Below are 57671 nucleotides of genomic sequence, written 5' to 3' on the forward strand. Positions count from 1 at the left end.
TATTTTGTTTAACTCAGTATTATATTTATTCATGCTCTGCTTTTGGGATAGATAGTGGTTTGGCGATTACTATCAGATCAAATTCAGAGCATGTTTTCAAGTTTTATTCCTTAAGATCCAACCTATGAGTCGCACTTACATAAAGTTAAATGTTAGGCTCAGTAAATATTATTTAAAGCGCATTTTTAACAGTTTTGAGCTCTCGACGACTAACTGGCAGTAATTCATCACAACCTTGCAATTGAATTACATGATTACCATTGCCTTGAGAATGCACCGCTATAATTTTACTCTTATTTACCAGCGTATTACGATGGATACGCAAAACAAGTGAAGGATATAGTATTTCAAGCTGTTTTAAGCTTTGTTCAATAAGCGCTTCAGCGCCTTTAAATACCATTTTTGTGTACTTTTCTTCAGCGTTGAAATAATAAATAGAGTCCATTTCAACACTTTTTAGTGTACCTGCAAGTTGGTAACTTATTTTAGCAACTTGCTGCTTTTGTAAATGTGCTTTATTTATACGACCCACTTGTTCAAGTACTGTTTGCAATGCTTGCTCTGATATAGGCTTAACTAAATAACCAGCGGCACTTAACTGAATAGCATTTAGAGCATGCTCAGGATGAGCAGTAACAAAAATAATAGCCGGTGGGATAATTAATTTATTAAGTTCTTTAGCCACCTCTAAACCGTTAATACCTGGCATATCAACATCTAAAAGCACTAAGTCTGGCACTACTTTTTTAACCTGTGTTAAAGCTTCATTCCCATTGCTTGCCTCTGCGATAACCGTCATGTTTTTATTTGTAGCAATTAATCTTTTTAAGCGCGCCCTTGCAAGGGGCTCATCGTCAACAATAAGTATATTCAAAAAGTATTCTCAATATATTTTGGGATCACAACTTTTACTCTAAATACGTCATTTTTGTTAGTAATCGTTAATTGCGCTTTATTATCATAGTAAATGTTTAAACGTTGCCGAATGTTTTCAAGTGCCATCCCGTTATTAGGCCTTGTTTTTGCATCGCTGGCTGTTACAGGATTAGAGACAATGATTGTTAAATAGCCTGTTGTAACATGTAATTCAACTTTAATTATCGCACCAACTTCGCTAGTTTCAACTCCATGACAAACTGCATTTTCAATTAAAGGCTGAAGCGTTAAGCATGGTATTGCAAGTGTTGGTAACTCATTTGGTATTTGCCAGTCAACTTTTAAACGACTGCCAAAACGCCAAGATTCAAGTGAGACATATTGTTTACTTAACGCTATTTCATCCTCAAGTGGCACACTCTGCCCTGAACGCATTGCCGCTTGCGATAAAGCAGCTAAAGCTAATATAGCTTGCTCTGCAGCATTCGCATCTTGATGAGTGAGCTCAGCTGCTGTATTTAAACTGTTATATAAAAAATGAGGTCGTATTCTTGCTTGTAATGCGTCGAGCTCAGCACGAGAAAGTGCTTTTGTTTGTTGTTCTTTTTCAAAATAAATTAATAAAAATTGAACAAATAATGCAGCCAATAAAAATACAATAATACAGTTACGAAGAATAAAATAAAGTAGCTGTTCATCCGCTCTAATATCAAAAGCAATATAAGAATACAAAAAACTAAATACAATAGTACTTAATATAAAAACAGTGAAGAAAGAGGTAATCTGAATGGGTTGATTTTTTTTCTGTAAAAAGAATCTGCAAAAATACAAAGAAGAAGAGCTAAATAGTACAGTTAAATGCAAAAACAAACTGATTACACCAAGGCGTAACCAAACATCACCTTCTACATTGGGTGCAAACGCTAAAACAATAGCTATAACTTGTGTAACAACTAAAGAAGCTAATACTCCTCGGTCATTAAAAAGAGCCGAAAAAAGCAATGCATCTGATTGAGGCACTTTGCTCATAACGACTCTCCTTTATTAAGCTTAATACTCTATATTTAGATTAACGCAGTTCAATAGGAACAGCGAACACAATAGTTTCTATTTCGCCTGGGTTCTCAACAACCTGCTTACCACCAAGCTCTTTTAATCGGCTAATAACCTGTTGTACAAGTACTTCTGGTGCAGATGCCCCAGCAGTTACTCCAACCGATTTAGACTCTGTAAACCATTGCTCTTGTACGTCCGTTGCATCATCAATTAAATACGAAGTAGTGCCCATTTTATCTGCAAGTTCGCGTAAGCGATTTGAATTAGAACTATTTTTAGCACCAACAACCAATAAAACATCCACTTTATCGGCTAAATCACGCACAGCATCTTGACGATTCTGCGTTGCATAACAAATATCATCTTTACGAGGTCCGTCAATTGACGGAAATTTTTTGCGTAATGCATCAATAACATCCGCTGTATCATCAACAGAGAGTGTTGTTTGACTACAGTAAAAAAGGTTTTCAGCATTTTTTACATTTAGCGCAACAACATCATCAACGGTTTCAACAAGGTAAATTCCACCTGCTGAATTATCATATTGCCCCATTGTTCCCTCAACTTCAGGATGACCATGGTGACCAATTAAAATACACTCAATGCCCTTACGACTTGCACGTGTTACTTCCATATGTACTTTAGTTACAAGTGGACACGTTGCATCAAATACTTTTAAATCACGACGCTTCGCTTCGCTACGAACAGCTTGTGATACGCCATGCGCACTAAAAATAACAATACTGTCATCTGGCACTTGATCAAGCTCTTCAACAAAAACCGCACCACGGCTTTTTAGTCCATCAACCACATAGCGGTTATGCACTACTTCATGGCGAACATAAATTGGCTTTTCAAAAATATCCAAAGCACGTTCAACAATACTAATAGCACGGTCAACACCAGCGCAAAAGCCTCGTGGATTAGCTAGTAATATTTCCATTAACCTTCTACCTCGATAATATCAACTTCAAACGTTAAACGCTGACCAGCCAAAGGATGATTAAAATCAATTGTTACCGACTCGCCTTGTACTTCGCGTACTAAACCAGGAAGTTCGGTACCATCAGGCTGCGTAAACGCTATAATGGCACCTACTTTTGCAGGTGTTTCTGGACCAAACTTACTACGATCAACATAGTAAATATTATCAGGATTTGGCTTACCAAAAGCATCTTCAGGTTCAAGTTCAAAGGTTTTGCTTTCGCCAGCTGTTAAACCTAATAAACATTTTTCGAAGTTTGCAGTTAAGCTGCCATCACCCATTGTTAATTTAGCAGGCTTGTTATGTACCTTAGTAGAATCCGCAGCAGAGCCATCTTCTAACTTAATAGAAAAATGAAAAATAACTTGCGAGTTTTCACCAATTACAGCTTGGCTCATGCTTTATGCTCCTTCGGACTCTCACCTGTAAAGGCGTCAAATAACAATAATGCAGCGCCAATACAAATAGCACTATCAGCAATATTGAATACAGGAAAATGCGAGTCGTTATAAAATACGTGAATAAAGTCGATTACATAACCATATGCAATACGATCGTATAAATTACCAATAGCGCCGGCAAGTATAAGAGCATATGCACTACATAATACTTTGTTTGTCGCTGGTAGACGCTTTAACCACCAAACAAGTAAAGCACTAATGGCAATAGCTATAAAACTTAAAAACCAACGCTGCCAACCACCCGCTTCACTTAAAAAACTATAAGCAGCACCATAGTTATGCACATAAGTAATACTAAAAACAGGGAGTAAATTTATCGACTCTTGATAAGCCATAGTACTTACAACAAGTGTTTTACTGGCAAAGTCTATTACTAAAAGTAATAGACTCAACCAAAGCCACACTAAACCACTTTTTTGGGCTAGTTTGCTCACTAAGAATAACTCCTAAGCGAATTGACGCTTTTCGCCTTCGCCATCAACATTACTAACACAACGACCACAAATCTCAGGATGAGCAGGTTCAACACCTACATCTTCACTGTAATGCCAACAACGCTCGCATTTAGCAGCATCAGTTGCAGCAACACTAATGAATAAACCTTCAATTTCAGTTGTTTGTGTATCAGCAGGCTGACTATCAACTTCAGTTACATTCACAGCTGATGTTAATAATACAAAGCGCAGCTCATCACCAAGCGCATTTAATTTAGCTGCAAGCTCTTTACCTGTAAATAAATTAACAGTGGCTTGAAGTGTTGCACCTATAATCTCTTCTTTACGTGCAGCTTCTAATAAACGGTTTACTTCGTCACGTACCGTTAGAATTTCTAACCAGTCATCATTACTAAATTGGTTATTAGTTGGCGCTTGTAAGCCATCATACCAAACTGATGTAAATACGTAATCGCTGCGCTCGCCTGGTAAAGCTTCCCAAATTTCTTGTGCAGTAAAGCTCATAATAGGTGCCATCCAACGCGTCATTGCTTCAGCAATATGATAAAGCGCTGTTTGACAAGAACGACGTGCGTGACTGTCACTCTTAGCAGTGTATTGACGGTCTTTAATTACATCTAAGTAAAACGAGCCAAGCTCACCTGTACAGAAGTTCATTAGCTTTTGCGTTACTAATAACATTTGGTAGCTATCGTATGCAGCTAAAATTTCTGTTTGTAATTGAGTTGCACGACCAACAATCCACTTATCAAGCTCAACCATATCGTTAACTGCTACTTGATCTGTTTTCGGATCAAAACCATTTAGGTTAGCAAGCAAGTAACGGCTTGTGTTGCGAATGCGGCGGTAACGATCTGCTGAACGTTTAAATATTTCATCCGACACAGTCATTTCTGCAGTGTAATCGGTAGAAGCAACCCATAAACGTAGAATATCAGCACCTAGTTTATTCATCACATTTTGTGGTGAAATAACATTACCCAGTGACTTAGACATTTTGCGACCGTTTTCATCAACGGTAAAACCATGAGTCAATACTTGGCGGTATGGTGCGTGACCATTAATAGCCACTGATGTCATCATTGATGACATAAACCAACCACGGTGTTGATCAGAACCTTCTAGGTATAAATCAGCTGGACCAACTAGATCTTCACGCGCATCTACAACACATGCATGCGACACACCTGAGTCAAACCATACATCTAACGTATCTTGCACTTTCATGTATTGCTTGGCATCTTCTTCACCAAGCAATGTAGCAGGGTCTAGGTCGTACCATGCTTGAATACCTGCTTTTTCAACAAGCTGTGCAGCTTGCTCAATTAGTTCTTGGGTATTTGGATGAAGCGCACCAGTGTCTTTATCTGCAAACAATGCAATTGGAACACCCCATGTACGTTGGCGAGAAATACACCAATCTGGGCGGCTTTCAACCATATTAGAAATACGGCTTTCGCCCCACTCTGGTAACCACTGAGTATTTTTTATTTCAGCTAGAGAATCTTGGCGCAAGTTAGCCTGATCCATACTTACAAACCATTGTGGTGTAGCACGGAAAATAATTGGTGTTTTATGACGCCAGCAATGTGGGTAACTATGTGTAATAGCATGATGATGCATTAATGCATCGTGCTCTTTTAATACTTCAATTACGCTCGCATTGGCTTTAAATACATGCTGGCCTGCAAAAAGTTCGGTATCTGGTAAATAAACACCATTTGCACCAACAGGGTTAGCTACTTCAAGATTGTAATTTAAGCCAGCCACGAAATCTTCTTGACCATGTCCTGGAGCTGTATGTACCACACCAGTACCTGAATCGGTAGTAACGTGCTCTGCAACAATCACTGGTACATTAAAGTCATAAAAAGGATGAGCTACTTGTAAATTTTCAAGCGCAGCACCTTTTACGTAACCTAATACATGAAAGTGATTAAAACCAAAGCGGTCCATTGCATCTTTAACAAGCTCAGAACCTAAAATCAGACGTTGTTGTACACCTTCATCTTCAACCTGTACCAATGCATACTCTAAATCAGCATGCACAGCCACTGCGCGGTTTGCAGGAAGCGTCCAAGGTGTTGTTGTCCAAATAACAGTGCCAACACTGCCTTCACCTTTATGACCATCAGCCAAATCAAACGCGTTAACAACAGCATCTTGATCAATAAAAGTAAAACGTACATCAATAGCAGGAGATTGCTTATCTTGGTATTCAACTTCAGCCTCTGCTAATGCAGAACCACAGTCTGTACACCAATGCACAGGCTTAGCGCCTTTATGCAAATGACCTTTTTCAATAATACGACCAAGTACACGAATTGCATTCGCTTCAAAGTCAAAGTTCATTGTTAAGTAAGGCTTATCCCAGTCGGCAAATACACCTAAACGTTTAAAATCAACTTTTTGACCTTCAACTTGTTTTTTTGCATATGCACGACACTTTTCGCGAAATTCTGCAGCTGTCACTTTTACGCCAGGCTTTCCTACTTTTTTCTCAACCATTAACTCAATTGGCAAACCATGACAATCCCAACCTGGAACTAACGGCGAGTCAAAGTCAGATAATGTTTTTGACTTAACAATAATGTCTTTTAATATTTTATTTACTGAATGACCTAAATGAATATCGCCATTTGCATACGGAGGGCCGTCATGCAAAATAAAGGTCTTTTTACCTTTTTTCGCGCTGCGAATTTGACCATACAGGTCGTCTTCATACCATGCTTTAAGCATTTTTGGTTCACGTTGTGCCAAATTGCCACGCATTGGAAACGGTGTTTCCGGTAAATTCAAAGTATGTTTATAATCGCTCATTAATCCTACATTCCGTATCTATCGGCTATCTAATTTAAACCAAAACACTGCTTAGCGGCGGCAACATCAGTCGCTATTTGTGCCGTTAATTGTGTTAATGTCTCGAATTTTTTCTCATCGCGAAGTTTTTTTATCAACTCCACATGCATAAATTGTCCGTAAATGTCCTGCGCAAAATCAAAAAGATGAACTTCTAGTAATGCACGAGTACCATTAAACGTGGGTTTATTACCAATATTTGCCACCCCATAAATCAATTTACCTGCAATCGTTGCTTGCACAGCAAACACACCATTTACAGGGCAAACTTGACGTTTAAGCGCAATATTTGCCGTTCTAAAACCTAGCTCTCGCCCTCTTTTCCAACCGTGTATAACACGGCCTGAAATAGCATAGTCATGACCAAGCATTACTTTCGCACTGGTTAAATCGCCAGTGGCTAAGGCATCACGTATTAAAGTACTGCTTACTCTAGCATTTAATTGACGAAAACTCGCGGTGCTTTTAACATCCATTTCCGCCTGTTTACCCATGCTGTAGAGTAAGTCAAAATTACCTTGGCGTTGCTTACCAAACTTAAAATCATCGCCAACCGTTAATGCTTTAACGCCTAACTTTTTAATTAAAATATCACTAACAAACTGCTCGGCACGCATATTTGCAAATTGCTGATTAAAACTGATGCAAATAACACGTTCAATTCCTAAGTCACTTAATAAACGTAGTTTATCTCGTAAGCGCGTTAATCGTGCTGGTGCATTGTTTTTAGCAAAAAACTCTTGTGGCTGAGGTTCAAACAGCATCACAGTGCTAGGTAAACGGTGCACTTTAGCATCAGCGAGCAAACCTTTTAGTACTTCAGCATGACCTAAGTGAATACCATCAAAATTACCAATAGTAAGCACGCAACCAAAATGTTGCGGACGAATATTGTGTATACCTCTAATTAACTCCATGCTACCTAATTGCCTTTTTAGCGAGTTATTAATTGCGACCAAAAGTGATAAAAGCCGCAGAGTTGCCGATTATAATCTTTTTTTTAATTTGATTCAGTAATTGCTACACTTTTTATCGTATTTAGTCTAACGCCCATCAAAAACAGCATTGTAAAATAGCTTACGCCTGCAATAACTAATAATGCTGTAAGCAGCATAACTTGCTCTGTAAAGCCCCAACTAGACCAATTATAGTGATGCGCAGTAAACCAAACGACAACCCCCATAACCAAACTTGCCACTATGCATTTAAGCGTAAAATATAAACTCATAGAGGAAAATTGATATACCCCTTCTTTTTTAAGCTGCCTATAAAGTAAAAAAGCATTACAACTCGCCGACATTGAGGTAGCTAGCGCCAAACCTAAATAGCCAATAAAAGGAGCAAGCATAATATTAAACACCATATTTAGTACCAAAGTAATTATACCAATACGTACAGGTGTTTTTGTATCTTGACGAGCATAAAATCCAGGGGCTAATATTTTTATAAGCATAAAACTAACTAACCCTACCGAATAAGCCATAACGCCCAAGCTCACTGCTTTCACATGATCAACACTGTCTTCTTTAAATGCACCGTGATCAAACAACACAGTGATAATTAATGGACTAATTATCATTAAACCGATCATTGCCGGTAAGCCTAAAAATATAACAAACCGAACCCCCCAATCTAACGTATGCTGAAAATCGCTGCTTTTTTTACTACTATGAAGTTTAGATAGCGCAGGCAAAATTACCGTGGCAATGCCAATGCCAAACAATCCGAGTGGAAATTCAATTAAACGATCAGAATAATATAGCCACGCAATTGAACCGGTCATGAGTAGCGAGGCAATCATCGTATCAAGCAAAAGATTAATTTGGCTAATAGATACACCAAACAATGCTGGTAACATAAGTTTGCGTACCTTTTTTACGTTTTCGTCTTGCCAAGCCCAGCGCGGTCGAGCCAACATTTTTGCACGATACAAAAATGGCAATTGAAATAGCAACTGCACAACACCACCAACAAATACACCTATGGCGAGTGAGTAAGCACCTACCGAAAACTTATCATGTAAAAAAATGGCGCATGTGATAATAGAAACATTAAGTAAGACTGGAGTGAATGCAGCTACGGCAAAACGATTGTACACATTCATTACTGCGCCGCTAAGTGCAACTAAGCTCACAAAAAATAAATAAGGAAACGTTAATTTAAGTAATGAACTGGCAAGTTCAAACTTTTCTGCATTCGCTCCACCCTGCCACCAATCAATAAACCAACCGGTACCAAATAATGCGGCAATAACAGGAGAGGCAACAACACCAATAATAGTAACGATAAGTAAAATAGTACCTAAAGTACCAGCAGCCTGCGCAACAAAAAGTTTAACCTTATCGTCGCCCTGTTGCTCTTTAATCTCACTTAAGACTGGTACAAATGCTTGAGCAAAGGCTCCTTCAGCAAATAAGCGGCGTAAAAAGTTAGGAATACGGTTCGCAAACAAAAAAACATCTGCTGCTGCACTTGCACCTAACAAATTAGCAACCACAGCGTCCCGCACAAGCCCTAAAACTCGCGATATCATGGTCATACAGCTAACAATCATACCCGACCGAAATAAACCTTTTGACACCTTAAATCCACTCAAAAATACGTAATTGATGCAATTATGCCACAGTCTTTTTTATAAATCGCTTTAAAGCACTAGGCTGGGGGTCTGTGCTTTGTTACAATGTCGGTATTAACTGCTAAAGCGGCAAATTGATGCTCGTTATATGGTGCAGTTTTTCTTGGGTCGTTAAATTTAAATTGACATCCATGATAGAAACAGGCATATTCCACCGCCTTTATTTTAAGCTTTATTTTAAGATTGTTAGGAGCAAACCTTGGCTAACATCAAGTCTGCAAAAAAACGCGCTATAACAAGCGAAAAGAACCGCCAGCACAACGCAAGCCGTCGTTCAATGATGCGCACATACTTCAAAAAAGTACTTGTTGCTATTGAAGCGGGCGATAAAGAAGCTGCACAGCAAGCTTTTACTGTTGCAACACCTATCCTAGACCGTTACGCAACTAAGGGTCTAATCCACAAAAACAAAGCAGCTCGTCATAAGAGTCGCATAGCAGCTAAAATTAAAGCTCTATAATTTGTTTTTGTTAGAATATAAAAAACCGGCTTTTGCCGGTTTTTTTTTATTCTAAATTTAATTATCTTTTTTAATACCAATTCGCCTAATTAAGTAATCTATTTTGAGATAAAAAATCCTTAACAACGACAAGGAAAAAATTTCGTTATTTAATTGTTCTCGGCAATTGCTCCTGCATTGCTCTACCTCCTTCATCCATGCAGCGGTATATCAGAAATTTTTAACCCTGTTAGCGTCAGATTTAATCCCTCAAATTGATTAAGTGTTATTGCAGATTGGTATATTTAATTACACATTTTCTAAGTCTGGATAAAACTTCTTAAGCATTGCTGCTATTTTTTTAGGTGTAAATGGTTTTACTACAAACCCTTTAGCGCCTTTGTCTATCGCATCTTTTACATTTTCGATTCCAGAATGAGCCGATACCATGACTACATTTGTTTCAGGGCTTAGTTCATTAATCTGTGCGATTAACTCTTTACCATCACCATCTGGTAATTCAATATCTAAAAAGATTATATTATAATTTATAGCCTGGCACTCACTGATACATTGTGATGCAGTGGATGCTTCTTTTACGTTTTCTATCCCTAAGTGCATGAGCGTTTGGCTCAAAAAGCTACGCACGGTGCTAACGTCATCTACAATTAAAATTGATAGCTGCGCATTCATCTTTATTCCTCAATAGGCTATTAGCTAAGTTTAAGTTATCATATTAATTAGCTTAGTATATAAATTTACTCGTTTAATTATAGAGATCTATGTAAAAAAGGCCAAATTTGCATTATGTCAAAAGTACCAAATAAACAATCCTTGCTTGGGAAAACCCCAACAAGAAAAAAAACAATACAAAAAAGTAAGCGTCAACCAGCAACTGCAAAACCTAATCAAACAATTTCTAGCTCAAATTCTAATAATACAAAAAAAATAAATAAACCAAAAAAAGGGTTATTCATAACTTTAAGTATCGTAGCAGTCATTATTTTAGCTTTTCCAAAGCCAACGCTACTTACCTATAAAAAATTAGGAATGGTGAGTGAAAGCATCTACTGGTCTGGTGTATTCGGGTACGGTGCCACAATTATTGACTCAAACTTGCACCCACAACTCGATTCTAAACGTAAATATCTTTATTTATGCAGTGATTTAAAAAACCCACATAGTTGCCAAAGGTATCAAGTAATAGTCGATAAGGGTTTATTTTCTGCTATTTATAAATACTTTTAGCATTAAAAAAACTAATCTGAAAATTTAAAATTACTTGGTTGAAAGGTGTGCAAAAGATCAACATAATGGCGCTCCTTTTTTCAACAACTGAACTATTGAAACGACCATGCTAAATGAGCTAGATTGGCTTTTAAACACAATACTACTTGCACTAGGTTTAGGTGCATTCTTCATTAACCATATAACACTGCTACGCGTTGCCGCTGTTAGTGCTTGTGGTCTGTTATTTTTATCATTTAGCCTAGATCTTATGTCGTCGAGTGTTATTTCAAATATGAGTTTAGTGTTGATCAACACATTTTATTTGTTTAAGGTTTATACATTTGGGCAATTTAATGTAGCCCAAAGTTAATCCTTATCCTTAGAATATTTTATAGCCCAGTTAATGCTGGGCTTTTTATTATCTAAAATTTAACATTGAAAAATACTATCGTCTTTCAATATTATTTAGTTTTTTATTTTTAGAAATAAATACTGATGATGAAGCTATACATTCAATTAAAAAGAGTAAATAACCATAAAGTAAATTTACTTTGAGGCACTTAGTAGTATGCCTAAATACCGCGTTAAAATTGTATTTAAGTAATAATCAAAAGTGCTCATTGTAAAAAGGGTAAGCTATTAACCGTTATCAATAGTTTCTATTAATTCTGAATTGTTTTGTTTTTTATGAGGGGCATCTTCAGCATTCGCCTGATTAAACCAAGCAGAAACACCCAAAACGATAATTGAAATAATAATAAAACTTAACTTAACGCCACTTTGATTTGATTTCATGACACCCTCTTTATAATTTTTATTTGTGAGAATCTTTTTTAACAATAATAAAAATTACATGTGTAAACAAGCTGTTTTTTAAACTATTTACTTGTCACTTAATAACCTTTAGTTCTATCTACTAGATTATTTAGCTTGCTACCCTCATTTAAACATTCGATATTTTCTACTATCTGGTTTATAACACTATTTAAATCAGACAATGCAGCACAATGAGGTGTTAACGTTATTTTTGGATGTTGCCAATATGGATGATCATTTTTTAATGGCTCTTGATCAAAAACATCAAGGGTAGCTGCTCGCACACTCTCATTATTTAGTGCAGTTAATAAATCTTGCTCAACAACATGCTGACCACGAGCTACATTAATAACAACAGCATGAGGTGAAAGTTTCTCTAGTAATGTTTTATTAATAATCCCCCTTGTAGCATTTGTAAGTGGCAACAAACACACTAAATAATCTATATGTGTGAGCATTTCATCTAACCCCTGCTCACCATAATAAACATGAACACTTGTAGAGCTTTTATAACTTTGTGCCCATCCACTTACATTAAAACTATTTTCAACCAGTTTTTGAGCACATTTTTTACCTAATTCACCGAAACCTAATATGCCCACATTTTTATGGTTATGAGCGCGTTTAGGTTTCCAACACTGCTGAGCCTGCTTAATAAAGTATTCATTTAAACGCAGTTTTTGAGCTAAAATATGTGTAAGCACATATTCAGCCATATCTTCTGCTAGTTGATCATCAACAATGCGAACAACATCAATATGCTCAGCTAATTGTTTTAAATCGATGCTATCAACTCCCGCACCAAATGATGACACCACTTTTAAGTTAGGTAACTGCGCCCACATAGATTCAGGAGCATTCCAAGCAAGCACAAAGTCTATATCCTCTACGTTGAGGCAATCTGGCCACTCCTCAATACGAATAGCGGGTAAACGTGCTTGTAATTGCGCCATTAACTTTGTGTTATCTCGCCCTGTAATAGCAACTAATACTGACATACCTACTCCTTATAAAGTTTTACTCATAAATATAAAGTAATTATATTTATGAGTAAAACGTTGCTTTGCCTAATTAATACTTTAAAAAATCACACAACTGCAAAGTAACTGTCACACCTCTTTTTTACTCTATTCCAATGGAAAATATATCAACGTGTAATAGAGGTTAATATGATCAGTATTGATGACGTAATAACAGTAAATTTACCGCAATTAAAAAACTCACCAAAAGTGACTAGTGTTGTAAAAAAAGGCTTAAAGTACTTATTAAATGAACAAGAGTTTGTTGCCTTTGGCAATGCCTACCCTCACTTACAAGGGCTTGAGTTTGTAGAGCAAGTACTTGATGAACTTGATTTTAATACTCGCTACAAACCAAAGCAAATTGAACATATACCAAGTGAAGGCAAGTTAATTATTGTCGCAAACCACCCCATTGGCTCACTAGATGCACTGGCTTTGATAAAAGTACTCTCAACAGTAAGGCCCGACTTAAAAGTAGTGGCTAATCGCATGCTAATGTCGGTAGAGCCTATGCGCGACCTATTATTACCTGTAGACAATTTATCCGGAATGAGTAAAAAAATAGAACTAAATAATATTCATCAGCATTTAAAAAATGAAGGGACTTTATTAATATTCCCAGCAGGTGAAGTTTCACGCTTAAGCCCTACAGGTATAAAAGATTGTAAATGGAATAGCGGCTTTTTACGTATGGCTAAAAAAGCAAATTGCCCTATTTTACCGATATTTATTAAAGCTAAAAATAGCCCACTATTTTATGGTACTTCAATTATTTACAAACCTCTTGCGAGTCTATTGTTAGTAAAAGAAATGTTTAAACAACGTCAAAAATCATTAGAATTTGAAATTGGCGCATCTATTCCTCCAGAATCTTATTTAATAGAAAACCTAAAAGACAAAGAAATAGTAAATCTAATTCGTAAACAGCTATATAGATTAACAACTAAAAAAATACTACCACTAAAAACGCAAATGCCCATTGCTATACCCGAGTGTAAAAAAGAACTTAAAAAAGCGATTGAACAATGTCAAATTTTGGGTAAAACACAAGACGCAATGCACATATATCTTTATCAATATACGGGGAGCTCTTGCGTATTTAGAGAATTAGGGCGTTTGAGAGAAATAGCGTTTAGAGCCGTGGGTGAAGGCAGTGGTAAACGACGTGATATAGACAAGTATGATATGGATTATCAGCATCTTGTGCTATGGGACCCTGAACAATTAGAATTAGTCGGTGCATATCGTTTAGCCTGCGCAGCAGATATTATTAAAAAGCATGGAAGAGAAGGCCTTTATACAGATAGCTTATTTACTTACACCAATGCAATGACTCCTTACCTACAGCAAGGAATAGAACTTGGTCGTAGCTTTGTACAACCTAAATATTGGGGTCGCAAAAGTCTTGATTATTTATGGTATGGCATTGGAGCTTTTATAAAAAATCATCCTCAATATCGTTATTTATTTGGCGCGGTAACGGTGTCTAATGCACTACCAGAGCAGGCAAAGGCTATGTTGGTGTATTATTATCAATATTATTATAAAAGCGATGTGGACCTCGCTAAGCCAAACAATGAATTTAAACTAAGTGAGCAACAACTAATGCAATGCCACACTGTGTTTAGTGGTAACGACGTAAAAGATGACTTTGTAGAACTAAAGCATGTACTTGCTAATATGGACACTCAGGTGCCTACTTTATTTAAACAATACACTGAATTGTGTAAATCAAACGGTGTGAAATTTTTAAGCTTTAGTATCGATCCAGATTTTAATTATTGTATAGATGGTTTGGTTTTAGTCGATCTTCAAAGTGTAAAAGAAAATAAAGCAAAGCGTTATTTAAAATAAGGCTAAGCATATTGAGCTTTCAATATTAAAACGAATCCAATTTAATAAATGTAACCTCGAAAAATAAAAAGCCTAGTTTAGTGGTTCAGCATTAATAAATCCAACGAGCTAAATGAGTATATAAATGTCAATTGTTGTTTTATAAATCGACTCTAAAATTAATCTATATCAATAAATAATTTCACAATATTCAATCATTTTTGAAACTTTGATCTAGAACAGGTTTATATTTTTTTAGCGCTGCAATAATAGTGTCAATCAAAAAGTAGTTCTTGGAGAACAACATGAAAACCACTATTAGCATTGCATTATTAACCTCTTTATTGGCGCTATCTCCTGCTGCACACGCTAACTTTAGCGTAAATGTTGGCGCTATAAACATAAATCCTGACAACAGTAGTTCATCAATCAATGAAGCCCCTACCTTAGGGCTTAAAGGCGATTCAGATACTCAGTTAGGTATTACAGTGGATTATGCATTTAACGATAAGTGGGTATTAGAACTCATTGCATCAACACCTTTTTCTCATGATGTAAATGGAACTGGTGGTTTAGCCGGTAATAAAATTGCTGATATAAAGCAACTGCCACCTTCGCTTATTGCGCAATATCACTTTTTAGACACAAGCTATGCACTTAGACCATTTGTAGGTGTAGGTATAAACTACACAATCTTTTTTGATGAGCAACCATCACAAGCACTTAAAACTACGCTGGGAACAGACGACGTGGAAGTAAAACTAGATAATTCTTTTGGTTTTGTGGCGCAAGTAGGTGCTAACTATAAAATCAATAAAAAATGGGGACTACACGCAATGGTATCGCTTATGGATATTGATACCGATGCGACTGTATACGCTAATGGAGCAAAAGCACTAACTTCAACTGTTGAGCTAGACCCTATTGTGGCAATGTTTGGCGTTAAATATAGCTTCTAAAAAGTGCTTTTAATATATGTGTGTGTAAAAGGTCGAAAGGCCTTTTTTTTATTTTCGTATTCTTAAATACGCTATTTGGGTAAATTATTTATCTTTTTTTGCTCTAGCATTTCTTTCCAGTGCATTACTTCACTAGGTAATATAGGTGTTTTCCCCTCAAAACCAGCAACTTCAAGCATTTCTTCAATGCTTATAATACCCTTTTTGCTTTTAAATACCCCTCTTACGTAGGCAATAGCATGTAAACCACGCACTGAATGAAACTTTTGCTCGATGTAAAAATACTTATGATCCCACCCAACTAACCTTGTACTAATTGTATAGCGCTGCATGGGTTTAATATCGCGAATATAGGTAATTGCGGTTGCATTAACAATAGGAAACCAACGACGTTTTAAAATTTGTTTAAGCAAACCTACGCGTTCGGTCATCCACGTACGAGATAGATCCATCATTGCTAAATAACGAGAATTCGTTAGATGTAGATTTATATCACAATCAGTAGGCAGCGATTTGTAATCAATATCTACTGTATCGAGTAAGTCTTGGTATTCTTGATTACGTTTAATTTTAAAAAACAGTAAAAGAAGTCTAAAATATAAGTTCACAGCAAAGGTCTTACCAGTTTAATTTACCTGAGTGTAGCACAGGCACTTGCGATGACGAATATTCTGTTTTAATCTAAAGTTATAAATACAAAAAAAAATTATTTTATGAAATTAAAATTAAATATACTTATCGCTACTATGTTTTTAGCAGCGAGTAATAATGCACTTGCTGACTTTAGCTTACCTGGTAGCGGAACAATTACCTACCCGACAGGCATTGAAAAACCATTTGAATTTGGTTTTGCTTGGCAACAAAATTCGGGAAAATTCACTATTGGCTCCAAAAGTTACAATATGGATCAAATTCCTAATTCATATTCAGTAGCAATTACACTTTCAAAAGATGAAAATCAGGTCTGGGTACAAGAGTTTAATAATGGTTTTATACAGGGTTTTAATTGGCAAATTGGTGAGCACACGGTTGTACTTAAAAAGCAGGAATTTAGTAATTCAGTTAAAGGTGATTACGTTATAGAGCTTAATGATCGCAGTTATTTTTTCACTCGAAATAATACCAGTATTATTATGAACTTTAATGATGACGGCATAGAAACAATTGCTATCGATGGGGTTACAAAAAATATGGGGACTAAAAATTAGCCCTCATATTTTAATATTTTTGCGTCAATTACACTTTTACAGTTTTACGGTTAATACCGTAGTCACGTAATTTATTCGCAACAGCTGTATGGCTCAAACCTAACCGTTTTGCTAATTGGCGAGAGCTAGGATAAGCAGGATAGAGCTTACGCAACAATGTTGCTTCAAAGCGTTTTACTGCTTGGTCAAGCGAGCCTTCAAAATCTGACTCTAAGTATCCTAATTCGTGTGTAAATGTAGGCAGCTGTAAATGCTCAACACGTAGTTCGCTGTCATCTAATAACGACACTGCACGGTAAATTGCATTTTCTAGTTGGCGAACATTACCCGGCCACGGATATTCTTGCAAAAAGCTCAAACACTCTTGTGATAAAAGAGGCACATCATGCCCGTTTTGCTGAGCGTACTTTTGAATAAAATGTTCTGCAAGTGGTCCTACGTCGGCTTTTCTATCCCGTAACGGGGCAATTTCTAACGTTAAAACATTTATACGATAATATAAATCTTCTCTAAAAACGCCTTCTTGCACCATTGCTGGTAAATCTTTTTGTGTTGCAGCAATAATGCGCACATTTACTTTAACTTCGTTTTCGTCGCCTACTTTTCTAAATGTACCATCTTGCAAAAATCGCAATAATTTAGTTTGCAATTGAGTCGACATTTCGCCAACTTCATCTAAAAATACCGTGCCACCATCAGCTTGCTCAAGCACACCACGTTTAGGTGCTGTATTGTCTTCATAACCTGCGTAACCAAACAATTCAGACTCAGCTACATCATCAGGAAGTGATGCACACGACAAAGCAATAAAAGGCTTAACTGAACGATTAGAGGCATAATGGCACGCCCTAGCAAGCAACTCCTTGCCAGTGCCTGTTTCGCCTGTAATTAGTATTGGTGCTTCTAGTTGTGACATTTTTCGGGCTTCACGTACAACACGGCGCATAGCAGTACTGAAGTTATGAATAGTTGCAAAGCTTTCTTGCCCATAGCGCCTAAAAGCACTTACTTGCTGACCTAAACGACTTTGCGATTTAATATTAATAACAGCGCCAGCAAGTACGTCACCTTCACCACCTTGCGGTACTGCAATAGGTAAAATATCTGCAATAAAGTCTTCTCCTGCCACTTCCACTCGGGTAGTTTGCCCCAGCACTTCTTTACTTTCTAACCATCGAGTAAAATTAAAGCCTTTAAGCAAGTTATTAATATTTTCACCAATAACGTCTTTTTCATTTAGCTGTAAATCTTTGCAGGCTGCATCGTTACACAAACGTACCCAGCCTTTAGCATCAATAGAAATAACACCATCAGGTAATGCGCGCAGCAATGTGTTTAGTTCATTATGCTCACGTTCAGAAGGTAAAAATGCAGTAGTACGTACATCATGTACACCATCAATTAGACGAATAGAGGGCATAATTTTTTGAAATTGTTCGAACTCAATTTCAGGGAAACTTACATACATACGACAGTTAACCGAATCAACCTCAATTCCTTTCAAATCAACGCTGTAGTTAACTAAAATATTAAGGATTTCTTGGGCGATACCAATTCGATCAGCACAGTGAATATCTAGACGCATACATCCTCAAAGAAGGAAAAACTATATTGGCAGAATAATACGCTAAGTAGCTTTGAGAAGGTAGTTTATTGTAAACATTTTTGGACGAAATTGATTAAAGAGTTAAACCAAAGCCAAAGTGAGGATAAATACGGGTACTTATCAAATAAGTACCCGTATTTGTAATGTCAGCCTACATTATAGGCTTTTTAATTTATTACTTGCCTTGAGGGTATGCAGACCAATCACCACCATCTAGTTGTATGTAAGGTCGCTTATTTACATACATCATAATAGTATCGGCATTTTCAGCTACTTTTGGCGCTTTCGGTAAGTTTTCTAGTAGGTTAGCAATACTGCTATTGCCACCAAATAAATTTGTTTGCAGTGTTTTGCTTATTAACTCTGAGAGTGCAAAGTAGCTTGTTGACTCATCAATTACTATTTGCGAGTAACTTTGAACATCAGGACCTATAAACTTGATAGCCACTGGCACAGAAACAATAGCTGGGCTTGGTATTTCACGTAATCCAGCAAATTGTACTTTATCACCTTTTAACGCTGCACCATGTTCAGGCACAATCATTAACATGACATTTCGATCACGTTTCTCTAAGTTTTTAATAAATTTATTAATATCAGAAAACAAATTTTCATGTCTGGTTGGATAGCTTTCTTGACTCGTTGTTCTTGCATGATTAACGAATTGATTGCCATCATGCAAGCTAATTGTGTTGTAGTACATAGCACACGGCGCACAATCTTTTGCATCAGTATCGAGCCAACCATTTAAAACAGCTCCGTCTGAATATATAGGGCTATTATCAAAACCATATTGCGCAACAGGCATAGAATCAATATTAAATGGCTTTGAATCTAAACCGCCATTTTTCTTAATTAATCCTTTAAACTCATCAAAATGTCCATCATGATTCATTACTATATTATTTTGATACCCAAGTTTTTCTAAGTTTTTAAATAAGTAACATTGCTCTGGCGCATCTTTAAATAATGCAGTTTGACTTGTTTGCCCACAACTCGCTCGAAGCAATCTGATAGCTGCAGGCCCACTGTATGATGTTGCTGAATTGAAGTCAGAAAAAACAACATCAAAATCTTTATACATGTCAGTTACGCTAACACCAATCGTATTTAAGTCATCTACAGCCATAGAACAAATATTTAAAATAATAACGTCAAACATTTCACCATTATATTCTTGTGGGAAATGGCTTGTTAATAAGCTTTGTTGCTGGTAAAAATCTTTCAGCTTTTGTTCTGGAGATTGAGTTTCCGTTGTTACAATTGACTCTCTATTTTGAGGTTCTGCAGCAAAGTTATTACCTGCGACTTGATTGGCATTATTATTTGTTAGACTACTTTGCCCTTGCCAACCAATAAACATCAAACCAGCAATGGTCACTGTAGTAAATCTAATCCATTGCGAGCTATACCAAAACAATATAACGATGATAAAAAACCCAAGCAGCATATCTACATTTATAACTCGCCCTATTAACTCAATAAAGTACCCAAAACTAAAATCTTGGACATTACCCGCTTGCTTAGTCAAACGGTTTATTGGAGGAAGCCAAGAGTCCTTATAAAGCAGTATTACCGCAATCACGATAGCAATAGCATGCTTAACTTTCTCAATACGAACATCTTTCAATTGAATAGCCAAAAGAGCTGCAAATGCTGCATTACTTAAAAAATCAAAGTCGATTGCACCATAATAAAACAGAGCAAATTTCACAATAAAATAAAGGTTCCACACCCCTAATCCAGACAGTTTCACTTATTTTCCTTACTTTTATTTTTAGGTATATAGGGCTCTAACACTTCATGTCTAAACGTCATTTTGTAGTAGAACTTTTTAAACTTTACAGATAGGTAGCGGCTCGTTAATGCTAATAAAACACCGAGTAAAACGGCAAAAAACACTGTAATTAAAAACTGATTGATACTCATTTATAACTACCTTCTATTCATTATAAAGGGCTTTGCATCTGGACGAGTTTGAGTAAAAAACTCCGGCGTACCAATATCGACTTTAGGGCTTTGTGTTAAATCGGGTACATATTTGTAACTATCATTTTCTTTAAGTTGTTCGGTAAGGTCTGGTACATTTTTATCTCTATAATATCGACGTAATTGCTTACATTCTTGTTGAATATAAAAATGATCAGAAATCACATTTTGTTGAGCAAAAAAATCACTCGTTTCTAATTTAAACAAATGCTTTATGGCGTTTGTAACATCATTTTCTCTGCATGCGTGCAAATATAAGTACACTTTATTTTCCGCTACACTAAATACATCACCCTCACGTTTTATATGAAATAAATGCAGAGGATGAATTGGGTCAATTCTTGGGAGTAACTCTAAAATAACTAACACCCCACTAACCCCTAAATTAACTGCAGAATCGCTGTGCACTTCAACTTGTCTTGTAAAATCAATAAACGGTAAATAACCTTTCGAAAAAGTATTCTCCGTATACTGTAGTACATGCTCAACTGAAGGTGGTAGGGGTCTTGAAAACTGAAACCCCTGAATAGACTGAATCTGCGAGAGCAAACGAGAAGGCTCTGAAAAACTATATAAGATTAAGTTTACACCTAGGGTTAAAAACAAACATTCATCTTGATGTCTGATAATACCGTCTACATTCTGAATAACTAATTTTAACCAGCGTCCACAGTTTTTTCTAAGCTCAAAACATTGCTTACCTAAATCAGCCAAGTCGGTGTAACGAGTAACTGAAAATACTAAGGTTGCCGCAGTAAGCCTTGGTCCTTTATCAAATAAGTCGCTATTTTCTTTAACTGTTTGGTAGTATGTAGGTAATTTTGTTCCCTCAGGCACTGAGTTTTGAACTAGCCACACATCATCCTCATCGTTAAGTTTTAGATTGTTAGGTTCGTTTTTCTCTAATACATTTTCTTCAACGACAAATCGGTTATTTTTAACCATTAACGAGTATTGAACATTCGATAAAACGCCAGTCCCATGACTCCAATAATCGTATTCAAGTACTCGCATTGATGAATCATTATCTACAAAAACAATCCCGCTAAATAACTTATTAAGACGTCTGACTAAAAATCGAAAGTTAGCCACTTCAGGGCCTGAAATTAGAAATAATAAACTAGCATTTGTATTTGCTAAAAACTGGTTGTATTGAACAATAAGTTGCTCAATTTGAGCATCATTAAAGTCCTGCAACTGCTCGGTACTAAAATGGAGCAGTATTAATGAATTACTTATACCTTCATAACCATTTAGCTCTTTAATAATACCGTGGCTAATACGCTTAATTCCCCAATCGGCAATTTCTTTGGTAAAAGAAAATGAGTGAACGCGCGATTGTTTATAAGTATCAAATAGCACATTAGAGAAAGGCGACTCAAAAAATGACTCTATTTGAGAAGAAATAACAAAAATATTACTCTTTGCTTCGAGGTTAACGCAATGTAACGCGAATTCTATAGCTAAATTATCCAATGGGGCTAAAATAGCATAGCTGGAAGCCGGTTTTATTTCTTTAGCTGCGGGGTCTAATCCGGTTATGTTAAACTTATGCACACAAAACGCCTTTCAAAAAAATACTTTTTTACTAGTTTTAACAACTATTCTATATATAATAGACAAATAATGTCCACATATTATAATAATAAAACATACAGATACAGGTAGTAATGCAAAACTTGATTTCAAGACACTCTCAAACATTAACATCAAATGATATTGAAAACTTGGCTCGTCGCTTTGGTGGGAAAAGTGACGATTACATTGAAATAGTTAACAAGCAAAAAAATAATAAAACTATAAATAAATATGCGTTATTAAAAGAAATTGATGACGAGCTTGCTGCTATTACTGGCATTTAAAACAATTAGGTAACTTTCTCACGTGCAAAGAATTTTTTTAAAAGGTATCAAAGGTGGCACTGGCTGTACTGCAATCACTGCTAACCTAGCCTGCGTGTTAAAAAAATCAGATATCAATGTCATTGCTGTAGATTTGGATCCCAAAAGCGATTTGGGTTTGCACTTTGGTTTACTCTGGAAGAATACACAAGGCTGGAGTAACGCTGAAAATTTCGACGATGTTTTAAAGTGTTTTTATCAAGACAACGACGGCGTAATTTTCTTACCTCATGGTAACAAAATACCAACACCAACAGAAATTAACGGCCTTATTGATAGCTGTAAAAAGCTTGATACCCCTAAAAATACGTGGATGCTATTTGACTGCCCTAGTCATATAGATATTAGCCATTACGCATTAGATGAAAATGATATTGTAGTTGAATTAGTTAATTGTGATGCAATATGTCACAGTTTAATTTACAAGCAATTACAAAAATTGAAGAACACTGAGAATTCTTGGCATCACTTTTTTTTAGTTAATCGGTATAATTCGGCATCTGTATTAGAGTTTGATTTATTTTCACTTTGGCAATCAACGCTCCCTCTTATGGCTCCTTTTTTTATTAATAGCGACGAAGTAATAAAAGAATCAACAGCGTATCGTAATGTTGCGCTTAACTGCGCTCCTTACAGCATAGCTAATGATGATTTTGAAACCCTAGCTGGTTGGCTAGTTAGTAAAGCAGCATTATGACAGCACGACTTAGCACTTTTTATAAGCACCCTTTTCAAAGTAGCTTTCGCTTACTGCTTAGTCTCTTTTTTACTGAAAAGTTAGTTCGCTTAATCATGTTTAAATTTCATGGTAACTTTAATAGTCATAAAATGAATGCTATTGAAGCATTACTCATGCCTTTTTTAATCATTTTTAGCTCAATTATTGTAAAACTTAATGTTCGCAAGGAAAGCAATTATGAATGGTTTTACTTTAATTACCCCCACTTAAAGTTACCATATCGGAACCACTTATATTCAAATGCAGTACGGTTTTTTTTCCAAAGTGTTTTTTTAATATTTTTTAAAAATAGTGATAAAAAAAGCTCAATTCGCGAAACAGCAAGTGATTATTTTTATGATGCAATTGGCTATATTTTTAGACAATTAAAGTGGATAGATTTAAAGCTAGGTAGAAAACTTAAGAGCTTACTTTCAAAAAATAAAAAACGCTCAAAACACAGTGCATTTCAATCATTTGCCAACGCACGTATTTGGCAAAACAAATTAATTAAATATGTAATTATTGCTTTTTCATTATTCTTATTGGCTATTTTTGTAACTATTCCTTTTAGCTTAGAAGCCCAAGCTATATTTATCAGTTTTATTTTATTGGTCGCTTATTCACTTAAACGAATAAAAGGTCAAATGGCGACGATAGTCATGATCACCTTATCGGTTACAACATCTTCGCGCTATTTATGGTGGCGATATACAGAAACTCTAAATTGGGATGATCCACTCGCACTTGCTTTAGGTGCAGGCTTACTATTAGCTGAAACTTACGCGTGGTTAGTACTAATACTTGGCTTTTTTCAAACAATTAATCCATTAGAGCGTAAGCCAATTCCTCTTCCTAAGAACACTGACGATTGGCCAACTGTTGATGTATACATACCTACCTATAATGAGCCTTTAAGTGTTGTAAGACCAACAACATTAGCAGCGTTAAGCATTGATTGGCCAGCAGATAAGCTAAATGTGTACATTTTAGATGATGGTAAACGACCTGAGTTTGGTGAATTTGCAAAAGAAGTCGGAGCGGGTTATTTAACTCGTCCTGATAACAATCACGCTAAAGCCGGTAATATGAATAGTGCCATGCGTTATACTGATGGTGAATACATTGCTATTTTTGATTGTGACCACGTCCCTGCTCGCTCATTTTTACAAATGACCATGGGTCAGTTTTTGAAAGACAGTAAAGTATGTTTGGTTCAAACACCACATCACTTTTTCTCAGCCGACCCATTTGAAAGAAACTTAAATAATCACAGCCAAATACCTAACGAAAACATGCTCTTTTACGGGCTAATTCAAGATGGTAATGACATGTGGGACGCTACCTTTTTCTGTGGTTCGTGTGCAGTACTAAAACGCGAAGCACTTGATAATATAGGCGGTTTTGCATTCGAAACAGTAACTGAAGATGCCCACACAGCACTTAGAATGCAGCGTGCTGGTTATAAAACAGCATATATTAATATCCCACAAGCCGCTGGCCTTGCTACGGATAGCTTATCTGCACATATCGGTCAGCGAATTCGCTGGGCGCGAGGTATGGCACAAATATTCAGGTTAGATAACCCTTTACTTGGCAAAGGCCTTAGCATCCCTCAACGTATGTGCTATATAAATGCAATGCTGCACTTTTTATCGGGCGTACCGCGTATTGTATTCCTAACCGCCCCTCTAGCATTAATATATTTTAATGCATACATTATTTACGCACCATTTATAGCTATATTTATTTATGTAGTACCAACATTAATACAAGTTAAAGCAACAAACTCACGTATACAGGGTAAGTACCGGTATTCTTTTTGGGGCGAAGTTTATGAAACTGTTTTAGCTTGGTATATATTAAAACCAACTACAGTCGCGTTATTTAATCCTAATAAGGGTAAGTTTAATGTGACTGAAAAAGGTGGGCTAAATGATAAAGAGCACTACGACTGGGGTATTTCAAAACCGTATCTAGTATTACTTAGCGTTAACTTAATTGGTATTATATATGGTGTTTTACGCTTAATATTTGGCGATCCATCTCAAGTTGGTGTGTTAATTATAAGCATGTGTTGGGCTATTTATAATATTATAATTTTAGGCGCAGCGGTTGCTGTTGCAGCAGAAGCACGACAAGTTAGGCACTCACATAGAATAAAAGCCAACTTTCCAGCGGGTATTCGATTAGCAAATGGTCATACATTAAAAGTTAAAATTACCGATTACTCAGATAATGGTGTAGGTATTGAAACCGAACACGCTCATTTATGTAGAGTTAACGATAAAGTTGAGCTATTAATGAGCCGAGGCAACAAACAGTTTTCGTTTACAACTTATGTATGTAACACACGAAAAAAACAAATTGGTCTTACTATTAAAGACTTATCGCTCGAAAAACAAAGAGCCTTTATACAATGTACTTTTTCAAGAGCGGATGCTTGGCTTGATTGGCAAAATAACTTTAGACATGACCGTCCGTCATACAGCTTTAAAGAAGTACAAAAAACGAGTTTAAGAGGCTTTAGCAATTTATTGTTTCATGCTCCAAGACCGTTACAGCCTATTATTAAACTTTTTACTCGTTTAGTGATTTACATAAATTCATTTATTCCAAAAAAACCTATAGTGCAAAATAATTATGATCAAAAAGCTGCTTAATACACTCGTTATATTTTTGCTTATTAGCATAGCTTGGCAAACTAATGCTATAGAGCCTATGCACGATAAATCTATGTTCATCAATGGCTATCCTGAGAGCGCTCAAGTTACTAGCCTGCGTCTTGATTTTGAAGCCCTCGGATTTACTGACTATAAGTTGGATGGAATAAACAATAATTCACGTGTTGATTTCACTAACCGTATAGATAAGTTAAGTAAAAATTTAATGCTTAATTTTTCATATACAAACTCACCTTCACTTATTGCTAATGTTTCGCATTTGAAAGTGTATTTTAACGAGAATTTAGTAACAGTATTACCTATCAATAAACACTCAAGTGTTGTTAAAAACACGGTTAATCATAACCTTGCTCTAAACTCAAAATATATCCAAGATTATAATCAAATACGTTTTGAATTAGTTGGTTACTACGATTTAACGTGCCAAGACTATTTTAGTCGTTCAATTTGGACCGAAATAAACAAATCAAGTAACATTACACTTGATGAGACATCGCTTGCTATCGATAGCCGTTTAGAATATTTACCAGAGCCATTTTTTGATAGTAAAGATTACAGCAAACTAATGCTTCCTTTCGTGTTTGCAACGACACCTAACAAAGAAACAATTGAAGCTGCTGCGACTCTTTCTAGCTGGTTTGGTGCTCAAGCTGATTGGCGCGGTGCTGACTTTCCAGTATTAATAAACAAAACACCTGAACAACACAGTGTTGTGTTTATTACTAATACGTCTAAACCAGATTTTTTAGCTGACTATCCAGATGTAGAAAAACCAACAATAGACATCATTTCTAGCCCAATTAATCGTTATAAAAAAATGCTACTTATTTTAGGTCGTGATGAAAAAGACTTAAAAACAGCAGTTAACGGCTTAGTATTTGGTCACAAAATAATGACAGGTCGAAGTGCTAGTATAGAAGGCGTTAATCAAATACCTATGCGTAAAGCTTACGATGCTCCTCGCTGGCTTAGAGGTGACCGACCGGTACATTTTAGTGAACTAACTGACTACCCAACACAACTACAAGCAAAAGGACTTAATAACGGTCCTATTAAACTAAATATTCGCTTGGCACCTGATTTATTTACATGGCGTGAAAAAGGTATTCCAATTACTTTGCAATACCGTAATACACCTGAAGACGAAACGCTTGATTCACGCTTAAATATGCTAATAAACCAAGAGTTTATTAGTGGGTTCATATTAGAAAGAAATGATTCAGCACTAAGTACAACTAAAACATTATTACCTCTAATAGCTAATAGTGATACAACTCAAAACACTGAAGACTTTTCACTTGATGGTATAGATTTAGCTAAGCGTAATGAACTTAACTTTGATTTTCGCTTTGCAGTATTAAAAAAAGGAGAATGTGCAGTTGCTCCTCCTGGTGGTGAGTACGGTGTAATTGATGGTCACTCGAGTATTGATGCAAGTGGTTTTGATCACTACATTGCACTACCTGACTTAAATGTATTTGCTAATAGTGGTTTTCCTTTCACTAAATATGCAGACTTACAGCAAACACTTGTTGTTTTAGACAATAACCCAACACCTAAAGCAATCTCTGTATTACTTAACCTAACCGGTCACTTTGGTGCTATTACAGGCTACCCTGGTCACCGTTTAACAGTGCAGCATTTAAATGACAATATTGACTATGATGATAAAGACGTACTTGTTATTACCAAGCCTAATACGGCTACAAATAACGTAGACGATGGTTCACAAACTAATATTTTACTACACAATAATCAACGTGCTATTAAACAAGCTATCTATAATGGTGCTTATGACGATGATGACGCAGAAAAAATACAAATTAATGTGAAAAGTAGTGGCGATATGGCCGTTATAACAGGTTTTCAATCTCCATTTGATTCAGAGCGTTCAATTGTTTCATTAACAGCAACCACAAATAAGGCTTTTACTTTATTAGATAATGCCTTAATGAGTTCTGAAAGCTTAGAGCTAATTAAAGGAAGTGCTGCAATAATTAACACTCAGGGCATCAAAACCATCAAAACAGATAAACAATACTTTGTTGGTCATATACCTGTACATACACTTATTTGGTTTCACCTATCTGATCACCCATTTATATTGGCGCTACTTTCAATTTTAGTGTTGCTTTTAATCTCATTTATTTTGTGGCGATTATTGCAAGCTCTTACTTACAAACGTTTAGCTGAAGGAGATAAATAATGAAGTCTGTAATTTATGCATTATTTTTAGCACTTAACTTATCTTCCTTTGCCGCAAGTGCACAAGTTGAACAATGTGCCCCTTGGCAAGGATGGAGCACCTTTAAAAGTAACTTTATCAGTGAAGATGGTCGTGTAATTGATTTAGGAAGTAAGCAAAATATTACTACTTCTGAAGGACAATCTTACGCTCTCTTTTTTGCCTTAGTCGCAAATGATAAAGCAATGTTTGATTTAGTACTCGATTGGACTCAAGAACACTTATCAGAAGGTGATTTAAGTACGCGGTTACCTGCATGGCAATGGGGTGAAGATAATAATAGAGTAGGTACTATTTTAGATTCAAATCCAGCATCCGACTCAGACCTTTGGATTGCATACAGCCTATCTCAAGCAGCTATTTTGTGGGACGAACGTCGTTACAGCATTTTAGCTTCAGTACTTGCACAGCGCGTTATGCGTGAAGAAACAGCTCATATTCAAGGTCTTGGCTTAACACTACTACCTGCACCATCTGGATTTGAATTTGCTAATGAACAGTATAAATTAAACCCAAGTTATTCACCGTTATTTATATTCCAACAGTTTAGCAAGCTATACCCTCATTCACCGTGGCAACAACTACACGATAGTTCAGCTAAATTAATACTAGAGACAAGTAAAAAAGGCGTCAGCCCTGATTGGATTATGTATGGAACAAATAAAGGTTTTTACTTTGATAAAAAAGTAACTGATGTTGGCAGCTATAATGCAATACGTGTTTATCTTTGGGCGAGTATGATGGCTGATGATGCTCCATATAAAAAAGATCTTGTTAAACAATTTACTCCTTTTATTGAAACGATTAAAAATCGAGGTTATGTACCATTAAATACATACTCGCAATCGGGTAAATCAGAGGATAAGGGTCCAGTTGGCTTTAATGCTGCTTTACTTCCTTTATTAGCAAGTCAAAACGATAATGCTTTAGTTATGTCTATACAGCAAAAGTTAATGGTTGATAGCTCGTTTAGTCAATCTCGTTATTACGATAGCGTACTTAATTTATTTGGTACAAGTACCTTAAATAAACGCTTTTTAATTTCAGCAGACGGAACACTGCAGCCAAAGTGGAGCTCTGAATGCCGTTAAGGGCTGCCTTAGTTTGTGCACTAACATTGAGTCCAATGTTAAGTGCCAAAACAGTAAACGACATTGATACCAAGTCGGTTGAATGGCTATTAAGCCAGATAAATATTGGTGAAGCACAGCAAAATAAAAAGCTTATTGAAGATAGCTTACAAAAGCTAGTTGCTATAGCCCCTGCCCGCATTGAAACTCAATGCGCGTTAGCACGCCATTACTTTACCAACGACGATGTTAATAAAGCAAACCAGTTACTTAGTAAAGTAGATAATGGACTTTCTAAACAGCATCCGTGTGTTAAAAAACTCAGAGTTATATCTCGGGTTGAAGGTAAAGATAAAGCACAAGTTCAGCAAGCAAAATTACTTGCTCGTGCAGGGCAATACGTACAAGCACGCCAAATATACAATTCTCTTTTTAAAGATATATACCCAACTCTTGACTACGAGCTTGAGCATTTAAGTTGGTATGCACAAGATAGTGCTCAGTGGTTAGGCGTAAAGAAAGGGTATGAAGAGCTATTAAAGCAATACGCTAATATCGGAAAAGTTGAAATAGCCTACGCACGTCACTTATTAAGACGTAAACCTAATGATAAGAAAGCCATTGATATTTTAAGTACATACGCTTCAACTTCTCATTTTAATAATGATGTAGAAAACATTTGGTTAAGCGCCCTGTCTGATATGTCTGTTAGTAGCAATACCGAGCAGCAGTTTCAGCGTTATTTCACACTTTACCCTTTTAGTAGTAAAGGTGAATTACAATATCAAGATTTCAAAAAGGTTTTAAAGGATCGTCAAAAATTACTTGCCGATCCGGCTTATCAGCTTTGGGTTAAAGGTGATGCTTTACTTAAAAAAAACAAGCTCAATGCAGCTGAACCCATATTATTAAAAGCGCTTAAGGGTCGCCCTGTAGATGGCGCTATAATGCTCAGTTTAGGCACTCTTTATCTACGCTCTGGAAATAATCAAAAGTCTTACCAATACTTTACACTCGCACAAAAATTCACTGCTGATTTTGGTGAGCGTGAAACATTAAAAGATTTAGCTAAAACGGCAAAGTTTTGGCTTTATATCCGTCAAGCTAAAGATGCAATAAGTAGCAGTGAATTTAAAATAGCACAGTTAAAGCTAAATTTAGCTGATGCCTTAGAGCAAGACCCAAGCACTGTTTTATATAATAAAGGATTACTAAAGTTTTATCAGGGTCAATACTCTCAAGCAGCTAACATTTATAGAGTTGTATTAAAAAGTGATCCTCTTAATAAAAGTGCTTTATTAGGGTTATTAGAAATTGCAGAACTAGAACAAAAAGAGCAATCTCTAAAATCATTTTACAACAGTCTCTCTGCTTCACAAAAAAGCTTAATACAACCATCATATCAAGTTTCTATCAGTAGCAGTTTACGTGCAGAAGCGACTTTATATTCACAAGCCGGTGAGTTAGATAAAGCAGAAAAAACATTAAAACATGCCATTGAGTTAGCGCCAGAACAACCATGGTTATACTACGACTTAGCTTTTATTTATCAGCAAAAAGGCCTTACCAAACAAGCTCGTTCTTTGTTTAATAATGTATTGTGGCAGTTTCCTCTAAATTCATCACTACGTTATAGCCACGCGTTATTTTTACGCTCGATTGATGATTATCAAGGCGCTATAAATACTTTAAAGTTCATTCCTGTTAAAGCCAGAAACGAAGATATAATTGCCTTAGAGCAACAGTTACAGCTTAGCGAGTCACTTGCACAAAGTGAGCGTCATCTAAATACAAAAAACAAAGCGACTGCCATTTACCATCTGAGCAATCTAGAAGCTCAACCTTTAACACCAATTATGCAAGCTGAGTTATCACGTAGTTGGCATAGAATAGACGAAAAGAAACATGCTATTAAGCTACTCGAAAAGGCACTAGTGGCTGAGCCAACTATTTCAGCATATTGGCATATGCTCTTTGGGGAATGGTTATTAGAGCAAGGTGATGAAAACTTAACAACACAATGGTTTAACCAATATATATTACCTGAAGCGGCTTCAGAGAGTGAAATTGCTCAATACGTGCAACTGCAAAATAGTTATATAGGTCAGTATTATAATGGTAGTGATTTGATTGCTAAGCTTAATCAGCTTGATCAAAAATATAAAAATTCACCAGCAACAACAACTGCATTGATTAATGCAAACTTAGCACTTGAACAACGCGAAGCCGCTATTATTTTATACAAACAAAAAGTACAAAATAAACACGTTATTGAACCACAAGCATTAATGGCAATAGCTAAAGCTTACAGAGAGCTTGGCGATGACTTTCAAGCTAAAAAAGTAACGCAACAAGCCATTACTCAAACGACGTCTCAAGAAAGCTATTTACAACGCCAAATTATGTCATCGCTAAATGAGTTTAATTTCTCTGGCGATGCTCTTTATTTAGCTGAGCAATTAGTTAATAAGTCGCCTAACGATCAAGAGCTACGTTATTTAGCGGCGCAAGTTGCAGATAAATTCAATGAAAACGAGCAAGCACAAAACTGGTATAAGCAAACGTTGTCACCTAATCAAACATTAAGTGACAAAGAACTTTATAGCACGCTTGCTCGCGTAAACGATGATGACCCTTGGTATGTTAATGGGGCAAAAAGAGAACTAATAACACAACAAAATAAAAACCAAGCCTATATTGCAATTGGTGTTAATTTTAGTGGTCAAACTAGCACTGAAAGCGATGCAACACTTGGTGCAGGCTTAGTCCCTATAGAAGCTTATTTTCCACTTTGGCAAGGTCAGGGTTTTGTAAAAGTAGACCCAACAACTATTAGTGCTCAAACTACGCGTTTTGACGAACAATTTGCGGGTAGTCGCTATGGTCAAGGTGCTTTGTGCATATTTACTTGTCCTTTAGATGAGGTAAGCCCTGAAGCAACCGGTGTCGATATCGGATTTGGCTGGCAAAACGAAAACTGGCGCTTTGATTTAGGCACTACTCCGCTTGGTTTTTTAATTGAAGACATAGTGTGGGGTATTAATTATGCAGATAGCTTTGGTGACTTTGGATATAGCCTTGAGCTTGAGAAGCGCCCTGTTACCAGTTCGGTACTTTCATATTCTGGGTTAGAAGATGTAAGAACAGGTGAAGTTTGGGGCGGTGTACGCTCCACTGGTATCACGGCTAATATTTCACATGATTTAGGTGGCGATTGGGGCTTTTGGTCAAGTGCAGACTTTCAGCTTTACAAAGGTCAGAATGTTAAAGACAACCAACGGTATCGCGTTATGGGCGGTACTTACTATCGCGTGATTAGTAATGAAGAGCGAGAGTTTACTGTCGGCGCGAGTTTATTACACTGGGCTTACAAGTATAACTTAAGTGAAGAAACATTCGGACACGGTGGTTATTACAGCCCGCAAAATTATGTAGGGTTATCTATTCCGTTAAGTTACGACGCTCGCTGGGGTAATGATTTTGTGTATCGTTTAAAAACCGGCATTTCATATTCACAAACAGACACCCAAGCAATTGACTTCTTCCCGAACGATCCTGATTTACAAAATGAAGCGTTTATCAGGCAGCTTGAAACAGGTGTAAATCCATCGTTTGACAGTGATAGCAGCTCAGGTGTTTCATATAATCTTGAAGGTAGCTTTGAATACAGAGCCACACCTCACTGGTCTTTTGGTGGCTACTTAGCAATAGATCGTTCTGATTTTTACGAACCGAATTTTGGTCAACTCTATTTACGTTATTACTTTAATCCGGTATACGGAACATTAGAGTTCCCAGGCACACCAATAATTCCTTACGCTGATTTTTAAACTATTGCACGGTGTTTATGACAACCACCGTGCAATACTTCCCCTCGCACAAAGGTCTATGTATACTAATGCGCAATTGTAGCTAGGATAAGGGTGTGACTCTTACCTGATGGTATAACAGCCATACAGCAAATCATTATCTTAGATACAAATAAATATACTGATGGTCGAGCAATTTAGCCTTTGAAAAAATTAGGCTAATTTTGCTAAAGCAAAAAATTATAAGCCCATCATAACAATAATATGAATTAGGAAGTAAATATGAGTTCAGCTCCAGATAGTGGTTGGTTTGGCCACCCTAAAGGACTTTCAACCTTGTTTTTCACTGAAATGTGGGAACGAATGAGTTATTACGGTATGCGAGCTATGCTCGTATTATTCATGACCGCAAGCTTACAAGAAGAAGGCTTAGCTTTTACTGTAGCATCTGCTGCAGCAATTTATGGTTTATACACAGGCGCAGTATACTTTTTAGGCTTACCAGGTGGTTGGCTAGCTGACCGTTTATTTGGTGGTCAGAAAGCGGTTTGGTACGGTGGTATAATTATTATGGTTGGCCATATTATTTTGGCTATTCCTCATGATTATTCATTCTTCATTGGTTTAATATTTGTAGCTACAGGTACTGGTTTACTTAAGCCAAATATAAGCGCCATGGTTGGTCAGCTATACAGCGATTCTGATGAACGTCGCGATGGCGGTTACGCTATTTATTATATGGGTATCAACTTAGGCTCTTTAATTGGTTACTACGTTTGTGGTTACTTTATGGAAAATGTAGGTTGGCACTGGGCGTTTGGTGCAGCAGCTGTTGGTATGGCTATTGGTTTAGTGCAATATAAACGTTCACTTAACAACTTACCTGAGCATAGCGCTCTACCAGCTAACCCGTTAGGACCAAAAGGTACTTCGCGTGCATGGGTTGGTATTGCTGCATTCGTAATTATTGCAGCTGCAATCACTACAGCCGCAATGACTGGTGCACTCATAATTGACCCAATAACTGTTGCAGGTTACGTTGCTGTTGTATTCACTATTATCTTTTTTGTTTATTTTGGTCTTATTTATTTTAACGGTAAATTAACAGATGCTGAAAAACAAAGAATGTGGGCACTATTTTTAGTATGTATCGCATCAGCATGTTTTTGGTCTGGCTTTGAACAAGCCGGTTCATCTTTAAACTTATTTGCTCGCGATTACACTGACCGCCTTATCGGTACTTTTGAAATCCCTACAACATGGTTTCAATCATTAAATTCTTTGTTTATTATTGTTTTATCGCCATTTTTTGCAGCTCTTTGGATTAATTTATCTAAAAGCTTAGTATCGCCTAGTTATAGCGTTAAATGTGCTCTTGGTTTAATTATCATGGCATCGGGCTTTTTAGTTATGTTTATGGCGGCTCAGTATGCAGCTGAAGGTCTAAAAGTAGCGCCTTACTGGCTTGTTACCACTTACTTTTTACATACTGTGGGTGAACTTTGTTTAAGCCCTGTAGCGCTAAGTGCCGTAAGCAAGTTATCGCCTAAACGCTATACAGGTCAAATGATGGGTGTGTTTGTATTAACTTACTCTATCGGTAATATCATTGCAGGCTTACTTGCTGGTAATTTCGACCCGAATAAAGTTGAACAAATCCCTAACTTATACTTACAAATTGCATTATTTAGCATCGGTGTTGGTATTGTTTTAGTACTAATGACCTTTAAAGCTAAAGTATGGGAAAAACAAGGTTTATCAAACGAATAGTTTTTTAAATTAAAAACTCCCTCCTCCCTTCATATAAAAATATATGAAGGGAAATTTACTCATTCATCTTTGTCGCTTTCTTGTTAACTGGTATGATGTCCCGAATTGATTATTGAATAAATATCAGGGAAGTCGTGCATGCAATCATTAACTTTTACTCAAAAGAGTTTACTTTTCTTTTTCTCATTATGTTTAACTGCCTGCGGTGGCGGTGATGATGTAACTCTAAATCCAAATGATCCCGTTGAGCCTACACCATCTCAATTGAGCATCTCTAACACCTCTGGTTTATCTGTTGTACTTGATGATGGAAATTTCGAACTCAACATTTCAGCCAATGCTGTAACAACCAATGCAGAACTCACCTTCGAAAAGTTATCTTCCACTGAAGAGAACCAAAGTGAGAATATAGTTTCTGGTACGTATTTACTTTCACCTAGCACTATTACATTTTCTGATTCAATAACGATTACTATAAAAATACCCGAAGACTATGAATTAGGTGGTCAGCTATTTATTGCCCGTTTAAACGGTAATAGTTGGGAAACTGTTAATAACTCAATCGTGTCTGAGGGTTTTGTTAGCGCACAAGTAAGTACATTAGGCACATACGCAATACAATTACAGCGTAAGGAAGCCTTTGCTAATATTGGTCCTACATGTGATATTAATGCCACAGAGCAATCTGTTAGGTTTATTCACGTTGCAGATATGCATGCCCGCTTTGGCTACAAAGAACAACTTTTTAGTCGTATTAAGGCATATCATAAAAAAGCGCTTAGCGAGTCGCCGTATACATTATTTACTGATGGCGGCGATGATTACGAAAAAGGAACAGTTGCAGAGCAAATATCACAAGGGCTCGCTACTGATGAAACAATAAAAGCGATGGCTTTTGATTTGCGTGTACTGGGTAATCATGACTACGCATGGGGACCTGAAAAATTACTTGGGTTTTCAAAAGACGAAAACGCGATTGTTCTTGCTAGTAATACTCGTTACGAAGGTGCTCAGGCACAAGATTTTGACGGTGTAGACTTTGCTAAAGTACAAGTAGGTTGTATTACTTTTGGTGTGCTTGGTATGACGTCAGTGCCATGGAATGAACTCGACAAGCCATTCGATGACGAACCAATTCCTGACTTTATAAAACAATTTAAAATGAGTTGGAAATGGCAACAAGTTGCACAGAGTATTGTAAGTCAATATAGAGATGATGTTGATTACATGATAATGCTGAGCCATTTAGGTAAAGGCACCGATGTTGAAATAGCAACCAATGTTACAGGTATTGATTTAGTACTTGGTGGCCATACTCATGGCGGCGAAGAGTTTGTTGAACTCGAGAATGGCTCTCTCGTTATTCAACCTGATTTTTATGCTCGTGGCGTTACTGATTTAAACTTAGTTTTTAATACTACCGATAAATCATTAAACCGTTATGACTATCAAACTGTAGATACAGAAACATCTATTGAACCTGACGAAGATACTAAACAAGCTATCGATGTAATTATGGGGCGTTACGCACCTGATGCTCAAACAGAAATAGCTATTTCAGAAAACTATCCGAATGCTCAAGAGCTCGCTGAAATCACAGCTCTAGCAGCAAAGCACTCAAGTACAATTATTGCGGCACTGCTTAACCCTGAATTAGTACAAAAACGTTGGACACCAGGCACACTTACTCAAGAAGACTTTCATAAAGCATTTTATGTTGAAAGGCAGCCTTCAAACACACCAGGTTTTAATTCTTTATATCAAGTAACCGTAAGTGGCACAGACTTAAATAGTATGTTTGCCAGCCAACCAGACTGGTTTTTACTAAAGCCAGAAAATGTTCAAGCAACAACTAATTACGATGTAGCATTATTTAAAGGCGCGGCGCTTAATCCTGAATTATTTTTTAACGGTGTTACCTTTACTAATATAAAACCGATTGCCGAAGCATGGTGGCTACTTGATCAATACGCACGCTTTAGAACAACTCAGTGTCTTCACATCGATACAGATACACAACTTAATGCCTGCCAAGATGACGCGAATGTCACTATTTGGAATTTTGACGACCCAGAAAACCCATTCACTCCTGACTTTGGTCCATCTGTATTAAGCTACTTTGACCCAGAAAATGAAAACTGGGGACCAGAAGAAACAGTATACGACACAACCACAGCACTCAATATTGCAGATTTAAATGATGGTCCTTCTGGCGTTATGGCTTTTTCTCGTCATGCACCAACAGAAGGCTTATTAATTAATTTAAATACCGCAGCAAATGGTGATTTTAAAAATGAAGGCTTAGTTTCTGACTACACAATAGTTATGGATATAAACTGGCCATTAGGTACACAAGATATCTACCGCGCTATAATTCAAGCCGATACAGAAAATTACGCTACAGATGATGCCGATATCTTTGCAAGCCCAGACGGCGGCTATGGCGAAGCAACCAGCAGCAGTGGTTACTTTGGTACAACAGAGCCTGATAGTTGGCACCGTGTTGCTTTTGTATTTTATACCGCACCAACAAATGGCGTATTTGAAATATACGTTGATGGTGAATTTGCAGGCGTTAAAGAAGAAGGCGAGATAAATCGCCGATGGGCACTTAATAAAACAATGCTATTACTGACTGATAACAACTACGAAGCCCGACCTGGTTATTTAAACGCATTACTTTATGCTGGTCGTGCAATGACACGTGGCGAAATAAAAAGTATGGGAAGTGCGCAGAAAAAACTTAACTATGAGCAAGCAACGCGAACACTAAATCAGACCATTGAACGTCATTACAAAACAGCCCCAGCTATTAAAACTAACTTATGGATAGAACAGAGAAACAAGTTTTTCAATTCTCATAGTGAAACTGTAAATAATTAATTACAAAAAAGGTAAGTTTTATACAAATACTGAAGAGGTTTAGATATACCTAAACCTCTTTATTAATTTAAAAATAACAATTAAAATCAATAGCATAAGATAAACATTATCGTATTATTAAAACTCTAATACACTTAAATTAATGTCATCTGTATTTCAAAAAAGCAACTTGCGTGTAACCGTCCCATTAAATTTACAAACTCGCTACGTACTAAATAACACCTCCCTCTTCCCCAAATCAAAAATCTGGTTGATTATCTACTGCAATATGACAACAACACATAATCGCAGTGCTTAATTGCGGGAGTAATAATAATGAGTGAAGTAAATAATTATTTAGGTTTAGTTGGTATCGAGTTTACCGAATACGCAACACCTGATGCTGATTACATGGATAAAGTATTTACTGATTTTGGTTTTTCAAAACTAAAAAAATTCAAAGGTAAAGACATTGTTTATTACAACCAAAACGACATTCATTTTTTATTAAATAATGAACGTGAAGGATTTTCTGCCGAATTTGCTAAAAGTCATGGTCCTGCTATTTGTTCTATGGGCTGGCGTGTTGAGAATGCAAAAAAAGCATTTGAAACCGCAGTTGAGCGCGGTGCAAAACCAGCAACCGATTCAACTCATAAAAATCTACCTTACCCTGCAATTTACGGTATTGGCGATAGCCTTATTTACTTTATTGAACAATTTGGCGACAAAGGTACTATTTACGAAAGTGATTTTGAAGACTTAGAAACGCAAAGCGTTGTTGAAGATAAAGGCTTTATCCGAATCGATCATTTAACTAATAATGTTTATAAAGGCACCATGGAAAAGTGGGCTAACTTTTATAAAGATGTATTTGGTTTTACCGAAGTACGTTACTTTGACATTAAAGGTCAAAAAACGGCGCTTATTTCGTATGCACTTAAATCACCATGTGGCACCTTCTCTATCCCTATTAATGAAGGTAAAGGTAACGATAACAATCAAATCGACGAATACCTTGGTGAGTACAACGGTCCTGGCGTTCAACATTTAGCATTTTTAACAGATGACTTAGTAGGCTCTCTTGATAAGCTTGATAAATCAACAATTGCAACGCTCGATATTATTCCTGAGTACTATGACACTATTTTTGACCGTGTACCTTGGGTTGCAGAAGACAAAGAAAAAATTCGTCAGCATCAAATACTCGTAGATAGCCAAAGTGAAAATTGCTACCTATTACAAATTTTTTCTAAAAATTTATTTGGTCCAATCTTTATAGAGATGATCCAACGCGTTGATGACGGTGGCTTTGGTGAAGGTAACTTCCAAGCATTGTTTGAATCAATCGAACGCGATCAAGAGCGTCGCGGCGTTTTATAATATATTTGAGTAGATTAAAAGCAGCGATATTCGCTGCTTTTGTCGTTTTAGTATTTAAAAAGTATTGCGCTAAGTACAAGTATGATTAAATAAATTGCACCTTGTCGCTATATTGTAAAGTCCAAAGGAAATGTAATGAGCCTAATTAACGAAACCCATAATATTAATTTAACTAGCTGGGTTGAGTCAGCTAATGTTGCAAATTGTGACTTCCCTATTCAAAACTTACCATTTGCAGAGTTTCGACTCAAAGGCACCAATGAGGCTTTTCGTGGCGGTGTTGCAATTGGAGATCAAGTAATTGACTTGGCACAACTAAGTAAACTCAATATATTAACTGGTGATGCACAAATAGCAGCAGACGCAGCAAGTGAATCAACACTAAACTCATTTATGAGCTTAGGTCAGCAATATTGGTCAGCATTGCGATTGGCGCTTTCAAAAGCTCTACGAGTAGGTTCAGAGCATCAACAAGCACTTAGCAGCACTTTTGTACATCAATCTGATATTGAATTTTCTTTGCCTTGTCGTATTGGTGACTATACCGACTTTTACACATCTATTTATCATGCAACCGCTGTGGGTCGCTTATTTCGTCCAGACAACCCGTTACTGCCAAACTATAAATGGGTTCCGATTGGTTACCATGGCCGCTCTTCATCTATTGATGTATCGGGTCAAACGTTTCATCGCCCAAAAGGTCAAACTAAAGCGCCTGATGCAGAAGCACCATCATTTGGTCCATGTAAACGTCTCGATTACGAACTAGAAATTGGTATTTATTTAGGCAAGGGTAATGCATTAGGTGATGCAATCGCTATCGAAAATGCTGAAAATCATGTGTTTGGCTTTTGTGTATTTAACGACTGGTCTGCACGGGATTTACAAGCGTGGGAATACCAACCATTGGGTCCATTTTTAGCTAAAAACTTTGCCTCAACTGTATCTCCTTGGATTGTGACAACAGAAGCATTAGCACCATATAGAACAAGTTGGACCCGTGATAAAAACGACCCGCAACCTATGGATTATTTAGAGTCAAAAGCAAACCGAGAGCAAGGTGCTTTTGATATTCAAATGGACGTTAAAATTCAAACACAAAAAATGCGCAGCGAAGGTCATAACCCAACACGTGTATCAACATCTAGCTTTAAACACTCTTATTGGACTGTCGCGCAAATGGTTACTCACCATACTGTAAATGGCTGTAACTTTATGCCAGGTGACATGCTGGGCTCTGGGACTCAATCTGGTCCAACGCATGAAGAGGCAGGTTCCCTACTTGAGCTTTCTCGTGGCGGCAAAGAAAAAATAACTCTCAGTAACGGTGAACAACGCAGCTTTTTAGAAGATGGCGACAACGTTATTATGCGTGGCTGGTGTGAAAAAGAAGGGTATGCACGAATTGGCTTTGGTTCAGTAGAAAGCAAAGTACTTCCAACTAAGTAACACATTTTTATAAATTAAATATACAAAGGACTGCTTTTAAAGCAGCCCTTTTTTATTAATTTTTGAACAGTTACAATTTTTTTCTGGCTTTTTAAGCTCAGATTGATATCTTAATTCGGTTAATAGCCAGTGTTTATATGCCATGTCAGTATTTATAAAGTCTTTTTATCATAAATTTTTTCCAACTCGTCAGCTACTTATACGCCAAAATGGCGAAGTTAAGCATGTTGTTTTAGCGTCTTGGTTCCAACTTCTTGTAGCATTGCTTATTTTAGTTACTTTCGCTTGGATGAGTGTTTCTAGCTTTCGTGTTTATATGCAAACTGGCAAAATTTCCGATATTGAACAAAGTCGAATAGATACGCAAACACTCTGGCAAAAAAAGGCCGATGAACAGCAACGCCTTCACTCAAAACAATTAGAACAACTTGCTATACTTGAACAAAAGCAGGTTCTTTTACAAAGTATGATCGAGTCACTCCCTGCTTCTATTAGTAAAGATTCTATTAAACTTGATGATGAACTCGAATCGCCAATTAGCGAAGATAATAATGACTTCCATGAGCCACTCATTGGCAGTGAATCAGAAAAAAAACACGCAAACTTAATTACTCCAATAACATTTGCAGCAAGATCAGCCAATTTAGAAAAACAATACGAGCAAGATTTTGCGCTACTCAGTCACGAAATAGATAAACGCCATAACGTTATTTTAACGATGCTAAAAGGTGCAGGACTTGAATCGGCGTTAGAGCAGCATTTAACTCTCGACACACAAAAAACAGCTCAAGGTGGTCCACTTGATATATTTGACGAGACTAAAATCCCAAGCAATTTTTTAGCTATAGTCGACAAGCTTCTTGTATTAAATAACCTAGAAAACTTTTTAACTGAATTACCAAACACACTACCTTTAGCCAATTCCAAGTATTATGTTTCGAGCAGCTTTGGGCTTAGAAAAGATCCTATGAACAGTCACCACGCGTTTCACAAAGGTATTGATTTAGCTGGTTGGCACAAAACCGAAATATTTGCTCCAGCAGACGCTGTGGTACTTCGTGCTGGTCGTAACGGTGGTTATGGTAACTTTATAGAGCTTGAACATAAAAATGGCTTAGTAACACGATTTGGTCATTTAAATAAAATTAAAGTTAAAAAAGGTCAATTAATTACTAAAAATGATGTTATTGGCTTAATGGGCAGCACAGGAAGAAGTACCGGCACCCATCTACATTACGAAGTTTTGCTTAACGGCAAACAAGTTAATCCTCTAAAAATAACAAAGGCGCTTTCTCGTGTTCGGTAAAAAAAAGCAAACAACAAGTAACACATCTTTGAAAAGAGTGAATCATACGCCGTCTATTATTTCACAAGACGTGCGTTTAACGGGTACATTAGTTAGCCAAGGAGAAGTTCAACTTGACGGTCGAATAGATGGCGATATTAAAGCAGAGCACTTAGTTATTGGCTCAACGGGTATGGTTGAAGGCATTGTTGAAGCTAAAAGCGTTATTGTTAAAGGTAAAATTATTGGCTCTATAAATGCCGAAGAAGTAAAAGTTCAAAGCGGCGCACATGTCCACGGTGATGTATTTCACGATACGTTGAGTATTGATGCTGGCGCTATTATTGAAGGCAGTTTAAAGCAACGCTTCGAAAAAGAAGATGTTGAACTAATTAGCGAAAAATTAAAGCCGGCAAGCGAAGTAAAAGCATTATTAGAGGAAGACGACAGCAGTTTGTCTTTTGTAAATAAACAAGCTGCTGATAAAAAGCACACTACAGAGAAAAAATAAGTTATTTTTTCTCTGTTATATACATTGTAATATCTGCAGTGAAAACAAGTTCATTGCGGGTATTATAAAGTTTTACCGGTACAATTAAATCTTCTTTATCAATCCACTCATGTGGTAAATCAATTTCAGCAATCGCTGTCACATCGGTATCTACTTTAGCTAAATATTGCACTGTCATCCCTTTTGGGATCCAGCGATGTGTTTTAACGGGCACGGTGGCATCAACCATCACTCCAGCGCACAGTTCAGCTAAATTACACTGCGCAATAGCATGAATAGTTCCAATATGATTATGGACGCTGCGACGGTTTTTAACTACCGCGCTGCAATGCCCTTCTCGCAAATCAAGTACATAAGGTTTCATAGAACCAAAATAAGGTGCTTTAAAGCAAACGGCTTTAGTAAAAAGCCAATTTCCAAAAGGCAACCGCTTAAATTTAAGCCATGTTTGTACAAGTGCAGATTTATTACTCATTAATATTTTCCGTCAACGATTACTTTTCTCAAATTAACACATCAGACCAGTTTAAAAAAGTGCATTTATGCTGTCTTTTTAGCTTAATCTAATCAAAAAATTAAAATCACACCCTATGCAGGGGTCATAAGCCCTTTCTTTTTTATGAGTGCACACCTAAAATACTCGGCAAAAGGAGACTAAATGCAAACACAGCCCGCTAAACCAAATATGACCTTGTTACTTATCTTAGGGTTACTCGTTATATTTTGCCCTATGGCAATCGATATTTATTTACCCGCTTTTCCTACCATTGCAGAGCAATTTGCAGTTACAGAACAACAAGTACAACAAACTGTTGCTATTTTTATGCTAACAGTAGGTTTGGGGCAATTAATTGCAGGTCCTCTTGCTGATAAATTTGGCAGAAAACCTGTTGCCGTTGTTGGTATTAGCTTATATGCAAGTTCAGCATTACTTGCTTACTATTCCCCTTCTTTTGAAGTATTAATGGCTGCACGCGCCCTTCAGGGCTTAGGAGCTTGTGCCACATTTGTGGTGGCATTTGCTATTGTTCGTGATAAATATGGTGCGCAGCGCAGCGGACAAATGATCACTTACCTTAATGGTATTGTGTGCTTTATTCCTGCAATGGCACCAATTTTAGGCGCGTGGCTCACTGTGCAATTTGGCTGGCGAATGAACTTTATGTTTTTAACCGTTTTTGCTGTTGTAGGGCTTATTGTCACGTTATTCTTTTTTAGAGAAACCCGCCCTGCCGATAGCCACTATCAAGGACATATTTTAGATTTACGTCGCTTTACACCGATAATTAAAACACCTGTATTTTTGTTTAATAGCTTGATTTGTATGGTCGCTATGTCGGCTATATTAGTTTATGTGACGCTAGCACCAGGTTGGATCATTACGTATTTAGGCGGCACAGTCGCCGATTTTACTTTTTGGTTTACGCTAAATGCAGTAATAAGTATTGTCGCAAGCTTTATATTACCAACGTACATAAAACGAAATAGCCAACGTGCGTTACGTGTTGGTGTTAGCTTGTTGGTTTTCTCTGGCTTGTTAATGCTTGCCCTTAGCAATATCGAAACCGCATTTGCACTTATGCTTCCTATTTTAATTGCTGCATTAGGTTTTGCATTAAGCTTAGGCTCTGCAGCAGGCATGGCACTATCAAGCTTTCCTAAACAAGCAGGAACAGCGTCTGCGCTACTAGGTGCAATGCAAATGAGTGGCGCTAGCATATTAGTCGTGCTAACCCAGTTTTTAGATATGAGTACACCATGGCTTATTGCCTTTCATTTATTATTATTAACTCCATTGTGGCTTATTTTAATGAGTAAAAAAGCGAACACGCTGCACCCAGCTAAAACCTAATGATGATTAATCCTGATTTTTTAGGCTCATTTTTACTCGCTAGCTTTTTAATGGCTGTTGCACCGGGCCCATCTAATGCATTTTTAATGGCGCAAACGTTTGCCAATGGAAGAAGCGCCGGTATGCAAAGTGCTTTTGGCTTTGCATTGGGTGGCGTAATACATACTTTTTTTGCAGTAGTAGGCTTAACAGCAGTATTAAGAGCCTCACCGACCGCTTATACAGCAGTCCAATATGTTGGTGCAGCATACCTATGCTATTTGGGACTTATGATGATTAAAGGGACGTTAAAACAGCCAGAATCAGTATCTAAAAGTAAGCAAGCCGATAAGCCCCATGTAAGCACTAGTAAAAAAAGTAATGTAATGTTTCAGGCAATGATGACTGAAGTACTCAATCCTAAAGTTGCATTATTTTTTATTGCATTTATTCCACAGTTTGTAGATCCAACGCTTTCATCTGCCACATTTCAGCTCGCTTTTTTTGGTTTGCTTTATCCTATTTTTGCTTTTCCGATCGACTGCACGTATATTTATTTTGGCGATAAAATCGCACAATTTTTTAGACGAAATCCGAATAGTCAGCTTTGGATTGATAGGATCACCGGTATTGTATTTATTGCCCTTGCTATCAATCTATTATTTTAACTAACCTACGCTTTGGTTAAGTAATTTATTACCCAGAGTTTAGGTTAACTAATAAAAAAGAATCAGCATGGAACAAAAAAGACAATCTCTTCCCGCACAAAAAAATATCGCTTTAGTTGCTCACGATGGTAAAAAAGCAGCATTAAAACTATGGTGTGAAAAACACAAAAGCATTTTAAGTAAACATACTTTATATGGCACAGGTACTACGGGGCATTTAATCCAAAAAACCACGGGACTGGATGTAATTCAACTTTTAAGTGGTCCAATGGGCGGCGATCAACAACTAGGTGCTAAAATTGCAGAACATGAAATACATGTTTTAATATTTTTTTGGGACCCATTAGCATCGCAACCTCACGACCCTGATGTTAAAGCATTGCTGCGCCTAGCAGCTGTTTGGAATATTCCGGTGGCGTGTAATGAAGTCAGTGCAGATATGTTGTTAAGCTCACCGCTTATGGACGTAGAACTTGAACGTACATTGCCAGATTACGAAAAATACCTCGCAACCCGACAAATAGATCTTTAAACCTGAGTATCATTCAGGTTATTTATAAAGCATGCTGGCCCATTTAGTCAGGCCAGCAGTTACACTACCAAAGTGATCTCCGTTAACCATTTTTATATCACCTAAATGTTTACTCAACGCAGCTTTAATTAATGGTGATTGCGCGCTGCCACCGGTTAAATAAATAACATCTGGCGTTGTTGCAGCATCACTAATAGCTTGCTTGGCAAGCGTTACTATTTGGCTAATACTACTCTCTACTGCAACAGATAAATCATGCACTGATAAGTTTTTATAAAGGTCTGTATCTAAAAAGCTTAAATCACAGTTAAATTCGTTCGCTGACGAAAGTGCAATTTTTGCGGCTTCGCCTTGCTGTACTAACTGATGACCTTGTTTATTTTGCTGTAAATGTATTAAACGCTTATAAAGATCAGGTGCACTTACATCTCGTAATTGTGCGCTTAACTCACGAGCATGGTTTGCACTATAAAACTGACTTTGTAGATTTACGTCATTAATTTTACACGCTTGCCAAAATGCTTGGTTTGGTAATGGAAGCCCCGATTTAAACGTGCTACCTAAGCCCAACAGTGGCATTAATCCATGGTAGCTCAATGCAATATCTAAATCATTACCACCAACACGTTTACCACTGTGCGCTAAAAAGTCTGCATCGCGCTCACTGTTACCTCTAAAGCTTGGTCCCATTTGCACAAACGAGCAGTCACTCGTACCACCGCCTATATCTATAACGAGTACTTTTTGATTTTGTGTTAAATCACTTTCGTAATCTATACCAGCGGCTAGTGGTTCATATAAAAATGCCACATCTTTAAAACCAGCGCGTTTAGCTGCACGCTCTAAAATACCAACGGCTTGCTGATTTGACTGCTCACCACCAACAGCCTGAAAGTTAACCGGTCGACCAATCACAGTTTGCGTAAGAGATTGACCTAAAGAGTGCTCTGCACGTTGTTTTATTTTTAAGATCATCGCCGTAGCAATGTCTTCAAAAAAGTTAATTTGACCTTGCTTTAAACCAGTTGCGCCAAAAAATGATTTAGGGGACTTAACAAAATAACCTTCTTCAGGAAACTGCACATATTCGCTAATCGCTTCACGACCAATAAATAGGGTTTCGTCTGAAGGGTGTAAATCAAGATCTGATTTAATACGAGGAAGTGTATTTAAAAGCGCTTGGCGCTGAATTTTAAATTCATGTTCGTCAGCAGTGCCTTGTAAATGCTTAGCAACAAAGTCAACTACCAACGCACTGTGATGAGTGTAAAGCGTAGAAGGTAAGTAATGTTTTCCTTGCTCTAATGGCACTAATTGAACGTTGCCCTCGTTCATAACACCCATAGCACAATTAGAACTACCGTAATCAAAACCTACAAACATACTTCACCACGCATTACCAAAAAGGTCGCGTAATTTAGCACACTTTGTAAAAGTTTCAAACGCTATAAACCAGCCCTTACGCGTAAATAACTCGCAAAACGCGGTAATCCATTTTTTGTTGAGCCATGATATCGGTACGTAACGACACTTCCTATTGGAGGCGGGCTCCTTCTGTCATCATCATTAAACCCTGTACCAATTGAAAATATAACTCCCTCTGGTGTTTTTACTCTAAGCGCGCCAAGCATATCTTGATATTTTCCTTTCCCTGGTAAATATGCAATAACAACGGCTTCCGCATCTAAATATGGTTTCAACTTTAACAACTCATTACTACGTCCACTGGTATGTTTAGCGCTTGCAAGATGTAGCATTACACCCTCCCCACCTTGCTTGGTTATGCTCTCAAAGTAATCTGTTAATAACTGATTATTGATAAAACGATACTGCTTAACCGCTTTTATATGTGGCGAGTTTAAATTAGTAATAAGTTTATTGTAGTTTTCGTAGCGAATGCTAAAAGGAAGATCTGTATCGGGCATATCAAACACCTGATAAGTAACACTTTGCCAATCATGATTGTTCGGGATTTTAGTCCTTACAATACCACTGAGTGATGCAAAATCGTTTTGCTTAGTCCACAGCTCGCCATCTAGCCACACATTAGGTAGTACACCGGTAAACCAGCTTGGTGCATTAATAGTATTCCCTTTTCGGGTTACTAAGTGTGTACCTGTCCAAATAGCTCTAACACCATCAAACTTTTCACTAACCAAGTATTTGCTTACATCATGATGCTTAGTTTCATCATAAACTTTAGCTAATAATACGCTTGGTTGCGCAGCACTTAAAAGTTGCGAAAAAAAGAGTGTTGCAATTAAAACGATTAATTTTATAACAGGCATTTACGCATCCAAGCTAAACAAAAGTGTTTTAAACTATAGTTGAGATTGCACCCATTGCCAAAATTCATCCAAGTTGTTCATGCGATACGTAGCCTGACTAAAATCATGTTCTTGGGTGTGGCTATTAGCAATTGCCACCACACGTAAAAATGCATTATTTGCAGCTGTTACACCTGTAAATGTATCCTCTACTGCAATTGCATTATCAGCCACTGTATTTATCTGCTCAAGTGCTAGTAAATAAGGATCCCCAGCTGGTTTGGGATTAACTACATCATCTTTTGTTACAACGGTATCAAATAACTCATAAAAACCTAAACCTTTAAGAATCGGCAAAGCCTCGCTACGTGCACTGCCTGTTACTAAAGCAATTTTGAGCCCGCTATTTTTTACAGCTTTTAAGGTTTGCTCAGTAAATGGCATGAGTGGCGGTAAGTTTGTTTTTACATGTTCGCTAAACAAGCGATATTTTTCATCAGCTAAATAAGCAGCGCTAACAGACAAGTTATGCTCGTTCTTAATCTCAATAGCGGCTTCTAAAGTAGGACGACCTGAAAAGCGCTGACAAAATATATCTTCTGTATAGCTCACATTATATGGTGAAAGTACCTTATTCCAACACACAAAGTGCATAATTTCTGAGTCAACTAATGTGCCATCCATATCAAACAATACTGCTTCTAAAGTCATCCTCATTCCTTATTTAAACTAAATTTAAGTAACTTGATTATTGAATAATAAATATCTTAACCAACATTCAGATTAAGTAATAAAAAAGGCGCCTTAAGCACCTTTTTATTTAATTACAGTTATTCACTCAAACCTGCTGGTGGCTCGCCTGTGGCTTCTTCACCGGTTTCAACATCAACAAGCTCGTACCCACGAGCTTTGCGCATAACTTTAAGTACTGGCTTTTCAAACGCTGTTTTTAAACGTTCCGAGTCATCTTTTAACCCATCAAGCGTAGTACCAAAAGGTGCAGCGCCGGTTTCTGACCAGTTAGTTACTTTACCATTAAGGTTATATTCTACTTCGTGTATTTGATACTGCGCAGCTTCATCTTTAGTTGCTTCACAATAAATAACACGGTAATTCCAAAATCCAGCCATTTTCTTATCTCATTAAATTAATTAACGCTACTTTACCAGCTTTATAAAAACATAAAAGCCTGCGCAAGGCAGGCTTTTAAAATTAAATGTAATTTAAAGTTAAATTATCTTATTAGAAAAATCTAACTTTAAATTCAGCGCCTACGTAGCGTTCTTCGTTAACAATACCTGTATTGTTATTAAAATCTACAGCACCAATAACTTGTTGCTCGTCGAATAAGTTACGAACAAAAGCAGCTACTTCGTATTCGTAATCACCTTCAGACCATGTGTAACCGGTACGAAGACCCGTTTCAATAAGCTCTTTACCTTCAAATTCTACTGATTCGTAAAGGAACATATTGATTTTACTGCGGTAAGAAAGATCACCGCTAGCAAAGAAGTTACCATCAGCTAATTCTTTAGTGTAGCGAAGAGTAAAGTTAGAGATCCACTCAGGAGCATGCGGTAAACTGTTGCCATCAAGTACAGCAAGTCCTGAAGCATTAATAGGGTCAGTTACTGTACATTGTGCACAAACAGCTACGGCTAAATCGTTATCTTTAATTTCAGTCTTGTTGTAGCTTAAGTTAAATGTAGCATTAAACTCATCGCTCAATACCCACTGACTGTCTATTTCAAAGCCATAACCAGTTGTTTTATCAGCATTAACTAAACGGTTAAAGTTAGCACCACCACCAACAGCAGTAAGTTGCTGGTCGTCCATTGTGTAATAAAATACAGTTGCGTTAATACGACCTTGACCGTCTAGCACGTCTGATTTAATACCCGTTTCGTAAGAAGTAACTGTTTCTGATTCAGCAGTTGTTACATCATCACCAAACAAAATACGACCTTGTAAACTAGGAGCTCGGAAGCTATTTGCTACACGACCGTACCAGTTAACATCATCATTTACTTTATAGTTTGCAGATAAATCCCAGCTAACATGATCATCACTTACATCACGTTCTACAAGTAAAGCTCCGCCGCCAATTGGGCTAAGAGTACGGTTTGCTACAAAATCTTTATCGTCATCAGAATAACGAAGGCCAGCAGTTACTTTAAGCTTTTCAGTAAAAGTATAATCAACAGAGCCAAACACAGCCCAAGCAGTTGTATCTTGTTGTTGACGTACAAAACCATCTAACTCACCAGCAGGTGACGAAAATGTATTGTAGCTGTAGTTTTCAATTGTTAGCTCTTCATCAAAGTAAAATACACCAACTTGATAATTTAAATCACCATCGAAGTTACTAGATAAACGTAGCTCTTGCGTTAACTGGTCGTGATCTGGAATACCATCAGCACTTTCTGAAGCAAATGGGATAATACCTGGACCTTGAAAGTTACCGTCATCAATAAATGCTGCACCGTAACCGCCGTCGATATCAGCGCGAGAATATATTTCAGCACTTTCCCATGCAGAAATTGAAGTGATTGTGTGGTTTTTAAGTTCCCACTCAAGCTTTAAGCTTGCACCTTCAGATTCTACTTGTTGAGTAGAACGTGATGCTGCATCTTGAAAAACAACATCGTTTTCAAAGTTATCTACTAAATCATTGGTGCCAGTTTTAATTACGTTTGCACGAAACGCAATAGGCGAGCCATCTAAATCACGTGTGTGATAGTTTAATAGAGCAGTAAAATCATCGCCTTCGTATAAAAACTGAACGCGCGCTGCTTTTTCAGTGTAACCACCTTGCTCGTCTTTAGCTTCAAAGCCAGGAGCTTGGTTATCAATGTAATCGTCTTTATCTTGCCATAGTAATGAAACACGAGCAGATAAACGGTCAGTAAGAGCACCACCTACAGCGCCACTTGTATCAACAGCGCCACGGCTACCGTATGAAACAGAGCCATAGCCATCAAACTCTTGACTTGGTTTAACAGAATCAAACTTAACAAGACCAGCTGGCGTGTTACGACCAAATAAAGTTCCCTGTGGTCCACGTAATACTTCTACGCGTTCAACATCAAATACTGGGAAACCTTTTAAAATTGCATTTTCTTGAACTACTTCATCAACAACAAGTGATACAGGTTGTGATGCATTCAAATCGAAATCGGTATTACCTAAACCACGAACATAAAAGCGTGGGAATGAACGACCAAATGAAGACTCAATAGATAAACTTGGGATTTTCGCATTCAAAAAGCGAATATCCATACCTGCAGAGCTGTACGCGTCAAGGTTATCGCCTTGTAATGCAGATACTGCTACTGGTACTTCTTGAGCGTTTTCTACACGTTTACGAGCTGTTACCTGAATAACTTCTAGTTGGTTACTTTTTTTAGCGGCTTCTTCAGCAGCTAAAGAAGAAAATGAAGTACCTGCTACTGCAGAGAACAACGTTGCATTGATTAGGGTGGCTAACGTAGATCTTTTCATTGCTTTCATGTTGGGTTTAACCTTTTTTGTGCACTCTTGTTCAACGGTTTTTTGTGTTGCGCGACTTAATTCCTTGAAGGTAAGTTGCGGGCTCGTTCAATTTTTCGCGTCTTGCTATATGCTGCGCGGACCTTATTACCGAGAGTACAAAAACGATGTTATAAGGCTGAACGAACGATGAAGATTATACCACTGTGTGACAATTTTACTGCATAAAGATGTGCAAAAAAGTAAACTTTTTTGCAACATTTAACTACACGTTAGCCTATTTTTATACATTTTAAGGCATAAAACACCCAAACAGAGGACATATGTCCTTACCAAAAAAACACCTAATAAAGTAGCAACTTTAACTTTAATAACAAAAACCCAAAACAGAAACGCCCATAAAAACAAAAAGCCGCACGTGGCAGCTTTATTATTTTAAATAATTAATCGTTTTTATTTGGTGCGTTTAAATGCTATCTCGCCATCTATATGAATATCGCGCTGAGGAAAAGCAATAACAACATCATGTTTTTCAAATACAGCATAAATACTAAAGCGAATATCACTACGCACTTTTCTAAGCATTGTTTCAGACTCTGCACATACCCAAAAAATAGCATTAAATACAAGTGAGCTGTCAGCAAAGTCATCAAATAACACTGACGACTTTGGATTAGCTAATATAGATTCATGGTCATCAAGTACTTGTTGTATTAACTTTTTAACAAGTAATACGTCTGATCCATAGGCAACACCTACACTGACCGATGATCGGGCATTGCCATCAATTAATGTCCAGTTTGTTACTGTATTTTCTAGTAGTTGGCTGTTAGGTATAAGCATATGTACACCATCGTTTCGGCGAATGCGTGTTGAACGTGTATTTATTGTTTCTACCACACCTTTTGCATTACCTACTTCTAAAAAGTCACCTATACGTATTGGGCGCTCCCACATTAATATCCAGCCACTAATAAAGTTATTAATAATATTTTGCGCGCCAAAACCAACACCAATGGCAATAGCACCCGATACAAATGCAAATGCAGTAACGGGAATACTGAGCACTTCTAGTGAGGTGAAAACTAAAATAGCGATACTAATAATAAAATAAATACGCGTAAATAAATGCACGGCATCTTGGCTTAGTTTTTTTGCCAGCAAGGTTCTTTTTATTAACTTACCTATGCGCGTAACAACAAACCAAATGGCAAAGAGTATTAAAGGTATTTTAATAATTTTGGCTACGGTTATATGTATATCGCTGTAACTAAATACAACAAAGGCAAGAATTTGGTTTATTTGTTCTAACGTCATTTATTTTTCCAAACAAGCAAGGAGCGCTTTAAAATTAAATCGCTATAAGTGAAATAGGTTCAGTGTTAGGTAAGTTTAATCGTCATAATATAACTAAAACGCGAAGTTAATAAGTTCAATATGCATTTTATATACAATTTATTAACTAACTATTGCAACAAGTGCTATATATGTAGTTAAAGAGCACTGGAGGTTACTATGTCACAACTTACTTTAAATCAACGACTAGCCACTCTACAACCGCAGGTAGATCTAAATTTATTTGAGAGTAGCCTAGATTATCGCAACAGAATTTTATGCTTACTTGCCCAGCAAGAGCAAACATTAGCCACTATTAATAAAGAGTTTGGACAGCAGCAACCAACGAGCTTTGGCGCTGAAAAAAGATTTGTTCTTGGCTACAATTAAAATTCTCAATACACTAATTATTCCCTTTTTATATATCTAGAGTAGCTCAAAGGATGTTTTTAGAGCTACTTTTACCTACCTTAATGTTAATTATTAGCTAATTTGCGTTCAAATCCCCCTTAATACCGATAAACTTTATTGTATATAAATCAAAATTTGGTAAGTTAACTGGGTTTTTCGACTCGCAAAGCCTATTTCGGCTAATTTTCCTATGGAGTTATTATGCGTAAAACCCTGATCGCCACTACTATAGCTAGTGCACTAATACTATCGGCCTGTTCAACAACTGAAACAAAAGACACGGCAAAAGAGAGCGCAGCTCAAGTACAAGATATGAACGCAGACAATGTTTTATTTAAACCAAGCCCATTACAATACATGGCACCAGAGTTTGATAAATTTGGTACAAAAGATTACGAAGCAGCGTTTGATGCTGGTATTGCACAGCACACAGCACAAGTAAAAACGATTGCTAATAACCCTGCTCCTGCAACATTTGAAAACACATTAGTTAAAATGGAGTTGTCAGGGGAGCTATTAAATCGCGTATCGGCTGCTTTTTATAACTTATCTGGTTTAATTTCAGATGACGAATACCAACGTATAAGCAAAAAAATGGCACCTGTGTTATCTGCTCACTCAGATGATATTTACTTAAACGGTGAATTATTTAAGCGCGTACAAACAATTTACGACAACCAAGATAAATTGAACGCTGAAGATCAACGCCTAGTTGATTTTTACTACAAGCAGTTTGTAAACGCCGGTGCTAAATTAAACGACGCTGAAAAAGCTAAAATGCGTGAAATCAACTCAGAGCTAGCTCAGCTATCTACTGCGTTTTCACAAAACATTTTAAAATCGTTTAAAGAAGACGTCATTGTAGTTACTGATAAAAGCGAATTAGCGGGTCTTTCTGAAGGTGAAATTGCAGGACTTGCAGCTTCAGCTAAAAAAGCAGGCAAAGACGGCTACATGATTACTTTGGTAAATACAACGCAACAGCCAATTTTAAGCAGCCTTGAAAACCGCGATCTACGTGAGCGTATTTTTAAAGCATCTGCAAACCGTGCTGCAAAAACAAATGGTCCTATCATTATTAAAGAAACCAACTTACGCGCTCAAAAAGCAGAGCTTTTAGGTTATAAAGATTGGGCTTCTTATGTAATGACGTCGCGTATGGCGCAAACAACTGAAAACGTTTATGGCATCCTTGATGACCTTGCGCCAAAAGCAGTTGAAAAAGCAAAAGTAGAAGCAGCCGCTATCCAAAAAGTAATTAACGATTCAGGCGAAAGCTTTGAGCTTAAACCATGGGATTGGACTTTTTATGCTGAAAAAGTACGTGCAGAAAAGTACAACCTAGACCCAGCACTTGTTAAACCATACTTTGAAATGCAATCGGTTATTCACGATGGTTTATTTTTTGCGATGAACAAGCTGTACGGTATTACGTTTAAAGAACGTAAAGACCTGCCTGTTTATCATGAAGATGTAACAGCATACGAAGTATTTAACGCTGACGGCAGCGCTATTGGCTTATTTTATATGGACCCATATGCACGCGAAGGTAAGCGTGGCGGTGCATGGATGAGCGCATATGTTAGCGAAAGTGGTCTAAAAGGCACTAAGCCTGTTATTTACAATGCGCAAAACATTCCAAAACCTGCTGCAGGCGAGCCAACGTTAATGACGTTTGACGAAGTGTCTACAATGTTCCATGAATTTGGTCATGCTGCACACGGTTTATTCTCAGATGTTAAATACCCAAGCCTAGCGGGTACTGCAACGGCACGTGACTTTGTTGAGTTTCCGTCGCAAGCAAATGAAGATTGGATGATTGAACCAACGGTTCTTGCTAACTACGCAAAGCATTACAAAACAGGTGAGCCAATTCCAAAAGCTTTACTTAATAAAGTACTTGAATCGCAAAAATTCAATCAAGGTTACGGCACTACTGAGTATTTAGCTGCGGCATTACTTGATATGGAATGGCATTCATTTGGCTCTGATGAAAAAATTACTGACGTTCAAAAGTTTGAGCAAGACGCGCTAGAAAAACACGGTATTGCTTACTACCCTGTTCCACCGCGTTACAAATCAAACTTTTTTAGCCACACATTTGCTGGTGGTTATTCAGCTGGTTACTACGCGTACCTTTGGACTGAAGTGTTTGCAGCAGATGCCTTTGCGCATATGGAAAACAACGGCGGCTTAACACGTAAAAATGGTGATAAGTTCCGTAAAGAAATCCTATCAAAAGGTAACAGCCGCGACTTAATGCAAAGCTACATTGAGTTTAGAGGTCAAAAACCAACTACCGACGCACTACTTAAGCGCCGTGGTTTAGTTGAATAATTAATAACTTAGTTTATTAATTATTGCTTTATAAAAGCCCGCTTGCGGGCTTTTATTGTTTATACATTAATTTATAACAGATAAACTGCTGCCATTAATTATTTAAAGACGACGGCTATGCGGTACTTATTTGCAGTAACTTTACTTTGGGCATTTTCATTTAGTTTAATTGGCGTGTATTTAGCAGGTCAGGTTGATGCATGGTTTAGTGTGTTAATTCGCATAGCACTAGCAACTCTCGTATTTTTACCATTTTTAAAGTTTAAACAAACACCTAAACCTTTAGCCTTAAAGCTCATGCTGATTGGCGCTATACAACTTGGTGTTATGTATAGCTTTTACTACCACTCCTTTTTATTTTTAAGCGTCCCCGAAGTACTGTTATTTACAGTAATGACCCCTATTTACATTACTTTATTAAACGACGCGCTTGAAAAAAAATTCAATCCACGGTTTTTTATAGTTGCACTTATTGCTGTTTTTGGCGCAGTTGCAATTCGTTATGAGGACTTAAACAACAACTTTTTAATCGGCTTATTACTCGTACAGGCTGCCAATATTTGTTTTGCAACAGGGCAAGTTACTTACAAACGTTTAATGGTAAATAATACACTTGACGATAAAGCGATATTTGGTTGGTTTTTTATTGGGGCGTTAATTGTTGCTATTGTATGCTACGTTTTATTTGGTGATGCAAGCAAACTCCCAAGTACATCTACCCAGTGGGGCGTGCTTATTTATTTAGGTATTATTGCCTCTGGTCTTGGCTATTTTGCATGGAATAAAGGCGCAACGCTTGTAAATGTAGGTGCCTTGGCAGTCATGAATAACTTACTTATCCCAGCAGGTATTATTATTAATGTACTTATTTGGAACCGAGACGCTGACATAGTCAGGTTAAGTATTGGAGCTAGCATAATGTTAGGCGCCTTGTTAGTGAATCAAGTTATTAATAAAAAAGTAAATTAATACGTTTGTAGCTAAATTGTCATTAATAATCATTAAGGTAGTACAAATTTTACTTTTTAAGGATAAACAATGAAACGTATTACCTTACTTACAAGCTGTATATTGTTAGCCACACTTGCTGGCTGCGACGACGATGTAGAAATAGTAGAAAAAGAAGTGGTTGTTACCAGCACAGAAGTTGAGATTGTTGAAGTGCCTACGCCTATTATTGTAGAGGTACCAAGTGGTAGTGCGCCAGATATTCAACTAGGCACTCGTCCTTATTATTTAGTAGATGATATGAGCGACAGCAACTTAAAAACACAATTAGAATCTTGTAGTGAAGGTCCTTTTTACCGTACCGACTTTTCTATTGGTCATCGCGGTGCATCAATGCAATACCCTGAGCATACTAAAGAAGCCTATATTGCTGCAGCCAGAATGGGCGCAGGCATTGTTGAATGCGATGTTACATTTACAAACGATAAAGAACTAGTATGTCGTCACTCTCAATGCGACTTACACACCACAACTAATATTTTAGCCATTCCTGAGCTTGCAGCTAAATGCAGTGTGCCATTTACACCCGCAGACCCTACTAATGGTATTGCTGCGTCAGCTAAATGCTGTACCAGTGATATAAGCTTAGCGGAATTTTTAACCCTTAAAGGTAAAATGGATGGTGCAAACACCAATGCAACTACCGTTGCCGATTACATGGATGGTACACCAAATTGGCGCACTGATTTATATGCCACCAATGGCACATTAATGACCCATAAACAAAGCATTGCACTGTTTAATGGGATGGGGGTAAAAATGACCCCAGAACTTAAATCGCCACAAGTAAGCATGCCATTTGATGGAATGACGCAAGAGCAATATGCGCAAAAAATGCTAGACGAGTACACACAAATGGGCGTGCCAGCCTCAAAAGTTTATCCGCAATCGTTTAACCTTGATGACGTAAAATACTGGATTAACACTAACCCTGACTTTGCAGATAAAAGCGTATACCTAGATGGTCGCGACAGTGAAGCTGGGTTTGATCCAAGTAACCCACTAACATGGCAACCTGGTATGGATGAACTTGTGGCTGACGGCGTTAAAATTTTAGCCCCTCCAATTTGGATGATGCTAACAATAGATAACGAAAATAATATCGTGCCATCACAATACGCAATTGATGCAAAAGCAGCAGGTTTAGAGCTTATTGCATGGAGCCTTGAGCGCTCAGGTCCGCTTAATGAAGGCGGTGGATATTACTATCAATCTATTGCTGATGTTATAGATAACGATGGCGATATGATGACGGTCGTTGATGTGCTCGCAAAAGACGTAGGGGTAATGGCTATATTTTCAGATTGGCCGGCTACCGTAAGTTATTACGCTAGTTGTAATAAAATGCCTGCAAGTATTTAAATACTCGACAACAAAAGTCGTTTATTTTATCGCGCTCAGTTACCATATCATTATATATAATTTTATTTAACTGAGCGCTTTTATGATAATTCAACAACATAACGCAGACTTGCCAACACCTACAGGTTTAATGCGAACAACCATCTATCGCCCTCAGGCGCAAGGGCAATTCCCTGCTATTATTTTTTATTCTGAAATTTTTCAGCAAACTGCACCTATTGCTCGCAGCGCAGCTATTTTAGCAAGCCATGGTTTTGTAGTGTTCGTACCGGAAGTATTTCACGAGTTAAATCCTATGGGCACTGTGCTTGCTTA

General features: G+C 37.2%; 48 protein-coding genes (1 of these 48 running past the window's edge). 26 read left to right on the plus strand and 22 right to left on the minus strand.

Going from position 1 to position 57671, the window contains the following annotated elements; translation table 11 throughout:
• Nucleotides 1–172: 172 nt before the first annotated feature.
• The 8 genes from I6F65_RS02280 to murJ form a co-directional block, all read right to left on the minus strand.
• The gene (locus I6F65_RS02280; RefSeq protein WP_024610217.1) at nucleotides 173–874 is read right to left on the minus strand and encodes a LytTR family DNA-binding domain-containing protein; all 702 of its coding nucleotides are present in this window, start codon (nucleotides 872–874) and stop codon (nucleotides 173–175) included.
• Nucleotides 871–1905, minus strand: coding sequence for a sensor histidine kinase (locus I6F65_RS02285; RefSeq protein WP_024610218.1), 1035 nt, complete (start codon nucleotides 1903–1905; stop codon nucleotides 871–873). Before I6F65_RS02285 ends, I6F65_RS02280 begins: the two co-directional genes overlap by 4 nt.
• Before the next feature lie 40 nt (nucleotides 1906–1945).
• Nucleotides 1946–2875 (minus strand): 4-hydroxy-3-methylbut-2-enyl diphosphate reductase, encoded by a 930-nt coding sequence (gene ispH / locus I6F65_RS02290; RefSeq protein ID WP_166109933.1) that lies wholly within the window; start codon nucleotides 2873–2875, stop codon nucleotides 1946–1948.
• The gene (fkpB, locus tag I6F65_RS02295) at nucleotides 2875–3315 is read right to left on the minus strand and encodes an FKBP-type peptidyl-prolyl cis-trans isomerase (protein WP_008166565.1); all 441 of its coding nucleotides are present in this window, start codon (nucleotides 3313–3315) and stop codon (nucleotides 2875–2877) included. Before fkpB ends, ispH begins: the two co-directional genes overlap by 1 nt.
• Entirely contained in the window at nucleotides 3312–3812 is a 501-nt protein-coding gene (gene lspA, locus I6F65_RS02300) for a signal peptidase II (RefSeq protein WP_024610220.1), read from the minus strand. Before lspA ends, fkpB begins: the two co-directional genes overlap by 4 nt.
• Before the next feature lie 12 nt (nucleotides 3813–3824).
• Nucleotides 3825–6653, minus strand: coding sequence for an isoleucine--tRNA ligase (ileS, locus tag I6F65_RS02305; protein ID WP_197111367.1), 2829 nt, complete (start codon nucleotides 6651–6653; stop codon nucleotides 3825–3827).
• 29 nt (nucleotides 6654–6682) lie between these two features.
• Complete coding sequence (gene ribF, locus I6F65_RS02310) at nucleotides 6683–7609, minus strand: bifunctional riboflavin kinase/FAD synthetase (RefSeq protein WP_024610222.1); 927 nt, start codon at nucleotides 7607–7609, stop codon at nucleotides 6683–6685.
• A gap of 83 nt (nucleotides 7610–7692) precedes the next feature.
• The gene (gene murJ, locus I6F65_RS02315) at nucleotides 7693–9273 is read right to left on the minus strand and encodes a murein biosynthesis integral membrane protein MurJ (protein ID WP_331461411.1); all 1581 of its coding nucleotides are present in this window, start codon (nucleotides 9271–9273) and stop codon (nucleotides 7693–7695) included.
• Between the two features lie 253 nt (nucleotides 9274–9526).
• Between murJ and rpsT the strand changes: the two genes are divergently transcribed.
• A complete protein-coding gene (gene rpsT / locus I6F65_RS02320; RefSeq protein WP_024610224.1) occupies nucleotides 9527–9787 on the plus strand; it encodes a 30S ribosomal protein S20 in 261 nt (86 codons plus the stop codon).
• 288 nt (nucleotides 9788–10075) lie between these two features.
• Here rpsT and I6F65_RS02325 read toward each other — a convergent pair whose 3' ends face one another.
• The gene (locus tag I6F65_RS02325; RefSeq protein WP_024610225.1) at nucleotides 10076–10459 is read right to left on the minus strand and encodes a response regulator; all 384 of its coding nucleotides are present in this window, start codon (nucleotides 10457–10459) and stop codon (nucleotides 10076–10078) included.
• 114 nt (nucleotides 10460–10573) lie between these two features.
• Here I6F65_RS02325 and I6F65_RS02330 point away from each other — a divergent pair, with 114 nt between their 5' ends.
• On the plus strand, nucleotides 10574–11014 hold the full coding sequence (locus I6F65_RS02330; RefSeq protein ID WP_197111369.1) for a hypothetical protein: 441 nt from the start codon (nucleotides 10574–10576) through the stop codon (nucleotides 11012–11014).
• A gap of 106 nt (nucleotides 11015–11120) precedes the next feature.
• On the plus strand, nucleotides 11121–11366 hold the full coding sequence (locus I6F65_RS02335; protein ID WP_024610227.1) for a hypothetical protein: 246 nt from the start codon (nucleotides 11121–11123) through the stop codon (nucleotides 11364–11366).
• Nucleotides 11367–11635: 269 nt separating this feature from the next.
• Here the strand turns inward: I6F65_RS02335 and I6F65_RS02340 are convergent, their stop codons facing one another.
• Nucleotides 11636–11791 carry a hypothetical protein gene (locus I6F65_RS02340; RefSeq protein ID WP_197111371.1) on the minus strand — a complete coding sequence of 52 codons (156 nt, stop codon included), beginning with the start codon at nucleotides 11789–11791 and terminating at the stop codon, nucleotides 11636–11638.
• 98 nt (nucleotides 11792–11889) lie between these two features.
• Nucleotides 11890–12810 (minus strand): glyoxylate/hydroxypyruvate reductase A, encoded by a 921-nt coding sequence (locus tag I6F65_RS02345; RefSeq protein WP_197111373.1) that lies wholly within the window; start codon nucleotides 12808–12810, stop codon nucleotides 11890–11892.
• Between the two features lie 171 nt (nucleotides 12811–12981).
• On the opposite strand from I6F65_RS02345, the gene I6F65_RS02350 reads away from it, so the two are divergent.
• Together I6F65_RS02350 and I6F65_RS02355 are read left to right on the plus strand one after the other, a co-directional pair.
• Nucleotides 12982–14688 carry a lysophospholipid acyltransferase family protein gene (locus I6F65_RS02350; RefSeq protein WP_197111375.1) on the plus strand — a complete coding sequence of 569 codons (1707 nt, stop codon included), beginning with the start codon at nucleotides 12982–12984 and terminating at the stop codon, nucleotides 14686–14688.
• Nucleotides 14689–14972: 284 nt separating this feature from the next.
• Nucleotides 14973–15626, plus strand: coding sequence for an OmpW family protein (locus tag I6F65_RS02355; protein ID WP_197111377.1), 654 nt, complete (start codon nucleotides 14973–14975; stop codon nucleotides 15624–15626).
• 71 nt (nucleotides 15627–15697) lie between these two features.
• Here I6F65_RS02355 and I6F65_RS02360 read toward each other — a convergent pair whose 3' ends face one another.
• Nucleotides 15698–16234: a thioesterase family protein gene (locus I6F65_RS02360; protein ID WP_166109915.1), complete on the minus strand. Its 537-nt coding sequence runs from the start codon at nucleotides 16232–16234 to the stop codon at nucleotides 15698–15700.
• Nucleotides 16235–16339: 105 nt separating this feature from the next.
• Here I6F65_RS02360 and I6F65_RS02365 point away from each other — a divergent pair, with 105 nt between their 5' ends.
• Nucleotides 16340–16834, plus strand: a complete 495-nt coding sequence (locus tag I6F65_RS02365; protein WP_197111379.1) for a hypothetical protein — start codon at nucleotides 16340–16342, stop codon at nucleotides 16832–16834.
• A 28-nt stretch (nucleotides 16835–16862) separates the two neighbouring features.
• On the opposite strand, the gene tyrR is transcribed toward I6F65_RS02365, so the two are convergent.
• From tyrR to bcsE, 3 genes are all read right to left on the minus strand, one after another.
• Entirely contained in the window at nucleotides 16863–18419 is a 1557-nt protein-coding gene (tyrR, locus tag I6F65_RS02370) for a transcriptional regulator TyrR (RefSeq protein ID WP_024610234.1), read from the minus strand.
• Nucleotides 18420–18615: 196 nt separating this feature from the next.
• Nucleotides 18616–20196 (minus strand): cellulose biosynthesis protein BcsG, encoded by a 1581-nt coding sequence (gene bcsG / locus I6F65_RS02375; RefSeq protein ID WP_197111389.1) that lies wholly within the window; start codon nucleotides 20194–20196, stop codon nucleotides 18616–18618.
• 179 nt (nucleotides 20197–20375) lie between these two features.
• Nucleotides 20376–21986, minus strand: coding sequence for a cellulose biosynthesis protein BcsE (gene bcsE, locus I6F65_RS02380; RefSeq protein ID WP_197111398.1), 1611 nt, complete (start codon nucleotides 21984–21986; stop codon nucleotides 20376–20378).
• A gap of 113 nt (nucleotides 21987–22099) precedes the next feature.
• On the opposite strand from bcsE, the gene bcsR reads away from it, so the two are divergent.
• The 12 genes from bcsR to I6F65_RS02440 all read left to right on the plus strand — a co-directional run bounded on the left by bcsR (nucleotide 22100) and on the right by I6F65_RS02440 (nucleotide 42116).
• A complete protein-coding gene (bcsR, locus tag I6F65_RS02385; protein ID WP_166109902.1) occupies nucleotides 22100–22291 on the plus strand; it encodes a BcsR/BcsP family cellulose biosynthesis protein in 192 nt (63 codons plus the stop codon).
• A gap of 22 nt (nucleotides 22292–22313) precedes the next feature.
• Complete coding sequence (bcsQ, locus tag I6F65_RS02390) at nucleotides 22314–23027, plus strand: cellulose biosynthesis protein BcsQ (protein ID WP_197111400.1); 714 nt, start codon at nucleotides 22314–22316, stop codon at nucleotides 23025–23027.
• Nucleotides 23024–25711 carry a UDP-forming cellulose synthase catalytic subunit gene (gene bcsA, locus I6F65_RS02395; protein WP_197111402.1) on the plus strand — a complete coding sequence of 896 codons (2688 nt, stop codon included), beginning with the start codon at nucleotides 23024–23026 and terminating at the stop codon, nucleotides 25709–25711. Before bcsQ ends, bcsA begins: the two co-directional genes overlap by 4 nt.
• Entirely contained in the window at nucleotides 25692–27938 is a 2247-nt protein-coding gene (gene bcsB / locus I6F65_RS02400) for a cellulose biosynthesis cyclic di-GMP-binding regulatory protein BcsB (RefSeq protein ID WP_197111404.1), read from the plus strand. The genes bcsA and bcsB overlap by 20 nt, the downstream gene beginning before the upstream one ends.
• Complete coding sequence (gene bcsZ / locus I6F65_RS02405; protein WP_024612277.1) at nucleotides 27938–29068, plus strand: cellulose synthase complex periplasmic endoglucanase BcsZ; 1131 nt, start codon at nucleotides 27938–27940, stop codon at nucleotides 29066–29068. Before bcsB ends, bcsZ begins: the two co-directional genes overlap by 1 nt.
• On the plus strand, nucleotides 29059–32877 hold the full coding sequence (locus I6F65_RS02410; RefSeq protein ID WP_197111406.1) for a cellulose synthase subunit BcsC-related outer membrane protein: 3819 nt from the start codon (nucleotides 29059–29061) through the stop codon (nucleotides 32875–32877). The genes bcsZ and I6F65_RS02410 overlap by 10 nt, the downstream gene beginning before the upstream one ends.
• 261 nt (nucleotides 32878–33138) lie before the next feature.
• The gene (locus I6F65_RS02415; RefSeq protein WP_024612275.1) at nucleotides 33139–34626 is read left to right on the plus strand and encodes a peptide MFS transporter; all 1488 of its coding nucleotides are present in this window, start codon (nucleotides 33139–33141) and stop codon (nucleotides 34624–34626) included.
• Between the two features lie 138 nt (nucleotides 34627–34764).
• Nucleotides 34765–37509, plus strand: coding sequence for a metallophosphoesterase (locus I6F65_RS02420; protein ID WP_197111408.1), 2745 nt, complete (start codon nucleotides 34765–34767; stop codon nucleotides 37507–37509).
• Nucleotides 37510–37824: 315 nt separating this feature from the next.
• The gene (gene hppD, locus I6F65_RS02425; protein ID WP_024612274.1) at nucleotides 37825–38871 is read left to right on the plus strand and encodes a 4-hydroxyphenylpyruvate dioxygenase; all 1047 of its coding nucleotides are present in this window, start codon (nucleotides 37825–37827) and stop codon (nucleotides 38869–38871) included.
• 135 nt (nucleotides 38872–39006) lie between these two features.
• Nucleotides 39007–40320 (plus strand): fumarylacetoacetase, encoded by a 1314-nt coding sequence (gene fahA, locus I6F65_RS02430; protein WP_166109884.1) that lies wholly within the window; start codon nucleotides 39007–39009, stop codon nucleotides 40318–40320.
• A gap of 142 nt (nucleotides 40321–40462) precedes the next feature.
• Nucleotides 40463–41626: a M23 family metallopeptidase gene (locus I6F65_RS02435; RefSeq protein ID WP_197111410.1), complete on the plus strand. Its 1164-nt coding sequence runs from the start codon at nucleotides 40463–40465 to the stop codon at nucleotides 41624–41626.
• Nucleotides 41616–42116 carry a polymer-forming cytoskeletal protein gene (locus I6F65_RS02440; RefSeq protein WP_024612271.1) on the plus strand — a complete coding sequence of 167 codons (501 nt, stop codon included), beginning with the start codon at nucleotides 41616–41618 and terminating at the stop codon, nucleotides 42114–42116. The genes I6F65_RS02435 and I6F65_RS02440 overlap by 11 nt, the downstream gene beginning before the upstream one ends.
• A gap of 1 nt (nucleotide 42117) precedes the next feature.
• Here the strand turns inward: I6F65_RS02440 and I6F65_RS02445 are convergent, their stop codons facing one another.
• Nucleotides 42118–42591: a hotdog fold domain-containing protein gene (locus I6F65_RS02445; protein ID WP_166109878.1), complete on the minus strand. Its 474-nt coding sequence runs from the start codon at nucleotides 42589–42591 to the stop codon at nucleotides 42118–42120.
• Nucleotides 42592–42774: 183 nt separating this feature from the next.
• Between I6F65_RS02445 and I6F65_RS02450 the strand changes: the two genes are divergently transcribed.
• The 3 genes from I6F65_RS02450 (at nucleotide 42775) to I6F65_RS02460 (ending at nucleotide 45147) form a co-directional block, all read left to right on the plus strand.
• A complete protein-coding gene (locus I6F65_RS02450) occupies nucleotides 42775–43968 on the plus strand; it encodes a multidrug effflux MFS transporter (RefSeq protein WP_024612269.1) in 1194 nt (397 codons plus the stop codon).
• A 2-nt stretch (nucleotides 43969–43970) separates the two neighbouring features.
• Nucleotides 43971–44615 (plus strand): LysE family translocator, encoded by a 645-nt coding sequence (locus tag I6F65_RS02455; protein WP_166109961.1) that lies wholly within the window; start codon nucleotides 43971–43973, stop codon nucleotides 44613–44615.
• Between the two features lie 67 nt (nucleotides 44616–44682).
• Nucleotides 44683–45147, plus strand: coding sequence for a methylglyoxal synthase (locus I6F65_RS02460; protein WP_024612267.1), 465 nt, complete (start codon nucleotides 44683–44685; stop codon nucleotides 45145–45147).
• A gap of 18 nt (nucleotides 45148–45165) precedes the next feature.
• Here I6F65_RS02460 and yegD read toward each other — a convergent pair whose 3' ends face one another.
• The 6 genes from yegD to I6F65_RS02490 form a co-directional block, all read right to left on the minus strand.
• Nucleotides 45166–46530, minus strand: coding sequence for a molecular chaperone (gene yegD / locus I6F65_RS02465; protein WP_166109875.1), 1365 nt, complete (start codon nucleotides 46528–46530; stop codon nucleotides 45166–45168).
• A 62-nt stretch (nucleotides 46531–46592) separates the two neighbouring features.
• Entirely contained in the window at nucleotides 46593–47435 is an 843-nt protein-coding gene (locus I6F65_RS02470; RefSeq protein WP_197111412.1) for a DNA ligase, read from the minus strand.
• Nucleotides 47436–47468: 33 nt separating this feature from the next.
• Nucleotides 47469–48125 carry an HAD family phosphatase gene (locus tag I6F65_RS02475; protein WP_166109869.1) on the minus strand — a complete coding sequence of 219 codons (657 nt, stop codon included), beginning with the start codon at nucleotides 48123–48125 and terminating at the stop codon, nucleotides 47469–47471.
• A 119-nt stretch (nucleotides 48126–48244) separates the two neighbouring features.
• Nucleotides 48245–48544, minus strand: coding sequence for a hypothetical protein (locus tag I6F65_RS02480; RefSeq protein WP_166109866.1), 300 nt, complete (start codon nucleotides 48542–48544; stop codon nucleotides 48245–48247).
• A gap of 112 nt (nucleotides 48545–48656) precedes the next feature.
• Nucleotides 48657–50924, minus strand: a complete 2268-nt coding sequence (locus I6F65_RS02485) for a TonB-dependent receptor (protein ID WP_197111414.1) — start codon at nucleotides 50922–50924, stop codon at nucleotides 48657–48659.
• A 432-nt stretch (nucleotides 50925–51356) separates the two neighbouring features.
• Nucleotides 51357–52220 (minus strand): mechanosensitive ion channel family protein, encoded by an 864-nt coding sequence (locus I6F65_RS02490; RefSeq protein WP_197111416.1) that lies wholly within the window; start codon nucleotides 52218–52220, stop codon nucleotides 51357–51359.
• Nucleotides 52221–52418: 198 nt separating this feature from the next.
• Here I6F65_RS02490 and I6F65_RS02495 point away from each other — a divergent pair, with 198 nt between their 5' ends.
• From I6F65_RS02495 to I6F65_RS02515, 5 genes are all read left to right on the plus strand, one after another.
• Nucleotides 52419–52628 (plus strand): hypothetical protein, encoded by a 210-nt coding sequence (locus I6F65_RS02495; protein ID WP_024612261.1) that lies wholly within the window; start codon nucleotides 52419–52421, stop codon nucleotides 52626–52628.
• 222 nt (nucleotides 52629–52850) lie between these two features.
• On the plus strand, nucleotides 52851–54986 hold the full coding sequence (locus I6F65_RS02500; RefSeq protein WP_024612260.1) for a M3 family metallopeptidase: 2136 nt from the start codon (nucleotides 52851–52853) through the stop codon (nucleotides 54984–54986).
• A gap of 117 nt (nucleotides 54987–55103) precedes the next feature.
• Entirely contained in the window at nucleotides 55104–55955 is an 852-nt protein-coding gene (locus I6F65_RS02505; RefSeq protein WP_166109857.1) for a carboxylate/amino acid/amine transporter, read from the plus strand.
• Nucleotides 55956–56024: 69 nt separating this feature from the next.
• Complete coding sequence (locus tag I6F65_RS02510) at nucleotides 56025–57356, plus strand: glycerophosphodiester phosphodiesterase family protein (protein WP_197111418.1); 1332 nt, start codon at nucleotides 56025–56027, stop codon at nucleotides 57354–57356.
• Between the two features lie 82 nt (nucleotides 57357–57438).
• A protein-coding gene (locus tag I6F65_RS02515; RefSeq protein WP_166109851.1) for a dienelactone hydrolase family protein crosses the window boundary here: on the plus strand, nucleotides 57439–57671 show its 5' end (the start). 502 nt of this gene lie beyond the right edge of the window; the window shows 233 of its 735 coding nt (coding positions 1–233); it begins with the start codon at nucleotides 57439–57441; the stop codon falls past the right edge of the window.

The sequence above is a fragment of the Pseudoalteromonas sp. SWXJZ94C genome (genome assembly GCF_015864385.1).
Taxonomy (GTDB): domain Bacteria; phylum Pseudomonadota; class Gammaproteobacteria; order Enterobacterales; family Alteromonadaceae; genus Pseudoalteromonas.

Bases quoted from the DNA above. Each gene is read 5' to 3' on its own strand.
- I6F65_RS02285 (WP_024610218.1), bottom strand. From the start codon at position 1,905: ATGAGCAAAGTGCCTCAATCAGATGCATTGCTTTTTTCGGCTCTTTTT.
- ispH (WP_166109933.1), bottom strand. From the start codon at position 2,875: ATGGAAATATTACTAGCTAATCCACGAGGCTTTTGCGCTGGTGTTGAC.
- fkpB (WP_008166565.1), bottom strand. From the start codon at position 3,315: ATGAGCCAAGCTGTAATTGGTGAAAACTCGCAAGTTATTTTTCATTTT.
- ileS (WP_197111367.1), bottom strand. From the start codon at position 6,653: ATGAGCGATTATAAACATACTTTGAATTTACCGGAAACACCGTTTCCA.
- ribF (WP_024610222.1), bottom strand. From the start codon at position 7,609: ATGGAGTTAATTAGAGGTATACACAATATTCGTCCGCAACATTTTGGT.
- I6F65_RS02325 (WP_024610225.1), bottom strand. From the start codon at position 10,459: ATGAATGCGCAGCTATCAATTTTAATTGTAGATGACGTTAGCACCGTG.
- I6F65_RS02330 (WP_197111369.1), top strand. From the start codon at position 10,574: ATGTCAAAAGTACCAAATAAACAATCCTTGCTTGGGAAAACCCCAACA.
- I6F65_RS02335 (WP_024610227.1), top strand. From the start codon at position 11,121: ATGCTAAATGAGCTAGATTGGCTTTTAAACACAATACTACTTGCACTA.
- I6F65_RS02340 (WP_197111371.1), bottom strand. From the start codon at position 11,791: ATGAAATCAAATCAAAGTGGCGTTAAGTTAAGTTTTATTATTATTTCA.
- I6F65_RS02345 (WP_197111373.1), bottom strand. From the start codon at position 12,810: ATGTCAGTATTAGTTGCTATTACAGGGCGAGATAACACAAAGTTAATG.
- I6F65_RS02350 (WP_197111375.1), top strand. From the start codon at position 12,982: ATGATCAGTATTGATGACGTAATAACAGTAAATTTACCGCAATTAAAA.
- I6F65_RS02355 (WP_197111377.1), top strand. From the start codon at position 14,973: ATGAAAACCACTATTAGCATTGCATTATTAACCTCTTTATTGGCGCTA.
- I6F65_RS02365 (WP_197111379.1), top strand. From the start codon at position 16,340: ATGAAATTAAAATTAAATATACTTATCGCTACTATGTTTTTAGCAGCG.
- tyrR (WP_024610234.1), bottom strand. From the start codon at position 18,419: ATGCGTCTAGATATTCACTGTGCTGATCGAATTGGTATCGCCCAAGAA.
- bcsR (WP_166109902.1), top strand. From the start codon at position 22,100: ATGCAAAACTTGATTTCAAGACACTCTCAAACATTAACATCAAATGAT.
- bcsA (WP_197111402.1), top strand. From the start codon at position 23,024: ATGACAGCACGACTTAGCACTTTTTATAAGCACCCTTTTCAAAGTAGC.
- bcsB (WP_197111404.1), top strand. From the start codon at position 25,692: ATGATCAAAAAGCTGCTTAATACACTCGTTATATTTTTGCTTATTAGC.
- bcsZ (WP_024612277.1), top strand. From the start codon at position 27,938: ATGAAGTCTGTAATTTATGCATTATTTTTAGCACTTAACTTATCTTCC.
- I6F65_RS02410 (WP_197111406.1), top strand. From the start codon at position 29,059: ATGCCGTTAAGGGCTGCCTTAGTTTGTGCACTAACATTGAGTCCAATG.
- I6F65_RS02415 (WP_024612275.1), top strand. From the start codon at position 33,139: ATGAGTTCAGCTCCAGATAGTGGTTGGTTTGGCCACCCTAAAGGACTT.
- I6F65_RS02420 (WP_197111408.1), top strand. From the start codon at position 34,765: ATGCAATCATTAACTTTTACTCAAAAGAGTTTACTTTTCTTTTTCTCA.
- hppD (WP_024612274.1), top strand. From the start codon at position 37,825: ATGAGTGAAGTAAATAATTATTTAGGTTTAGTTGGTATCGAGTTTACC.
- fahA (WP_166109884.1), top strand. From the start codon at position 39,007: ATGAGCCTAATTAACGAAACCCATAATATTAATTTAACTAGCTGGGTT.
- I6F65_RS02435 (WP_197111410.1), top strand. From the start codon at position 40,463: ATGTCAGTATTTATAAAGTCTTTTTATCATAAATTTTTTCCAACTCGT.
- I6F65_RS02445 (WP_166109878.1), bottom strand. From the start codon at position 42,591: ATGAGTAATAAATCTGCACTTGTACAAACATGGCTTAAATTTAAGCGG.
- I6F65_RS02450 (WP_024612269.1), top strand. From the start codon at position 42,775: ATGCAAACACAGCCCGCTAAACCAAATATGACCTTGTTACTTATCTTA.
- I6F65_RS02455 (WP_166109961.1), top strand. From the start codon at position 43,971: ATGATTAATCCTGATTTTTTAGGCTCATTTTTACTCGCTAGCTTTTTA.
- I6F65_RS02460 (WP_024612267.1), top strand. From the start codon at position 44,683: ATGGAACAAAAAAGACAATCTCTTCCCGCACAAAAAAATATCGCTTTA.
- yegD (WP_166109875.1), bottom strand. From the start codon at position 46,530: ATGTTTGTAGGTTTTGATTACGGTAGTTCTAATTGTGCTATGGGTGTT.
- I6F65_RS02470 (WP_197111412.1), bottom strand. From the start codon at position 47,435: ATGCCTGTTATAAAATTAATCGTTTTAATTGCAACACTCTTTTTTTCG.
- I6F65_RS02475 (WP_166109869.1), bottom strand. From the start codon at position 48,125: ATGACTTTAGAAGCAGTATTGTTTGATATGGATGGCACATTAGTTGAC.
- I6F65_RS02480 (WP_166109866.1), bottom strand. From the start codon at position 48,544: ATGGCTGGATTTTGGAATTACCGTGTTATTTATTGTGAAGCAACTAAA.
- I6F65_RS02485 (WP_197111414.1), bottom strand. From the start codon at position 50,924: ATGAAAGCAATGAAAAGATCTACGTTAGCCACCCTAATCAATGCAACG.
- I6F65_RS02490 (WP_197111416.1), bottom strand. From the start codon at position 52,220: ATGACGTTAGAACAAATAAACCAAATTCTTGCCTTTGTTGTATTTAGT.
- I6F65_RS02495 (WP_024612261.1), top strand. From the start codon at position 52,419: ATGTCACAACTTACTTTAAATCAACGACTAGCCACTCTACAACCGCAG.
- I6F65_RS02500 (WP_024612260.1), top strand. From the start codon at position 52,851: ATGCGTAAAACCCTGATCGCCACTACTATAGCTAGTGCACTAATACTA.
- I6F65_RS02505 (WP_166109857.1), top strand. From the start codon at position 55,104: ATGCGGTACTTATTTGCAGTAACTTTACTTTGGGCATTTTCATTTAGT.
- I6F65_RS02510 (WP_197111418.1), top strand. From the start codon at position 56,025: ATGAAACGTATTACCTTACTTACAAGCTGTATATTGTTAGCCACACTT.